At 63.9% G+C, this 54,932-nt stretch carries 56 protein-coding genes; 29 read left to right on the top strand and 27 right to left on the bottom strand.

The annotated features are described in order from the left end of the window. Positions 1 to 5 precede the first annotated feature (5 nt). On the bottom strand, positions 6 to 1,211 hold the full coding sequence (locus AB6804_RS25695; protein WP_370888826.1) for a class I SAM-dependent methyltransferase: 1,206 nt from the start codon (positions 1,209 to 1,211) through the stop codon (positions 6 to 8). Between the two features lie 13 nt (positions 1,212 to 1,224). Here AB6804_RS25695 and AB6804_RS25690 point away from each other — a divergent pair, with 13 nt between their 5' ends. From AB6804_RS25690 to glmS, 5 genes are all read left to right on the top strand, one after another. Continuing rightward, a complete protein-coding gene (locus AB6804_RS25690) occupies positions 1,225 to 2,070 on the top strand; it encodes an SDR family oxidoreductase (RefSeq protein WP_370888825.1) in 846 nt (281 codons plus the stop codon). A 16-nt stretch (positions 2,071 to 2,086) separates the two neighbouring features. Then, a complete protein-coding gene (locus tag AB6804_RS25685) occupies positions 2,087 to 2,488 on the top strand; it encodes a dihydroneopterin aldolase (RefSeq protein ID WP_370888824.1) in 402 nt (133 codons plus the stop codon). After that, on the top strand, positions 2,485 to 3,444 hold the full coding sequence (ttcA, locus tag AB6804_RS25680) for a tRNA 2-thiocytidine(32) synthetase TtcA (RefSeq protein WP_370888823.1): 960 nt from the start codon (positions 2,485 to 2,487) through the stop codon (positions 3,442 to 3,444). Before AB6804_RS25685 ends, ttcA begins: the two co-directional genes overlap by 4 nt. Positions 3,445 to 3,551: 107 nt before the next feature. Continuing rightward, positions 3,552 to 4,913 carry a bifunctional UDP-N-acetylglucosamine diphosphorylase/glucosamine-1-phosphate N-acetyltransferase GlmU gene (gene glmU, locus AB6804_RS25675; RefSeq protein ID WP_370888822.1) on the top strand — a complete coding sequence of 454 codons (1,362 nt, stop codon included), beginning with the start codon at positions 3,552 to 3,554 and terminating at the stop codon, positions 4,911 to 4,913. 73 nt (positions 4,914 to 4,986) lie between these two features. Next, on the top strand, positions 4,987 to 6,804 hold the full coding sequence (glmS, locus tag AB6804_RS25670) for a glutamine--fructose-6-phosphate transaminase (isomerizing) (RefSeq protein WP_244793848.1): 1,818 nt from the start codon (positions 4,987 to 4,989) through the stop codon (positions 6,802 to 6,804). Positions 6,805 to 7,168: 364 nt separating this feature from the next. On the opposite strand, the gene AB6804_RS25665 is transcribed toward glmS, so the two are convergent. Next, complete coding sequence (locus AB6804_RS25665; protein ID WP_370888821.1) at positions 7,169 to 7,873, bottom strand: FadR/GntR family transcriptional regulator; 705 nt, start codon at positions 7,871 to 7,873, stop codon at positions 7,169 to 7,171. A gap of 303 nt (positions 7,874 to 8,176) precedes the next feature. Here AB6804_RS25665 and garL point away from each other — a divergent pair, with 303 nt between their 5' ends. The 4 genes from garL to gudD all read left to right on the top strand — a co-directional run bounded on the left by garL (position 8,177) and on the right by gudD (position 12,850). Beyond that, a complete protein-coding gene (gene garL, locus AB6804_RS25660) occupies positions 8,177 to 8,962 on the top strand; it encodes a 2-dehydro-3-deoxyglucarate aldolase (RefSeq protein WP_370888820.1) in 786 nt (261 codons plus the stop codon). 65 nt (positions 8,963 to 9,027) lie between these two features. Next, entirely contained in the window at positions 9,028 to 9,924 is an 897-nt protein-coding gene (locus AB6804_RS25655) for a 2-hydroxy-3-oxopropionate reductase (protein WP_370888819.1), read from the top strand. 207 nt (positions 9,925 to 10,131) lie between these two features. Continuing rightward, entirely contained in the window at positions 10,132 to 11,466 is a 1,335-nt protein-coding gene (locus tag AB6804_RS25650) for an MFS transporter (RefSeq protein ID WP_370888818.1), read from the top strand. A gap of 34 nt (positions 11,467 to 11,500) precedes the next feature. After that, complete coding sequence (gudD, locus tag AB6804_RS25645; protein WP_370888817.1) at positions 11,501 to 12,850, top strand: glucarate dehydratase; 1,350 nt, start codon at positions 11,501 to 11,503, stop codon at positions 12,848 to 12,850. 13 nt (positions 12,851 to 12,863) lie between these two features. On the opposite strand, the gene AB6804_RS25640 is transcribed toward gudD, so the two are convergent. The 3 genes from AB6804_RS25640 to AB6804_RS25630 form a co-directional block, all read right to left on the bottom strand. Continuing rightward, entirely contained in the window at positions 12,864 to 13,700 is an 837-nt protein-coding gene (locus AB6804_RS25640) for a DUF72 domain-containing protein (protein ID WP_370888816.1), read from the bottom strand. A 63-nt stretch (positions 13,701 to 13,763) separates the two neighbouring features. Continuing rightward, positions 13,764 to 14,030, bottom strand: coding sequence for a cupin domain-containing protein (locus AB6804_RS25635; RefSeq protein ID WP_370888815.1), 267 nt, complete (start codon positions 14,028 to 14,030; stop codon positions 13,764 to 13,766). A gap of 60 nt (positions 14,031 to 14,090) precedes the next feature. Further along, positions 14,091 to 14,387, bottom strand: a complete 297-nt coding sequence (locus tag AB6804_RS25630) for a hypothetical protein (protein WP_370888814.1) — start codon at positions 14,385 to 14,387, stop codon at positions 14,091 to 14,093. 300 nt (positions 14,388 to 14,687) lie between these two features. Between AB6804_RS25630 and arsC the strand changes: the two genes are divergently transcribed. The 3 genes from arsC (at position 14,688) to AB6804_RS25615 (ending at position 16,842) form a co-directional block, all read left to right on the top strand. Continuing rightward, positions 14,688 to 15,110: an arsenate reductase (glutaredoxin) gene (gene arsC / locus AB6804_RS25625; protein WP_370888813.1), complete on the top strand. Its 423-nt coding sequence runs from the start codon at positions 14,688 to 14,690 to the stop codon at positions 15,108 to 15,110. A 115-nt stretch (positions 15,111 to 15,225) separates the two neighbouring features. Next, positions 15,226 to 15,525 (top strand): hypothetical protein, encoded by a 300-nt coding sequence (locus tag AB6804_RS25620; RefSeq protein ID WP_370888812.1) that lies wholly within the window; start codon positions 15,226 to 15,228, stop codon positions 15,523 to 15,525. A 144-nt stretch (positions 15,526 to 15,669) separates the two neighbouring features. Then, entirely contained in the window at positions 15,670 to 16,842 is a 1,173-nt protein-coding gene (locus tag AB6804_RS25615; RefSeq protein WP_370888811.1) for a GGDEF domain-containing protein, read from the top strand. Positions 16,843 to 16,854: 12 nt separating this feature from the next. On the opposite strand, the gene AB6804_RS25610 is transcribed toward AB6804_RS25615, so the two are convergent. Continuing rightward, positions 16,855 to 17,352, bottom strand: coding sequence for an MgtC/SapB family protein (locus AB6804_RS25610; protein ID WP_035962441.1), 498 nt, complete (start codon positions 17,350 to 17,352; stop codon positions 16,855 to 16,857). A gap of 178 nt (positions 17,353 to 17,530) precedes the next feature. On the opposite strand from AB6804_RS25610, the gene AB6804_RS25605 reads away from it, so the two are divergent. Next, entirely contained in the window at positions 17,531 to 17,929 is a 399-nt protein-coding gene (locus tag AB6804_RS25605; RefSeq protein WP_370888810.1) for a RidA family protein, read from the top strand. 1 nt (position 17,930) lies between these two features. On the opposite strand, the gene AB6804_RS25600 is transcribed toward AB6804_RS25605, so the two are convergent. Beyond that, the gene (locus tag AB6804_RS25600; RefSeq protein WP_370888842.1) at positions 17,931 to 18,530 is read right to left on the bottom strand and encodes an alpha-ketoglutarate-dependent dioxygenase AlkB; all 600 of its coding nucleotides are present in this window, start codon (positions 18,528 to 18,530) and stop codon (positions 17,931 to 17,933) included. Between the two features lie 148 nt (positions 18,531 to 18,678). On the opposite strand from AB6804_RS25600, the gene AB6804_RS25595 reads away from it, so the two are divergent. Next, the gene (locus tag AB6804_RS25595) at positions 18,679 to 19,071 is read left to right on the top strand and encodes a response regulator (RefSeq protein ID WP_244793857.1); all 393 of its coding nucleotides are present in this window, start codon (positions 18,679 to 18,681) and stop codon (positions 19,069 to 19,071) included. A gap of 13 nt (positions 19,072 to 19,084) precedes the next feature. Here AB6804_RS25595 and AB6804_RS25590 read toward each other — a convergent pair whose 3' ends face one another. Both AB6804_RS25590 and AB6804_RS25585 read right to left on the bottom strand, forming a co-directional pair. Continuing rightward, complete coding sequence (locus AB6804_RS25590) at positions 19,085 to 19,891, bottom strand: endonuclease/exonuclease/phosphatase family protein (protein ID WP_370888809.1); 807 nt, start codon at positions 19,889 to 19,891, stop codon at positions 19,085 to 19,087. A gap of 33 nt (positions 19,892 to 19,924) precedes the next feature. Beyond that, positions 19,925 to 20,452, bottom strand: a complete 528-nt coding sequence (locus AB6804_RS25585) for a hypothetical protein (protein WP_370888808.1) — start codon at positions 20,450 to 20,452, stop codon at positions 19,925 to 19,927. A 270-nt stretch (positions 20,453 to 20,722) separates the two neighbouring features. Between AB6804_RS25585 and AB6804_RS25580 the strand changes: the two genes are divergently transcribed. The 5 genes from AB6804_RS25580 to AB6804_RS25560 all read left to right on the top strand — a co-directional run bounded on the left by AB6804_RS25580 (position 20,723) and on the right by AB6804_RS25560 (position 25,290). After that, positions 20,723 to 21,700, top strand: a complete 978-nt coding sequence (locus AB6804_RS25580; protein WP_370888807.1) for an AAA family ATPase — start codon at positions 20,723 to 20,725, stop codon at positions 21,698 to 21,700. 183 nt (positions 21,701 to 21,883) lie between these two features. Continuing rightward, on the top strand, positions 21,884 to 22,984 hold the full coding sequence (locus tag AB6804_RS25575; RefSeq protein ID WP_370888806.1) for an NAD(P)/FAD-dependent oxidoreductase: 1,101 nt from the start codon (positions 21,884 to 21,886) through the stop codon (positions 22,982 to 22,984). 142 nt (positions 22,985 to 23,126) lie between these two features. Beyond that, positions 23,127 to 23,441, top strand: coding sequence for a high-potential iron-sulfur protein (locus AB6804_RS25570; RefSeq protein WP_035962344.1), 315 nt, complete (start codon positions 23,127 to 23,129; stop codon positions 23,439 to 23,441). Positions 23,442 to 23,677: 236 nt separating this feature from the next. Further along, positions 23,678 to 24,967, top strand: coding sequence for an MFS transporter (locus AB6804_RS25565; RefSeq protein ID WP_370888805.1), 1,290 nt, complete (start codon positions 23,678 to 23,680; stop codon positions 24,965 to 24,967). Between the two features lie 11 nt (positions 24,968 to 24,978). Continuing rightward, positions 24,979 to 25,290: a cupin domain-containing protein gene (locus AB6804_RS25560; protein ID WP_370888804.1), complete on the top strand. Its 312-nt coding sequence runs from the start codon at positions 24,979 to 24,981 to the stop codon at positions 25,288 to 25,290. Positions 25,291 to 25,294: 4 nt separating this feature from the next. Here the strand turns inward: AB6804_RS25560 and AB6804_RS25555 are convergent, their stop codons facing one another. Together AB6804_RS25555 and AB6804_RS25550 are read right to left on the bottom strand one after the other, a co-directional pair. Beyond that, entirely contained in the window at positions 25,295 to 25,564 is a 270-nt protein-coding gene (locus tag AB6804_RS25555; protein ID WP_370888803.1) for a hypothetical protein, read from the bottom strand. A 54-nt stretch (positions 25,565 to 25,618) separates the two neighbouring features. After that, positions 25,619 to 26,377, bottom strand: a complete 759-nt coding sequence (locus AB6804_RS25550; RefSeq protein ID WP_370888802.1) for a Mut7-C RNAse domain-containing protein — start codon at positions 26,375 to 26,377, stop codon at positions 25,619 to 25,621. A gap of 100 nt (positions 26,378 to 26,477) precedes the next feature. On the opposite strand from AB6804_RS25550, the gene AB6804_RS25545 reads away from it, so the two are divergent. The 4 genes from AB6804_RS25545 (at position 26,478) to AB6804_RS25530 (ending at position 29,097) form a co-directional block, all read left to right on the top strand. After that, positions 26,478 to 27,350: an NAD(P)-dependent oxidoreductase gene (locus AB6804_RS25545; RefSeq protein ID WP_370888801.1), complete on the top strand. Its 873-nt coding sequence runs from the start codon at positions 26,478 to 26,480 to the stop codon at positions 27,348 to 27,350. A gap of 69 nt (positions 27,351 to 27,419) precedes the next feature. Then, positions 27,420 to 28,055: a LysE family translocator gene (locus AB6804_RS25540; RefSeq protein WP_370888800.1), complete on the top strand. Its 636-nt coding sequence runs from the start codon at positions 27,420 to 27,422 to the stop codon at positions 28,053 to 28,055. A gap of 225 nt (positions 28,056 to 28,280) precedes the next feature. Next, positions 28,281 to 28,724 (top strand): hypothetical protein, encoded by a 444-nt coding sequence (locus AB6804_RS25535; protein WP_370888799.1) that lies wholly within the window; start codon positions 28,281 to 28,283, stop codon positions 28,722 to 28,724. 7 nt (positions 28,725 to 28,731) lie between these two features. Beyond that, positions 28,732 to 29,097, top strand: coding sequence for a response regulator (locus tag AB6804_RS25530; protein WP_035962361.1), 366 nt, complete (start codon positions 28,732 to 28,734; stop codon positions 29,095 to 29,097). Between the two features lie 185 nt (positions 29,098 to 29,282). Here the strand turns inward: AB6804_RS25530 and argC are convergent, their stop codons facing one another. The 3 genes from argC to AB6804_RS25515 form a co-directional block, all read right to left on the bottom strand. After that, positions 29,283 to 30,236 (bottom strand): N-acetyl-gamma-glutamyl-phosphate reductase, encoded by a 954-nt coding sequence (argC, locus tag AB6804_RS25525; protein ID WP_370888798.1) that lies wholly within the window; start codon positions 30,234 to 30,236, stop codon positions 29,283 to 29,285. Positions 30,237 to 30,365: 129 nt separating this feature from the next. After that, entirely contained in the window at positions 30,366 to 30,932 is a 567-nt protein-coding gene (locus AB6804_RS25520) for a flavodoxin family protein (RefSeq protein ID WP_244793866.1), read from the bottom strand. 142 nt (positions 30,933 to 31,074) lie between these two features. After that, complete coding sequence (locus tag AB6804_RS25515; RefSeq protein WP_370888797.1) at positions 31,075 to 31,665, bottom strand: YbhB/YbcL family Raf kinase inhibitor-like protein; 591 nt, start codon at positions 31,663 to 31,665, stop codon at positions 31,075 to 31,077. A 279-nt stretch (positions 31,666 to 31,944) separates the two neighbouring features. On the opposite strand from AB6804_RS25515, the gene AB6804_RS25510 reads away from it, so the two are divergent. Further along, positions 31,945 to 32,658 carry a response regulator gene (locus AB6804_RS25510; protein ID WP_370888796.1) on the top strand — a complete coding sequence of 238 codons (714 nt, stop codon included), beginning with the start codon at positions 31,945 to 31,947 and terminating at the stop codon, positions 32,656 to 32,658. 84 nt (positions 32,659 to 32,742) lie between these two features. On the opposite strand, the gene AB6804_RS25505 is transcribed toward AB6804_RS25510, so the two are convergent. Then, positions 32,743 to 33,429 carry an orotate phosphoribosyltransferase gene (locus AB6804_RS25505; protein ID WP_309763861.1) on the bottom strand — a complete coding sequence of 229 codons (687 nt, stop codon included), beginning with the start codon at positions 33,427 to 33,429 and terminating at the stop codon, positions 32,743 to 32,745. Positions 33,430 to 33,988: 559 nt separating this feature from the next. On the opposite strand from AB6804_RS25505, the gene AB6804_RS25500 reads away from it, so the two are divergent. Then, positions 33,989 to 36,262, top strand: a complete 2,274-nt coding sequence (locus AB6804_RS25500) for an NADP-dependent malic enzyme (RefSeq protein ID WP_370888795.1) — start codon at positions 33,989 to 33,991, stop codon at positions 36,260 to 36,262. A gap of 410 nt (positions 36,263 to 36,672) precedes the next feature. Here AB6804_RS25500 and AB6804_RS25495 read toward each other — a convergent pair whose 3' ends face one another. Continuing rightward, entirely contained in the window at positions 36,673 to 40,254 is a 3,582-nt protein-coding gene (locus AB6804_RS25495) for an indolepyruvate ferredoxin oxidoreductase family protein (RefSeq protein WP_370888794.1), read from the bottom strand. Between the two features lie 288 nt (positions 40,255 to 40,542). Between AB6804_RS25495 and AB6804_RS25490 the strand changes: the two genes are divergently transcribed. Next, positions 40,543 to 40,746, top strand: coding sequence for a hypothetical protein (locus AB6804_RS25490; protein WP_370888793.1), 204 nt, complete (start codon positions 40,543 to 40,545; stop codon positions 40,744 to 40,746). 93 nt (positions 40,747 to 40,839) lie between these two features. Here AB6804_RS25490 and hppD read toward each other — a convergent pair whose 3' ends face one another. Next, positions 40,840 to 41,943 (bottom strand): 4-hydroxyphenylpyruvate dioxygenase, encoded by a 1,104-nt coding sequence (gene hppD, locus AB6804_RS25485; protein WP_370888792.1) that lies wholly within the window; start codon positions 41,941 to 41,943, stop codon positions 40,840 to 40,842. A gap of 143 nt (positions 41,944 to 42,086) precedes the next feature. On the opposite strand from hppD, the gene AB6804_RS25480 reads away from it, so the two are divergent. Further along, complete coding sequence (locus tag AB6804_RS25480) at positions 42,087 to 42,590, top strand: Lrp/AsnC family transcriptional regulator (protein WP_035962374.1); 504 nt, start codon at positions 42,087 to 42,089, stop codon at positions 42,588 to 42,590. 80 nt (positions 42,591 to 42,670) lie between these two features. Here AB6804_RS25480 and AB6804_RS25475 read toward each other — a convergent pair whose 3' ends face one another. The 9 genes from AB6804_RS25475 to AB6804_RS25435 form a co-directional block, all read right to left on the bottom strand. After that, positions 42,671 to 43,339: a GNAT family N-acetyltransferase gene (locus AB6804_RS25475; RefSeq protein WP_370888791.1), complete on the bottom strand. Its 669-nt coding sequence runs from the start codon at positions 43,337 to 43,339 to the stop codon at positions 42,671 to 42,673. A 201-nt stretch (positions 43,340 to 43,540) separates the two neighbouring features. After that, entirely contained in the window at positions 43,541 to 44,149 is a 609-nt protein-coding gene (locus tag AB6804_RS25470) for a TetR/AcrR family transcriptional regulator (protein WP_035962375.1), read from the bottom strand. 37 nt (positions 44,150 to 44,186) lie between these two features. Then, positions 44,187 to 44,963 (bottom strand): DUF1835 domain-containing protein, encoded by a 777-nt coding sequence (locus AB6804_RS25465; protein WP_370888790.1) that lies wholly within the window; start codon positions 44,961 to 44,963, stop codon positions 44,187 to 44,189. A gap of 96 nt (positions 44,964 to 45,059) precedes the next feature. Beyond that, positions 45,060 to 46,148 (bottom strand): 1,2-phenylacetyl-CoA epoxidase subunit PaaE, encoded by a 1,089-nt coding sequence (paaE, locus tag AB6804_RS25460; protein ID WP_370888789.1) that lies wholly within the window; start codon positions 46,146 to 46,148, stop codon positions 45,060 to 45,062. Positions 46,149 to 46,169: 21 nt separating this feature from the next. After that, the gene (gene paaD, locus AB6804_RS25455; protein WP_370888788.1) at positions 46,170 to 46,694 is read right to left on the bottom strand and encodes a 1,2-phenylacetyl-CoA epoxidase subunit PaaD; all 525 of its coding nucleotides are present in this window, start codon (positions 46,692 to 46,694) and stop codon (positions 46,170 to 46,172) included. Then, positions 46,694 to 47,491 carry a 1,2-phenylacetyl-CoA epoxidase subunit PaaC gene (gene paaC / locus AB6804_RS25450; protein ID WP_370888787.1) on the bottom strand — a complete coding sequence of 266 codons (798 nt, stop codon included), beginning with the start codon at positions 47,489 to 47,491 and terminating at the stop codon, positions 46,694 to 46,696. The genes paaD and paaC overlap by 1 nt, the downstream gene beginning before the upstream one ends. A gap of 9 nt (positions 47,492 to 47,500) precedes the next feature. After that, entirely contained in the window at positions 47,501 to 47,785 is a 285-nt protein-coding gene (gene paaB, locus AB6804_RS25445) for a 1,2-phenylacetyl-CoA epoxidase subunit PaaB (RefSeq protein ID WP_035962383.1), read from the bottom strand. 24 nt (positions 47,786 to 47,809) lie between these two features. Further along, positions 47,810 to 48,811 (bottom strand): 1,2-phenylacetyl-CoA epoxidase subunit PaaA, encoded by a 1,002-nt coding sequence (paaA, locus tag AB6804_RS25440; protein WP_035962384.1) that lies wholly within the window; start codon positions 48,809 to 48,811, stop codon positions 47,810 to 47,812. A 169-nt stretch (positions 48,812 to 48,980) separates the two neighbouring features. Next, positions 48,981 to 50,459: an MFS transporter gene (locus AB6804_RS25435; protein ID WP_370888786.1), complete on the bottom strand. Its 1,479-nt coding sequence runs from the start codon at positions 50,457 to 50,459 to the stop codon at positions 48,981 to 48,983. 181 nt (positions 50,460 to 50,640) lie between these two features. Here AB6804_RS25435 and AB6804_RS25430 point away from each other — a divergent pair, with 181 nt between their 5' ends. Continuing rightward, positions 50,641 to 51,933: a TIGR03862 family flavoprotein gene (locus tag AB6804_RS25430; RefSeq protein WP_370888785.1), complete on the top strand. Its 1,293-nt coding sequence runs from the start codon at positions 50,641 to 50,643 to the stop codon at positions 51,931 to 51,933. A 163-nt stretch (positions 51,934 to 52,096) separates the two neighbouring features. Here AB6804_RS25430 and AB6804_RS25425 read toward each other — a convergent pair whose 3' ends face one another. Further along, the gene (locus tag AB6804_RS25425) at positions 52,097 to 53,260 is read right to left on the bottom strand and encodes a methyltransferase (protein ID WP_370888784.1); all 1,164 of its coding nucleotides are present in this window, start codon (positions 53,258 to 53,260) and stop codon (positions 52,097 to 52,099) included. Between the two features lie 131 nt (positions 53,261 to 53,391). Here AB6804_RS25425 and AB6804_RS25420 point away from each other — a divergent pair, with 131 nt between their 5' ends. Next, complete coding sequence (locus AB6804_RS25420) at positions 53,392 to 54,702, top strand: SGNH/GDSL hydrolase family protein (protein ID WP_370888783.1); 1,311 nt, start codon at positions 53,392 to 53,394, stop codon at positions 54,700 to 54,702. The last annotated feature ends 230 nt before the right edge of the window (positions 54,703 to 54,932 follow it).

The following is a 54,932-nucleotide window of genomic DNA, read 5'->3' as shown; positions in this document are numbered from 1 at the left end:
CGTGCTCAGAGTGTATGAGACCGGTCGCCGGAAGAAAACGCATCCAGTCCGGAAGAAATCCCGCGTGAAAACGCAATTACCTTGAACAACTCGCCCATCTCAGCCTCCGACAACAGCTTCTGCACAGCATTAGCCGCAGGCAAAAACCGCTTCACATCCGAGGGATCGAGATCGCCGAGCACATCCGTAATGCCCGCGTTCATCAAAAACCGCGCTTGCGATGTAAAACCGAGCAAATCCGCCCCCGTCTCGACACCCGCCTCCGCGATACCCGTAAACTCGACGTGCGCCGTCAAATCCTGCAGCCCCGGATACAAAAACGGATCGGTATGCGCGCGATGCCGGTAATGACACATCAACGTGCCGCCCGCGCGCTGCGCATGATAAAACTCGCGGCGCGGGAAACCATAGTCGATGAAAAACGCCGCGCCACGCACGAGCATCGTGCAAACCGTCTTCGTGAACGCGAGCGCCGCTTCATGCGTCTCCGTCAGATATTCAGCGAAAGGCTCGTCATTCGTTTCGTCGATGGCGTCATCGATCAGTGAAATCTGCGGGTCCACAGACAGCGAACGATCCTCGAAGGCAAAGCCATCGCCCTGCACGACGACGCCGCGCTCGTGCCACGCGCCCAGCTTGCGCACCACCAGACGCACCGGCATCGCGTCGAGCACTTCGTTGCCGATCACCACGCCTTCGAACGCATCGGGCAACGCATCGAGCCACTCGACCTTCGCGGCAAGCGCAGGCGCTTGCGCCATCAACGTCGCGCGCTGCCGGTCGCGCAGTTCGCCCGACAAATCCACGATCGCGTAATGCTCGATATCCACGTCGAGTTCCGCGAGCGCCGTCAGCAACCCCGCCGCCAGCTTGCCCGTGCCGGCGCCGAACTCCATCAGCCGCCGCGTGCCGCTCGCCCGCAACGCCTGCGCAACCGGCCGCGCCAGCGTCTTCGCAAATAACGGCGACAGTTCCGGCGCCGTCACGAAATCGCTGCCGTCTTCCGCACGGCGGCCGAATTTCATTGCCCCGCCGCTGTAATAGCCAAGGCCCGGCGCGTAGAGCGCGAGGTCCATGTAGCGGTCGAACGGCAGCCAGCCGCCCGCCGCCGCGATGCGCTCGCGAATCAGTCGGGTCAGCGCTTCGGACTGCGCGAGCGCGTCGGCGCCCGGAGCAGGTAAACTATCGGATCGTTGAGCATTCGGATTCATCCCAGCATTGTAAATGAGCGCTTCCTCGCCGTTTTCCCCCGCAAATTCACCCGATTCCCCCTCCGGGGAACCGCGGACCCGCGCCGTGCTCGTCACGGGCGCGGGCAAACGCATCGGACGGGGCATCGCGCTGGAATTCGCCCGCCAGGGATGGAACGTCGCCGTGCATTACGGAACGTCCGAACGCGAAGCGCGGGAAACCGTCGCGCAGATCGAGGCGCTGGGCCGCCGCGCGGTCGCGCTCCAAGCCGATCTCGCCGATGAAACCGCCGTCGCGCAGCTCGTGCCCGCGTGCGTCGAGTCGTTCGGCTCGCTGCAATGCGTGGTGAACTGCGCATCGCGCTTCGACGAAGACACGGCTACGAACTTCGGCTACGCGAAGCTGATGCAGATGACCGCGGTGAATCTCGCCGCGCCGCTCACGCTCGCGCGCACGCTGCACGAAGCGACGCCCGACGACGCCGCAAACGACGAGGCGCGGCGCGCCGTCGTCATCAACGTGCTCGATCAGAAGCTGTACAACATGAACCCGGATTACCTCTCGTACACGCTGACGAAGGCCGCGCTCGACAACGCCACCGTCGCGCTGGCGCAGGCGCTCGCGCCGAAGCTGCGTGTCGTCGGGCTCGCGCCGGGGCTCACGCTCGTGTCGGCGTGGCAGACGCCCGCGTCGTTCGAGGCGGCGCATCGCGTGACGCCGCTCGGACGCGCATCGACGGTAGACGATCTCGCGCAGGCCGCGTGCTATCTGGCGAACGCGCATGGCGTGACCGGCACGACGCTCGTCGTCGATGGCGGTCAGCATCTCGTACCGAGCCCGCGCGACGTGATGTACATGATCGACGCGCCAAAGCCTTAACCTTGGAACCTCACCCATGCTTGCCGCTCTTTCGCATCCCCGGCTGACCGATTGCCGGCGGCTTTTTCTGCGCAACTACGAAGTGCGCATCAACATCGGCGTGCATGACTTCGAGAAGCGCGGCGAGCAACGCGTCGTGATCAACGTCGAATTGTTCGTGCCGCTCGCGCTGTCGACGCCCGTCGCCGACAAGCTCGCCGAAGTGGTCGATTACGACTTCATGCGATCGACCATCGCCGAGCGCGTGAAGCGCGGCCACATCCACTTGCAGGAAACGCTCTGCGACGACGTCGCCGCCGCGCTTCTCGCGCATCCGAACGTTCGGGCCGTCGCCGTATCGACGGAAAAGCCCGATGTCTATCCGGACTGCGACGCTGTCGGCGTCGAAGTCTTTCGCATCAAAGAGAAACGAGCATGAACGCGCGTGAAGCCATCGACCAAGCAGAAGAAGCGAAGCCGGCGCGCGAAGCCATTACGAAGCGCCAGCAGAAGGAAGCCTACGAGAACAACAAGCTGTTCAAGCGCCTCGCGCGGCAGGTCGGCCAGGCGATCGGCGACTTCAACATGATCGAGCAGGGCGACAAGGTCATGGTCTGCCTGTCCGGCGGAAAAGACAGCTACGCGATGCTCGACGTGCTCTTGCGCCTGCGCGAGCGCGCGCCGATCGACTTCGATATCGTCGCCGTCAATCTCGACCAGAAGCAGCCGGGCTTTCCGGAGCACGTGCTGCCGGAATACCTGTCGAAGCTCGACATTCCGTTCCATATCGAGAATCAGGACACGTACAGCATCGTCAAGCGGCTCGTGCCGGAAGGCAAGACGACGTGCTCGCTGTGCTCGCGCCTGCGGCGCGGCATTCTCTATCGCGTGGCGGGCGAGCTCGGCGCGACGAAAATCGCGCTGGGGCATCATCGTGACGACATCCTTCAGACGCTCTTGCTCAACATGTTCTACGGCGGCAAGCTGAAGGGCATGCCGCCCAAGCTGCAATCCGACGACGGCAAGAACGTCGTCATTCGTCCGCTCGCCTACGTAAAGGAAACGGACCTCGAGAAGTACGCCGAACTGCGCGAATTTCCGATCATCCCGTGCAATCTCTGCGGCAGCCAGCCGAACCTGAAGCGCGCGGAGATGAAGGCGCTGATTCGCGAATGGGACAAGCGTTTCCCCGGGCGCGTCGAGAACATGTTCAACGCGCTGTCGAACGTGGTGCCGTCGCATCTGATGGATAGCGCGCTGTTTCCGTTCGCCAGCCTGCGCGCGACCGGCGAGGCCGATCCGCAAGGCGATATCGCGTTCGACGAAGAACCGTGCGCGAGCGAACCGTCAGGATCGTCGAAGGCTATTTCAATTGTCCAGTTCGACGACCTGTGAACGCCTGTCCATCAAGGCCCGGCGTGCTCTCGCGCGCCTTTTCAGACAAGTTCGCGTGCTATATTGGCCCGACCTCAAACCCGGCTTGAACCCGCAATAAATTCGCGATGAATATCGTCATTCTGGCTGCCGGCATGGGCAAGCGCATGCGCTCCGCCTTGCCAAAAGTCCTTCATCCCCTGGCGGGCCGGCCGCTGCTGGCACATGTCATCGAAACGGCGCGCGCGCTGTCGCCCGTGCGGCTTGTCGTCGTCGTCGGACACGGCGCGGACAAGGTGCGCGAAGCGGTCGGCGCGCCCGACGTTCAGTTCGCCATTCAGGACAAGCAGCTCGGCACCGGACACGCCGTGCAGCAGGCGCTGCCGCTGCTCGATCCTTCCGTGCCGACCCTCGTGCTCTACGGCGACGTGCCGCTCACGCGCGCAAGCACACTGGAGCGTTTGCTCGATGCCGCCGGAACCGAACGCTACGGCGTGCTCACGGTGACGGTCGACGACCCGACCGGCTACGGCCGCATCGTGCGTGACGCGAGCGGCGCGGTGCGCAAGATCGTCGAACAGAAAGATGCGAGCGACGAAGAACGGCGCATCGCGGAAATCAACACGGGCATCGTCGTATCGCCGACGCGCACGCTGGAAGCGTGGCTCGCGTCGCTGAAGAACGACAACGCGCAGGGCGAGTTCTATCTGACCGACGTCGTCGAGCGCGCGATCGAAGCGGGCGTCGAAGTCGTGACGGCGCAACCCGACGCCGAATGGGAAACGCTCGGCGTGAACAGCAAGGTGCAACTCGCCGAACTGGAGCGCATCCATCAGCGCAACGTCGCCCATGCGCTGCTCGAAGCCGGCGTGACGCTCGCCGATCCCGCGCGCATCGACGTGCGCGGCACGCTGGAATGCGGCGCGGATGTGTCCATCGACGTGAACTGTGTGTTCGAAGGCCGCGTGACGCTCGCGGACAACGTGAGCATCGGGCCGAACTGCGTCATTCGCGATGCATCGATCGGCGCGGGAACGCGCGTCGACGCGTACACGCATGTCGAAGGCGGCACGACGGGCGCGAAGGTCGTGCTCGGGCCGTATGCACGCTTGCGTCCGGGCGCGGTGCTCGGCGACGAGGCGCACGTCGGCAATTTCGTGGAAGTGAAGAACGCGGTGATGGGCCACGGCGCGAAAGCGAACCACCTGAGCTATATCGGCGATTCCGATATCGGCGCGCGCGTGAATGTGGGCGCGGGCACCATCACCTGTAATTACGACGGCGCGAACAAGCATCGCACGATCGTCGAAGATGACGTGTTCATCGGCTCGGATACGCAACTGGTCGCGCCGGTGCGCGTCGGGCGCGGCGTGACGATCGCGGCGGGCACGACGGTCTGGAAGGACGTGGGCGAAGGCGAGCTGGTGCTGAACGAAAAGCGCCAGGTCAGCAGAACGGGCTACGTCCGCCCGGCCAAAAAGAAGGTTTGAAGCGCGCCAGGCCGTGCCGGAAGGCGCGGCCTTGTCATTGGTGCGTTCGGTTCAGATTTCAAAGGATATCGCCATGTGCGGAATTGTCGGCGCGGTTGCGCAACGTAACATCGTCCCGGTGCTCGTCGAAGGCTTGCGTCGGCTGGAATATCGCGGCTACGACTCGTGCGGCGTCGCCGTGCTGAGTCATGGCGAGCCGCGCCGCGCTCGCAGCGTCGCGCGCGTGTCGGATCTCGATGCCCAAGTGAAGGAAACGAACCTTGCCGGCATGACGGGCATCGCGCATACCCGCTGGGCGACGCACGGCGCGCCCGTCACCGACAACGCGCACCCTATCTTTTCGCGCGATACCGTGGCGCTCGTGCATAACGGCATCATCGAAAACTACGAGTCGCTGCGCACGATGCTGCGCGACAAAGGTTACGAGTTCGTCTCGCAGACGGATACCGAAGTCATCGCGCATCTGATTCACAGCATGTATCGCGGCGATTTGTTCCAGACCGTGCGCGAGGCCGTCAAGCAACTGCACGGCGCGTATGCAATCGCGGTGATTCACAAGGATCAGCCGCATACGGTGGTGGGCGCGCGCCAGGGTTCGCCGCTCGTCGTCGGCGTGGGCGAGGGCGAGAACTTCCTCGCCTCCGATGCCCTTGCGCTGGCCGGCAGCACGGATCGCTTCGCGTTCCTCGAAGAGGGCGATGTCGTCGAGATCGCGCTCGATGGCGTGAAGATCGTCGATCGCCAGGGCATGCCCGCCGAGCGCGAAGTGCGCGTGGTGGCTGCGTATGGCGGCGCGGTGGAGCTGGGGCCGTATCGTCATTTCATGCAGAAGGAAATCTTCGAGCAGCCGCGCGCGATCACCGACACGATTCCGCAAGGCGATGAATTCACCGCCAGCCTCTTCGGCGAGAACGCGAAGGATGTGTTCGCGGGCATCGACAGCCTGCTGATTCTCGCGTGCGGCACGAGCTATTACTCGGGGCTGACGGCGAAGTATTGGCTCGAATCGATCGCGAAGATTCCGACGCAGGTGGAGATTGCGAGCGAGTACCGGTATCGGGAGTCGGTGCCTAATCCGAAGGCGCTGGTCGTCGTGATCTCGCAGTCGGGCGAAACCGCCGATACGCTCGCCGCGCTCAAGCACGCGCAATCGCTCGGACATGCGCACACGCTCGCCGTGTGCAACGTGAGCACGAGCGCGATGGTGCGCCAGACGGAACTCGCGTTCCTGACGCATGCGGGAACGGAGATCGGCGTGGCGTCGACGAAGGCGTTCACGACGCAGCTCGTCGGCCTTTTCGTGCTGGCGGTGACGCTGGCGAAGCTGCGCGGCCGCGTCGATGCGAAGCAGGAAGCGGCGTATCTCGGTCAGTTGCGTCACTTGCCGGCCGCGCTGAATAGCGTGCTGGCGCTGGAGCCGCAGATCATCGCGTGGTCGGAGGAGTTCGCGCGCAAGGAGAATGCGCTGTTCCTCGGGCGCGGGCTGCATTACCCGATCGCGCTGGAAGGCGCGCTCAAGCTCAAGGAAATTTCGTATATCCACGCCGAGGCGTATCCGGCGGGCGAACTGAAGCACGGGCCGCTCGCGCTCGTGACCGAAGCGATGCCGGTCGTGACCGTCGCGCCGAACGACACGCTGCTCGAGAAGCTGAAGTCGAACATGCAGGAAGTGCGGGCGCGCGGCGGAGAGCTGTATGTGTTCGCTGATGCCGATACGCGCATCGTCAGCGAGGACGGCATCCATGTCATTCGCATGCCGGAGCACTACGGTGCGTTGTCGCCGATTCTGCATGTGGTGCCGCTTCAGTTGCTGGCGTATCACACGGCGTGTGCGCGTGGGACGGATGTCGACAAGCCCCGGAATCTGGCCAAGTCGGTGACGGTGGAGTGATGTTGGTAGGGATGTAGCGGGATGCTCGAAGCGCCTCTTCCGAGGCGCTTTTTTTTCGTCCTGCACGCGACCCGCTTCCGCGTTTACCTGTGGACAAACCTGTCGACACTGCGCCGGTTAACCGTTGACGCTTTCTGCATAACCCGCCGTCCCGCGAGAATCACCGAAAGTTGTCCCGGCTTCCGCCCGCAATCCGCCAAACCATACCGAAGTTGTTTACTCGGCAAGTCATTGACGCAAAACGCTCGAAGCGGGTTATCCACTGAAACGGCGCAGGCTTGTTAACTACTACCACGTATACATACGAATCCTTTTGTTTACTTAGAGGCGCGTGCAGTGCTGCCCAAAACCAAAGCAGGGCAGTTCACTCAACAGCCGTCTCATGAACCTGCCGCAGACGCTCACGGCTGTTGCTCAAGTGCATGCGCATCGCGGCGCGGGCATCGTCGGCATCCTGACGAACGATCGCCCGATAAATCGCCTTGTGTTCGTTCAGCACGTTGCGCAGCCGTTCAATCTGATCCAGCTCCGCAATCTCCGCTTTGCCAAGCCGCGTGCGAGGACTCACCGCGCGTCCCATCTGACTGAGCACATCGTAGAAATAGCGATTGCCGCTCGCCCGCGCGATTTGCAAGTGGAACTCGACGTCATGCTCCAGCACATCCGTGCTGCCATTGGCGATCTGTTCTTCGTAACGCTCCACCGCACCGGCAATCTGCTTGAGATGCTGCTCCGTCCGGCGTCCCGCTGCCAGCGCGGCGGCGGCGCCTTCAAGATCGATTCGAAATTCGATGATCGCCATGATGTCGAGCAGGTTCGACAAATCGGCATCGTGCAGCCGCACCGCCTCCCGATCCGCCATCGCCCGAATGAACGTGCCGACGCCGTGCCGCGTCTCGACCACGTTGGCCGCCTGTAGCCGCGAGACCGCCTCGCGCACCACCGAGCGACTCACGGCCATCTGTTTCATCAGCGCGGCTTCGGTCGGGATCTTGTCGCCGGGGCGAAGCACGCCTCGTTCGATCTCTTCCACGAGGGCGGCGACGACTTTATCGGTGAGGCTGGGCATTTTCGATTTGGTTCTGATATTGATTGAAGTCGGATGACGCCAATGACGCGCCGGCGCGGGTTTCGCCGGGACGTCCGATGAACCATCATGGAGTGCGGCTAAGGCTCCGTCAATTCAGTGGAAAGTCAATTGATAAGACATCGTATCTCTATAGAAGATCAGCGACACGAAGCTGCGCGGCATGCGATCACGAAAATTAAGGGTTAACGCCTCGTTCCACGCTCATGAAAACCCGGTATCTTCTGTTAAGACATCCTATGACATAACCGCATCTAAACGACCCAGCCGCCACAGGGAGGCATCATGCCGTCTTCGACACCGTATCGACCGTTGCCCAATGCGTTCCGCACATCGCTGCTGGCGAGAGAGAAGCTGATCGGCTGCTGGTCGTCGCTGGCGAGTCACATCGTCACCGAGTTGCTGGGCGTCGTCGGTTTCGACTGGATCCTGCTCGACGCCGAGCATGCGCCCAACGATGCGCTCACCCTGATTCCGCAACTCATGGCGCTCAAAGACAGCGTCAGCGCGCCCGTGGTGCGTCCGCCGGCGAATGAGCCGGTCGCGATCAAGCGGCTGCTCGATGCCGGTTTCGTCAATTTCCTCATTCCGTTCGTCGACAGCGCCGCCGACGCCCGCCGCGCCGTCGCCGCGACGCGGTATCCGCCGCACGGCATCCGGGGCGTGTCCGTTGGACATCGCGGGAACCGTTACGGGACTGTCGCGGACTACTTCAAGGTGGCGAACGACAACATCAGCGTCGCGGTGCAGATCGAAAGCCGCGCGGCCGTCGATGCGATCGACGAAATCGCCGCCGTCGATGGCGTCGATGCGCTCTTCGTCGGACCATCCGATCTCGCCGCCGCGTATGGCCAGCTCGGCAACGCGAATCATCCGGACGTGCAGGCGGCCATCGCTCACGTATTCGAACGCGCGCACGCGGCGGGCAAGCCGAGCGGCATCCTCGCGCCCGTGCAGCAGGACGCGGAACGCTATCTGTCGATGGGCTGCACGCTCGTCGCCGTCGGCGCGGATCTCGGCATGCTTCGCAACACGGCGCAGGCCGTGAAGAAACACTTCATCGAAGAGTAAGCTGCGACAGGTTCGCGCTTCTCTCGCAGCACCCGGACATCGACACCTGAACAAAGGAGCAATACATGGCGACAAAAGCAGGCTTCATCGGTCTCGGCATCATGGGCCTTCCCATGGCGGCGAATCTCGTCAAGAACGGCGTCGAGCTGGCGGCGTTCACGCGCAGCGGCGTGCCTGCCGAACTGACGCAGGCGGGCGCCACGGCAAGCGACAGCCCCGCAGCCGTCGCGGAAAAAGCCGACGTCATCTTCCTGATGGTGCCGGATACGCCCGACGTCGAGCGCGTGCTGTTCGGCGAGAACGGCGTCGCGAATTCGCTGCGCGCGGGGCAGATCGTCGTCGACATGAGCTCGATTTCGCCGATCGCGACGCGCGAGTTCGCCGCGAAAGTGCGCGAGCGCGGCGCCGATTATCTCGATGCGCCCGTTTCCGGCGGCGAAGTCGGGGCGAAGGCGGCATCGCTCACGATCATGGTCGGCGGCGCGCAAGCCACCTTCGACAAGGTGAAGCCGCTCTTCGAGATGATGGGCAAGAACATCTCGCTAATCGGCGAGGTCGGCGCGGGGCAGGTGTGCAAGGTCGCGAACCAGGTGATCGTCGCGGCGACGATCGAAGCGGTCGGCGAGGCGCTGCTGCTCGCGTCCAAAGCCGGCGTCGATGCCGAAAAGGTCCGCACCGCGCTGATGGGCGGCTTCGCGTCGTCGCGGATTCTGGAAGTCCACGGCGAGCGGATGACGAAGCGCACGTTCAATCCGGGCTTCCGCATCGAACTGCATCAAAAGGATCTGAACCTGGCGCTCGCGACCGCGCAATCGCTCGGCGTATCGCTGCCGAACACGGCGACGTGTCAGGCGCTGTTCAACGCGTGTACCGCGCACGGCGGCAAGGCGTGGGACCACTCGGGCATGGTCAGGGCGCTGGAGATTCTGGCGAACCACGAGATCGGGCAGGACGCGAAGTAACCTTCGTTTGGAAGAAGGGCACACGGGAGCCGGCGCAAGCCGGCTTTTTCATTCGCATCGCGGCGAGTTGTCAGACGTCTAGTGACTGTACTGCGAAGGCGGGGCGAAAAGCCGCTAATTCCCGCGCTAAAGGGTAAACACGCGATGCCATAGTCGTCCGATGACCATAGAATGTCATCAGACAACCTACCACGTCAGGAGACAAGCTTGCGATCCGCTCCCGCCACGCGCGCCGACGACTTGCTCGAATCGGCCAGTTCCAAGGTCAAGCGCCACGTCCTGCCCTTGTTCCTCATCATGTTCATCGCTAATTACATCGATCGGGTGAACGTCGGTTTCGTCAACTCGCACATGCAGACGGACCTCGGCATTGGCGCGGCGGCTTACGGGCTCGGCAGCGGGCTGTTTTTCATCGGCTATGCGCTGTTCGAGGTGCCGTCCAACGTGCTGATGCAGAAGTACGGCGCCCGCGCGTGGCTCACGCGGATCATGGGGACGTGGGGCATCGTCGCCGCGGCGATGGCCTTCGTCTGGAACGACACGTCGTTCTACGTGCTGCGCTTCCTGCTCGGCGTGGCCGAAGCGGGCTTCTTCCCGGGCGTCGTGTTCTATTTCACGCAATGGCTGCCGCAGAAGGAGCGCGGCAAGGCTGTCGCCGTATTCCTGGGCGGGTCCGCCATCGCGTCTGTGCTGTCGGGGCCGATCACGGGTGGCCTTCTGTCGATTCGCGGCCTCGGGCTGCACGGCTGGCAGTGGATGTTCCTGATCGAAGGCGGCTTCTCGGTGCTGCTGTGCGGCCTGAGCTGGATGCTGCTGAAGTCGCGCATCGCCGACGCGCACTGGCTCACCGCCGACGAACGTCACGCGCTGCAAAGGACGATCGCGAACGAGCAGGCCGAGCGCGAAGCCACGGGCGGCCGTCACGTGTCCGCGCTCCAGCTGCTCAAAGACCCGCAGATCGTGCTGTTCTGCTTCCTGTATTTCGCGATCCAGCTCACCATTTACGCGGCGACGTTCTGGCTGCCGACGATCATCCGCAAGATGGGCGGCCTCACCGATTTCCAGGTCGGCCTCTTCAACGCGGTGCCGTGGCTGATCGCGATGGTCGCGATGTACTGCTTCGCGCTGCTCTCCGCGCGCTGGCGTTTCCAGCAGGCGTGGCTCGCGACGGCGCTCGTCATCGCGGCGTGCGGGCTGTTCGCATCGACGACGGGCAATGCGGTGCTGTCGTTCGTCGCCATCTGCTTTTCGGCAATCGGCTTCAAGGCGGCGGCGTCGCTGTTCTGGCCGATTCCGCAAGGCTATCTCGATGCGCGCGTCGCGGCCGGCGTGATCGCGCTGATCAACTCGGTCGGCAATCTCGGCGGTTTCTTCGCCCCCGCGACCTTCGGCTATCTTCAACAACATACCGGCTCGGTATCGGGCGGGCTGTATGCGCTCGGCGTCGCGTCGCTGATCGCGGCTGCGGCGGCCTTCCTCACGCGCAACCGGCGCTCGAACGGGACGCCCGTCGGCCACGCGTCGCCCCGCAATGCACATTGAACGCGGCTTGACCATCCACTTCGGGACCACTCACATGTCGACCAACGCAATCCAACCGAACGCCACTCCGAAAGTCACCGAACTGCGCGTCGTGCCCGTCGCGGGCCGCGACAGCATGCTGATGAACCTCTCCGGCGCGCATGCGCCGTTCTTCACGCGCAATATCGTCATCCTCAAGGACAGCGCGGGGAACACCGGCGTCGGCGAAGTGCCGGGCGGCGAGAACATCCGCCGGACCATCGACGATGCCCGCGCGTTCGTCGTCGGGCAATCCATCGGCAACATGCAGGCGGTGCTGAACCGCGTGCGCACGCAATTCGCCGATCGCGATGCGGGCGGTCGCGGCCTGCAGACCTTCGACCTGCGCACGACGATCCACGCCGTGACCGCGCTCGAAGCCGCGCTGCTCGATCTGCTCGGCCAGCATCTCGGCGTGCCGGTTGCCGCGCTGCTCGGCGAAGGCCAGCAGCGCGACGAAGTGGAGATGCTCGGCTATCTGTTCTATATCGGCGATCGCAACAAGACCGATCTGCCCTATGCGTCCGGCGAAAACGGCAAGGATGACTGGGAGCGCCTGCGCACGGAAGTTGCGCTGACGCCGGAAGCGGTCGTGCGCCTCGCGGAAGCCGCACAGGCGCGCTACGGCTTCAACGACTTCAAGCTGAAAGGCGGCGTGCTCGCGGGCGATGCCGAAATCGAAGCGGTGACGGCGCTCGCCGAGCGTTTCCCGGACGCACGCGTGACGCTCGATCCGAACGGCGCGTGGTCGCTCGCGGAAGCGGTCCGCCTGTGCCGCGACCAGCACGACGTCCTCGCCTACGCAGAAGATCCGTGCGGCGCGGAGAACGGCTATTCGGGCCGCGAAGTGATGGCCGAGTTTCGCCGCGCGACCGGCCTGCCGACCGCGACGAACATGATTGCAACCGACTGGCGTCAGATGGGCCACGCCATCCAGTTGCAGTCGGTCGATATCCCGCTCGCCGACCCGCATTTCTGGACCATGCAAGGCTCGGTGCGCGTCGCGCAGATGTGCAACGACTGGGGCCTCACGTGGGGATCGCATTCGAACAATCACTTCGATGTGTCGCTCGCGATGTTCACGCACGTTGCCGCGGCCGCGCCGGGCAAGATCACGGCGATCGATACGCACTGGATCTGGCAGGACGGCCAGCGTCTGACGCGCGATCCGCTGCAGATCGTCGGCGGCAAGGTGAAGGTGCCGGCGACGCCGGGGCTCGGCGTCGAACTCGATCTGGACGAAATCGAGAAGGCGCACGCGCTTTACCTCGAGCACGGCCTCGGCGCGCGCGACGATGGCATCGCGATGCAATATCTGATTCCGAACTGGAAGTTCGACAACAAGCGCCCGTGTCTGGTGCGCTGAAGCTGAACGCTCGTCAGGAGTCGCGCTTCAAACGCTCGATGAGCGCCATCGCGGCGGCGGGATTGGCGGGCTTGTTCCCGCTGATGACGTACAGATAAACGTCACGCGCCGATGCCTTCGCAGCCGGTTTCTTAGTCTCTCCGACCGTCTGCAAGTCGTCGGGCGCACCGCCTGCCGCCCACTCTTGCGCGCGCTTCGCCCAGCGGTCGAGCGCTGCCTTCGTATAGCCGTTGGCCGGCTTTTCGGTCGTGCCCATGATGCGCGCGTAGACGAAAGGCGCGGTCACATCCGCGATTTGCGGATACTTCGAATCGCCCGCGACGACGGCCGCCACACCGTATTGCCGAAGCAGCGCGACGAACGCCGGATCGACGAAACTCGCGTGCCGCACTTCGACGGCGTGACGAATCGCGCGCCCTTCCACCTCTTGTGGCAGCAGCTTCAGGAAGTTTTCGAAGTCTTCGGCATCGAATTGCTTGGTCGGCGCGAATTGCCAGTTGATCGGGCCGAGCTTGTCCTTCAGTTCGAGCACGCCGCTCGCGAAAAAGCGTTCGATGGATTCGCCCGCTTCCGCCAGCACCCGCCGATGCGTCGAATACCGCGACGCCTTCAGCGAGAACACGAAGTCGTCGGGCGTTTCGTCGTGCCACTTGGCGAACGTCGCGGGCTTCTGCGAGCCGTAGAACGTGCCGTTCACTTCGATGCTCGTCAGCGCGCGGCTCGCGAATTCGAGTTCGCGCTTTTGCGCGAGCCCTTCGGGATAAAAGGTGCCGCGCCACGGCTCGAAATTCCATCCGCCAACGCCGATACGAATGGTCGGCGTGCCGCTCGTTTTCTTTTTGGTCGCCATGGGGCGTCTCCTGTCCGAACCCGTCACGAGTGTAACGAACAAGGAGATCGCGCGTGCGCGGCGTCATTTCCTCCCGACGAGATAGCTCACGCCCTGCGGACCATACTGCTCAGAATGCGCGGCATTGGCCGGTAAATGAAAGATTTCGCCCACGCGATACAGCCGCGCGTCATCGCCGATGCGGATCGTCAGTTCGCCTTCGAGAATCAGCGCCTTCGCCTCGAACGGATGTGTGTGGATGTCGAGCGAGCCGTTCGGTTCGCGCGTGACGGTGACGACTTCATCGAAGCCCTCGGCGGAAAGAAGGGTGAGATAGGCGTCGCGTCGCATGAGGGAATCCGAACGGAAAGGAAAGGGCGCGTCGGACGCGCCCCGGGCGCCGATGCGAAATCAGTTGCCGAAGAAGATATCGCACTGCGGGCCGCGGACGCACGGCTTGGAGATCGGGCTGCCGCTCATGCTCATCGAGCCGGCGCCGCCGCGCGTCGATGGCACGCCGCCATACGATGTATCGCCGGTGCTATCCATGCTTGCGCCCTGCTGCATCGCGCCGGGCTGGGTCCATGTGTCCGGCGTGGCCTGCCCTGGCACTTGCGCGGTCCGATAATAAGTCTGCTGCGCCGATGCGATGCCCGCAACGGCGAATAACGAGACGGCAAGCGCCGTCTTGATGAGCTTCGATTTCATGTCTTCGACTCCTTGAGTGGAATGCGCGACGATTCATGCGATGCTGTCGCGCATCCGTTCGTATCCGGTGAGCCGCAGGAAGCGCGCAGTGCGGACGTTCGTGCATCGCTTCGCGGGCGTTGCGCGCGTTCGCGGCAATTCCGTTATAGGCGGCGGCCTTCGCAATGAACAGGAAATACGCTTATACGTCGGCGATCCGGTCGCGCGCATGACACGATGCGGTCGAGGACGACATGCTCTGCCAGCAATAGAATGCAAGTCATTCACGAACCCGGGAACCATCGAACCAAGGAGAGCGCGATGACCGTCACCATCTATCACAACCCCCAATGCGGCACTTCGCGCAACACGCTGGCGCTGATCCGCAATGCGGGCATCGAGCCGAACGTCGTCGAGTATCTGACGCATCCGCCGAGCCGCGAGACGCTCACCGCGCTGATCGCGCGTGCCGGTCTGACGGTGCGCGACGCCCTGCGCGAAAAGGGCACGCCCTACGCGGAACTCGGCCTCGGCGATCCCGCGCTCACCGACGATCAGCTCATCGACGCGATGCTCGCGCATCCCATTCTCATCAATCGCCCGTTCGTCGATACGCCGGTCGGCGCGCGGCTGTGCCGTCCATCGGAACTGGTGATCGACATCCTGCCGTCGCCGCAGAAAGGACCGTTCACGAAGGAAGACGGCGAGGTGGTCATCGACGAGCAAGGCAAGCGCGTGCGTTGACGCTGCAAGCCGTTACTCCGCGTTACCTTTCTGGCATTGCTGTTGCACCTGTGTCAGACATCGCCTTCTAGACTGCACTTGACTCACACGGCACTCGGTGCAGGAGATAAGCGAGATGAAGAACAAACTTCTTGGTACGGTCGTCGGGCTCGCGGGACTGGCGGCGCTTGCGGTATCGGCATCGGCGTCTGCGCATGTCGATGTGGCGGTCGGCGTCGGCGTGCCGGCTTATTACGGCCCCGCGCAACCGGTGTACGTCCAGCCCGCCCCGGTCGCTTACGGCTACGGCTACGGATACGACGACGGCTGGCGCGAGCAACGCTGGCGCGAACATGAATGGCGCGAGCGTCGTGAGCGTCACTGGCGGCACGAGATGCGCCGTGAAGATCGCTGGCACGACCGGCACGGCTGGTAACGCAATCGGCTTCTGAGACGCGGCGGGCTTCTTCGGCCCGCCGCGTTCTTGTTGGCGCTGCGTCATCGTGTCCCGGCCATACGCCTCAAGTCGCGTGCCTTCGCGCCGTTATTGCGTGGATAGCCGCATTCCAATTCCTTCGCGATGTTCAGTCCGGTCAGCATCCTCGTCGTCACCGCTTTGTCGAGCGTGCTCTCGATACTGGTGCTGATCTCGTTGTCATCCCACGCCATCGACGGCGTCTCGCGCTGGCTCTGGGCGAACGTGCTGGCGATCGCATCGCTCGCGCTGTTCGCGATGCAGAACGTCGTGCCCGCGTGGCTCGGCGTCGTCGTCGCGAATCAGCTCATCGCGGCAACGGCGCTTCTGATTTACGAAGGCTGCAACGACTTCTTCGGCGTGCGGCTCGACACTCAGGCGCGCGCCGTCGGCTGGATGATGTGGCTCGGCGTGATGGCCGGCATCACGTACTACACGTATGTCGCGCCGGACGTGCATGTGCGCGTGGTGATCGTGTCGGCGTTCCATGCGGCGTGCGATCTCGCGATTGCGGGCCGCGTGCTGCTGTCGCGCCCGCCCGACCGGCCGCACTACAACTATCTGTTCGTCGCCGGCGCCGCCTTGCTCGGGACGTTCGGCCACACCGCGCGCGGCGCGATCTACACGGTCGCGCCACCGCCGCAGACGGCGCTGCTGCAACCCGGCCCGATGCAGATCACGTTTCTCGCGCTCGGCATTCTCGTGTTGCCGTCCCTGTGCATCGGGCTCGTCATCATGGCGCATGACCGCCTCGCGATGCGCCTCGAAAGGCTCGCCCGTTTCGACGATCTCACCGGCGCGCTGTCACGCAAGGCGCTGCTCGAAGCCGCCGCGTCGCGGCTTGCCCGGTCTTCGCAGGACGGCCGGCGCGAGTATGTCGCGGTCATCGATCTGGATCACTTCAAGAGCGTGAACGACCGATACGGCCACGCGGGCGGCGACGAAGTGCTGCGCCATTTCGCAGCGATCGTGAACGCGCGCATTCGTGACGGCGATGCGTTCGGGCGCATCGGCGGCGAAGAGTTTTGCCTGCTCTGCACGGCGGCGCGCATCGGCGATGTGACCGCGCTGGTCGAGCGCCTGCGCGCGACGGTCGCGTCGACGCCTTGCGGCGTGTCCGGCGGCGTGGTGCGTTACATGTTCAGCGCGGGCATCGCGGCGTGGGATGGACGCGAATCGCTGGCCTCGCTGATGGCGCGCGCCGATGCGCGGCTCTACGCGGCCAAGCTCGCGGGACGGGATCGCGTGAACGGGCCGGTGGAGAACGCGGCCACGTAAGCCGTGCGGCAATCAGTCATCGTCGACGCCGCCGCGCGCTGCGCGCTCGCCGGGCGGCTTGCGCATCCATCGCCTAAGCAGGCTTTTCTCGACGACGCGGCCCACAATCAGCAGCACGATCAGCATGACCGTCGCGATGATCGCCAGGCTCCAGATGCCGAGCCCGCACAGGATGCCGACCGCCGCCGTGACCCAGATCGAAGCGGCCGTCGTCAGCCCGCGAATGCGATTCTCCGCCTGGTTCTGGATGATGACGCCCGCGCCCAGAAATCCGATTCCCGTCACGATGCCCTGCACGACGCGCGATACATCGGCGTCGTCGTAAAGCGTGCGGGTGGAGAAGCCCATTGCGCACATCGTCGCGATGCACGCCCCGAGCGACACCAGCCCGAGCGTTTTCATGCCGGTGGGTTTGCCATGCAAATCACGATCGATGCCGATGATGCAGCCCACGAGCACCGCGCAGAGCATGCGCAGGACGGCATCGGCGAGAATCGGGTAGGGCAGCATCGCGGGCTCCGTTGTCGGTTTTCTTGTCGCGCGGAGAAGGCGCGGATCGGCGTAGTACAACTGTAAGTCCGTCGATCTTCGCATTGAAGCGGGGCAAACGACAGTGGCGCGCACCGCGCGATTTTTTGTCGCGATAACGTGCTGTGCTCTGCATCAGCCTAGAGGCGACTGAAACGACATGACCCACCAGACCCGATTCTCGATGATCGACGCGGCCCCGACGCCGGTCGGCCCGTTCTCGCACGCGGCGGAAGCCGATGGCTGGGTCTTCCTGACCGGCCAGATGCCCACGCATCCTGACGACGACACCGCGCCGCTGCCCGAGGGCATCGCGGCGCAGACGCGGCGCGTGATGGACAACCTCATCATCGTGCTGACGGGGCTGGGCCTCACGCTCGACCACGTCGTGAGCGTGCGTATCTTCCTGACCGAGTTCAAGCGCGATTACGACGCGATGAACGCCGTCTATCGCTCGTACTTCGCGCCGAAGCCGCTGCCGGCGCGCACGTGTATCGGCGTGACGGCCCTCGCCCGCGATGCGCTCGTGGAAATCGACTTCGTCGCGAGGCGGCCGTAGATCACCGGCGCGCCTTCGACGCATCCACCCACCGGAACGTCAGGTTGATGCGCTCGCCGCGCGCGCCCGGTTCCTTCGGCACGCGATGCACCCATTCGAGCTGCGTGCGTCCGCGCATCACCAGGAGGCTGCCGTGCGTAAGCGAGAGCGTGTGCGTCGTGTGCGTGCGGACATGGCGGAACTCGAAGGTGCGCGCCGTGCCGAGGCTCACCGATGCGATCACTGGCTCCGGTCCAAGCTCCCGCTCCTTGTCGGCGTGCCAGCCCATGCTGTCCTGCCCGCCGCGATAGCGATTGATCAGCACACTGTTGAAGCGCGCGCCGGCCGTCTCTTGCGCGGCATCGCGAAGTTGCGCGACGGCGGGCGTCCACGGCTGCGGCAGGTTGCGGATGCCCGAATAGACATAGACCGCATCCGGCTCGCCCTGCCACGCGGTCAGGCGAGGCAGCGGCACGCGGCCGCCCGGCGTGTTCATGTGATCCTGTTGCCAGCGCACTTCATCGATCAGCGCGCCCATCAGGTCGCAGCCGGCGTCCGCGCCGATCCAGTCGGGATGCCACGCGATATCGGGCTTGGGAATGTCGTCGAAGAGATCGAACATGGCGATGCACGCCGATGCGGCCAAAAGATTCACGATAGCAGAGCCATCGCGCGCCGGCGTTGCGCTTTTATCGCTTGGCCGCGCGTTTGGGCGCGAGCGGAGCGTGTGCTACAGTCGGCGCGATCATCTCGAAAATAATGGAAATCGCATGACGACCACCGCCGAAGCACACGGCGGCGCGGAGAGCCGCCGCATTCTGCTTGTCGACGATAGCGCCGACGCCGCGTTCGCGATGTCGATGCTGCTCGAAGCCATGGGTCACGAAGTGCGGACGGCGCACGACGGCGCGTGCGCGCTGAACTCCGTCGACGATTTCCGGCCCGACGTGGTGTTGCTCGATATCGGCCTGCCGGGAATGAGCGGTTTCGACGTTGCCCGCGAGATGCGCAAACGCGATGCGACACGCGGCGCGCTGCTGCTCGCGCTCACCGGCTACGGCAGCGCCGCCGACCGTCAGACCGCGCTCGACGCCGGCTTCGATCATCACCTCACGAAGCCGGTCTCCATCGGCGATCTTCAGGCGTTGCTCTCGCGCGCCTGAGCGCGAGCACGCCTTATTCGATCCGCAGTCTCGCCATATACGGCAGGTGATCGGAAAGCCACGCGGTATCCTGCGTCGGCACGATCCACTCGAGCGGCTTCAGTCCGCGCACGAACATCTTGTCGAGCGCGAGCGCCGGGGAGAACGCCGGAAACGTGCGGCCGGATTCGCCGAGCATCGTCGCCACTTCGTTCATGCCGAGTTCCCCGAAAAGCGCCACGGAGTCATTGCGCCAGTCGTTGAAATCGCCCGCCAGCACGAGCGGGCCGTCCGGCGCTTCCTTCGCGATCCAGTGCGCGATCCAGTTCATCTGACGCAGCCGCGCCGCACGCGTCAGCGCGAGATGCGCGCAAAGCAGCGTAATCGCGTGACCTGCAAAGGTCGCACGCGCGACGAGCAGCCCGCGCTTTTCGAAGCGATGCGCGGAGATATCCCATCGTCCCGAAAGATCGAGCGGATGCGGCGAGAGGATCGCGTTGCCGTGCCGCCATGACGGCTTGAAGACGTTCGGCCCGAGCGCGATCTGCAATTCGAGCGCGGTGGCGATTTCGGTGGCCTGGCAATGCCAGACATCGTCGAGCGGAGCGGAGAGCGGCTTGCCGAAGCCGCTTGCGAGCGTCGGCTGCGGCATGCGCCGCGCCATGGCTTCCTGAAGGAAATAGACGTCCGCGTTGGTGGTCTGAACCCACCGCTGCATCGCGCTCCACGCGCGCAGGCCGAGCGGCGAGCGGCCCTTGTGCAGATTCCAGCTCACCGCCGTGAAATCCGGCGTGACCGCGTTCGCGGACGGTGCTGGCGGAAGATGTTCTGGGTTTCGCATACGTTCGTTGTCTTTGTACGCGCCGGCAGCCGGTCACTCGGCCGGCGCGGATGGAGCGAGGCTGGCGCGCACCCGGTACGCCAGCGATGGATTGCTGTCGATGATCTGCCATTGCGCCCATTCTCCCGGCTTCACCACGAGGCCGGGATGCGAGCCGCTCACCTGACGCGGCGTCGGGGGCACCTTGCAGCCGGAAGCCGATGTGCGCGATCCATCGTCTTCAATCATCTCCTGCGCATCGATGGCGAGCGTGATGTCGTCGGCGCTCGCGTGCGTCGGGGACACGGTGACGGTGCGTTGCAAATCGATATCGCCCGCCGGCTTGTCGGCGCAACCGACACGATTCTGCACGACATTGTGATGCGTGTCGGTGCGCGCCTGACCGACATTCGTCGTCGCGGTGAACGAGTCGATCTGCTGACCGTCGCGCACGACTTGCAGTTCCCAGTCGACCGGCTGTGGCGTGGTCTGCGCGAAGCCGTGACTCGCGGCGAGGCAGGCGCTCAGGATGAGAGCGGATTGGACCCGATGCAAAAGTGCGGTGCGGTTTCTTTTCGTCATTGAAAGCTTCTCCGGCGCGCGGGCATGATCGGATGGCGGCCCGGCCGCGCCTGTGCTGGCGTGCGGCGGCCGCCGAATCGGCGTTGCTCGGCCAGTTGGGGAGCACGTTCCGAACCCGCCCGCCGCATCGATCCCGACGATGATACTAGCGCGCGGCATCATCGGCAGAAGCGGCCGCGATTGGCAGCAGACGCGGCGGACTGCTCGCTTGCGCGTCGTTTTGTCATCGATACACTGAAACCGTCGATCAATCAAAAGACGGGGTGTGACATGACGACGGCCGTGGTCAAACAAGAACTGGCGGTGGCATCTTTCAGCAAGGTCTACAGTCTCGACGACGTGGAGACCGCGCTCAACGAACTGCCCGACGGCGCAAGCGACGCGCTGCGCGCCACCTACGAAAAGATGCTCAAGGTCGGCAATCTGCGCTTCTGCGTGAAGCCGAACCGCATGCCGTCCATCGACGATCTCGCGGCTTCGCTGCCGAATTTCGACGAACCGCTCGACGACATCCGCAAGCAGATTGCGCTATGCCTCGAAACCGATGACCGCCTCGAACTCATGCCGATGCTGCTGCTCGGCGAGCCGGGCATCGGCAAGACGCATTTCGCGAAACAGCTTGCGCGGCTGCTCGGCACGTCGAGTCATTATGTTGCGATGAGTTCGCTCACGGCCGGATGGATTCTGTCGGGCGCGTCGTCGCAATGGCGCAATGCGAAGCCCGGCAAGGTATTCGATGCGCTCGTGAACGGCAGCTACGCGAACCCCGTCATCACTGTCGATGAAATCGACAAGGCCACCGGCGACGCGCAATACGATCCACTCGGTGCGCTTTACGCGCTGCTCGAACACGACACGGCGCAGGCGTTCATCGACGAATTCGCGGAAGTGCCGATCAACGCGGGCAACGTCGTGTGGATCGCGACGGCCAACGACGCCCGCGCGATCCCCGAGCCGCTTTTGAACCGCATGAACGTCTACGAGATTCCCGCGCCGGACCGCGACGGCGCGCGGCGTATCGGGCAGGCGATTTACGCGGAGATTCGCGAAGCGCACGCGTGGGGCGCGCGCTTCCCCGAAACGCTCGGCGACGCCCCGCTCGACGCGCTCACGCAAGCGTCGCCGCGCGGCATGCGTCGCGCGATGCTCAACGCATTCGGCAACGCGCGCATTGACGGAAGGCATCACGTCGAGGCTCGCGATATCCAGCTCGATCGGCAGTCGCGCCGAAAATCGATCGGTTTCTGACGAGGCGAAACTGCCGAAATTGACGAAAACCGCCCGATAACCTGTCTTTTTGGTCATCTGGCGGCCAGATCCTTGCCTTTTTCCGAATTGCACCGGAAAACAACGCTAACTGCGTGGCTTTGTTGTGCGACGCGCAATAGTCGCGCACGTAGAATAGTTAGATTGGGTTGCGCGGAAAGGGACATGGATCGGATCGAATGCGTGGTCATCGGGGCGGGCGTCGTCGGGCTCGCCATTGCGCGTGCGCTGGCGCTGCGCGGGCGCGAAGTCATGGTGCTGGAGGCGGGCGAAGCCATCGGCGTCGGCACGAGTTCGCGCAACAGCGAAGTGATTCACGCGGGCATCTACTATCCGCGCGGCTCGCTGAAAGCCGAACTGTGCGTGCGCGGACGCGAGATGCTCTACGAATTCTGCGCCGCGCATGGCGTGCCGCATCGGCAATGCGGGAAGCTGCTCGTCGCGACCGCGCGCAACCAGATTCCGCAACTGGCGGCCATCGAACAGAAGGGCATCGAGAATCGCGTCGAAGGGCTCGCACGCATCAGCGGCGCGCAGGCGATGGAAATGGAGCCGCAGTTGCGATGCGTCGAAGCGGTGTATTCGCCGCGCACGGGCATCGTCGATAGCCATCAGTTCATGCTCGCGCTTCAGGGCGACGCCGAGAACCACGGCGCGGGCGTCGTGTTCCATACGCCGGTCGTCGGCATTGATGCGCGCGAAGGCTGTTTTATCGTCGAGACGGGCGGGGATGCGCCTGCGCGCTTCAGGGCGTCGTATCTGATCAACAGCGCCGGGCTGCACGCGAACGACATCGCGCGCCGCATTCGCGGCCTCGACGACCGTCACGTGCCGCCGCTGTACTTTGCGAAGGGCAATTACTTCAGCGTGAGCGGGCGCACGCCGTTCGACCGTCTCATCTATCCGATGCCGAACGAAGCGGGTCTCGGCGTCCATCTGACGATCGATATGGGCGGACAGGCGAAGTTCGGCCCGGACGTGCAATGGGTGACGTCGCTAAATTACGACGTCGATCCGCGCCGCGCCGATTCCTTCTACGCGGCGATCCGCGCCTACTGGCCCGGCCTGCCCGACGACGCGTTGCAGCCCGCCTACGCGGGCATCCGGCCGAAGCTCTCCGGCCCCGGCCAGGCCGCCGCCGATTTCATGATCCAGGGGAAATCGGCGCATGGCGTGCCGGGACTCGTGAACCTCTTCGGCATCGAGTCGCCGGGGCTGACGGCATCGCTTGCAATTGGCGAGCGCGTGGCCGACATTGCGCGCTAAGGGCTGCTGCCGCGCTGCCAAGGGGCCGTCCGCGCTTATTCCTGGCATTCGTGGTCAACCAATCGCTCGCGTGTTGATATGCTCGGGAAGTCGCCGTCGTCAGAACGGCGCTTTCCCCTAATACAACATGGAGCGAGTCACCATGAAGACATCCCGTCGCACGTTTCTGATCACCAGCGTGGGCGTTGCATCGACGTTCGCGCTCGGCTCACGCGCCGCTTTCGCCGAAGCGCCGAAGGTCGAAGAAAGCGATCCCACCGCTCAGGCGCTCGGCTACAAGCTCGACGCAAGCAAGGTCGACAAGGCCAAATTCCCGAAATACGCGGCTGGCCAGGACTGCGGCAACTGCCAGTTCTATCAGGGCAAGGCCGAAGATCCGTTCGCGCCGTGCCCGATGTTCGCGAACAAGCTCGTCGCATCGAAGGGATGGTGCAGCGCATACGCGAAGAAGGCGTAACGCGGTAAAAGCCGTATCCATCGAAGCGCGCCCGGCTGCGAAGCCCGGCGCGTTTTTTCTTGCGCGGCTTCCTTCGCTTTTGTTCATTGCTTGATAACCCAACGCGCGGTCTTTACACTCGCCTAGGCTAAAAAAGCCTCCCGCTTCGGCTTCTCTCGCTTCGAGGGCGGCGGCGCGGCACACCGGATCATCGGACGCGCGAGTCCGGCGGCACATCCAACGACAAAGGGGTACGCATGGCAGGCAGACCATTGAACGCGCGCGCTGTAGTGGCCGCCGTGATCGGCAACGCGCTGGAGTGGTACGACTTCACCGTTTTCGGCTTCATGACCGTCGTGATCGCGCGGCTGTTTTTCCCCAGCGAAAGCGATTACTCGTCGATTCTCCTGACCACCGCGACCTTCGGCGTCGCGTTCGTGATGCGGCCGGTCGGCGGCATCGTGCTCGGGCTGTATGCCGACCGCGCCGGGCGCAAGGCCGCGCTGATGCTCGTCATCGCGATGATGACGCTCGGCATCCTGCTGCTCGCGATTGCGCCGCCGTACTCCGCGATCGGCATCGGCGCGCCGCTCATCATCGTGGCCGCGCGGCTCATCCAGGGTTTCTCGGCGGGCGGCGAGTTCGGCAGTTCGACGGCGCTTCTGATCGAAGCCGCGCCGTTCTCCAAGCGCGGCTTCTACGGCAGCTTCCAGATGGCGAGCCAGGCTGCGGCGCTGCTGCTCGGCGCCGTCGTCGGCGCGGCGATTTCGCGCGGAATGTCGCCGCAGGCGCTCGAGTCGTGGGGCTGGCGCGTGCCGTTCATTCTCGGGCTCGTGATCGGGCCGGTCGGCCTCTACATCCGTCGCAACATGTCGGACACGGAAGCCTTCCTGCACGCGCGAAAGACGGCGCAACCCGCGACGCTCGGCGAAGTGTTCCGCGGGCATAGCCGCGAGATTTTGTGCGGGCTCGGCTCGGTCGTTGCGTTGACGGTCACGGTCTACGTGCTGATCGCCTATTTGCCGACGTTCGCCGTGAAGCAACTGAAGCTGCCGTTCGGGCAGTCTTTCACGGCGTTGATCGTCGGGAATCTACTGCTGACCGTGCTGTGCCCGGTGGCGGGCGCGTGGTCCGATCGCATCGGCCGCAAGGGGCTGACGCTGTGGTCGCTGCTGATTACGCTTGTTCTGATCTATCCGCTCTTCGCGTGGCTCGCGGCGGAGCCGAGCGTGATGCGGCTCGTCATCGTGCAGAGCGTGTTGTCGATCACGCTCTCCGGCTACTACGGCCCGTTCGGCGCGCTGCTCGCGGAGCTGTTCCCGGCGCACGTGCGATCGACCGGCTTGTCGCTCGCGTATAACATCGCGGTGATGATCTTCGGCGGCTTCGGGCAGTTCATCGTGACGTGGCTGATCCGCGTCACCGAATCGCAGCTCGCGCCGACCTTCTATGTGATGGGCGGACTGGTGATTTCGCTGGTCTCGGTCGCATGCATTCCCGCCGCGCGTCACGCCGACGTCGACGAATCGCGCAGCGTTACTCGCTAGGCAGCATCGAAATGAAAGTGATCGAGAGCGGCAAGTTCACTGCGGAGCGCGCGTGGGGCGCGCTCGATATCTGCGTGATGAACGGCACGTCGTGCCGTCTGCACTGGACCGATGCGCCGTACAAATGGCACGTCAACGACGGCGAGGAAGTCTTTGCCGTGATGGACGGCGTGGTCCGGATGCACGTACGCGATGCGGACGGCGAGCGCACCGTCACGCTCCATGCCGGCGATATCCTGCACGCCCAGGCCGGCGACGAGCACTACGCCGAGCCCGTCGGCGCGGCGCGCATTCTGGTGATCGAGAAAGAAGGAAGCGTTTAGGCGTTCAGCGTTGCAGGCCGGCTGCCACGAGCAGTTCGGCCAGCGCTTCGGTCATGCCGCCTTCGTTTGCTTCGGCGCGTTCCTTCAGTTGCTTGACGAGCTTTTCGTCGAGCTTGCATGCGAAGGGCACGAGGCCCTTTGCCTGATCGAGCTTGCGCTGCTCGCGCCGATCCATCTTCGGCGCGTTCGCGTCGCCGATGGCCGCCCGGCCGCCTTGCTTCAGGTCGTTGGCGAGCTTGAATGCCTTGGTCTGTTCCAGTTGAAATTTGTTCACGCGATGCTCCGATGCGGCAGTTTTGAATGTGCCGTATTGTACGTGGCCGCGCGCTCACGCCTGGGCGGCTTCGGCCAGCGCGTCGATGCGCGCGCGCATCCGCTTCCAGTGCGAGCCTTCCCAGAACACGCGATGACACACATCGCACGTGACAAAGCGTGTATGGCGCTGGCGCACGCCGTCGGGCACGCGACGGTCGATTTCGTCGGCAGCGGCGGGGCGCAGCGGCGCGTTGCACATCAGGCATAAGCGAAACGCGCGCAGGTGCGGCGCCAGGTCGAGCCGTTCCGCGACTTCGCGCCATTGCTCGTCCGGTTGCAGCGCGCGCACATAGCAGCCGCGCAGCACGGCGCGACGCTTCAGCAACTCGCGATCGCGTGTCAGCACGATGCGCGATTCTTCCTGCGCGAGGCGCTCGATTGCGTCGTCGGCGAAGTTGTTGTCGAAACGCGTATCGAAGCCGCCGAGCCGCAGCAGTTGCGCGAGGCCGCCGAGATGGGCATCCGCGATGAAGCGAAGATCCGCTGCCTTCATCGGCGCGCGCAAGAGCAGAGAGCCATCGGCCATGCCGGGCGGCGCACGATGCGGCGGATAAACCTCGATGAGATCGCCGGGCTGAATCTGCGCGTCGAAGCCGGTGGGATGACCGTTGCGCAAAATCAGATCGACTTCCGTGTGCGGCACGCCGAGCGCTTCGATCATGTGTTTGGTCGACGATGTCGGCGGACAGGCGCATTCGAACGTGCGCCCCCTCTGCGACCGGGCGACGAACTCGTTCAATTCGTGATGGAAATGAAAGCGCGCCGTGACCATGCAGCAGTATCGCATTGGCCGCCGCTGCGTGCTTCGGGGCGATGTGCTCTACTGGCGTGCGACGTTGCACGGATTATTGAACTCATAGCGGAGCACAGGCATGGATATCGGTTTTATCGGATTGGGAGAAATGGGCGGCGCGATGGCGAGCAACGCGCTGAAAGCGGGACATTCGGTGCGCGTGTGGAACCGCTCGCGCGACAAGACGCGGTCGCTGGCGGATCAGGGCGCGTCCGTGGTCGATACGCCCGAGCAAGCCTTCGCCGGCGACGCCGCGTTCTCGATGCTCGCCGACGACCACGCGCTGCGCTCGGTGCTCATCGACGGCGGCTTGCTCAAGCACGCGCCGAAGGGGCTCGTGCACGTCAACATGGCGACGATCTCGGCGGCGCTAGCAGTCGAACTGACGGAACTGCACGCGCAGCATGGTGTCGCGTATGTCGCCGCGCCGGTGCTCGGCCGGCCGGATGTCGCCGCGGCGGGCAAGCTCAACATTCTCGCGGCGGGCGCGGATGCGGACATCGACCGCGTGCAGCCCGTGTTCGATGCGCTCGGGCAGAAGACGTGGCGCGTCGGTCAGCAGCCGCAGCACGCGAACGTGCTCAAGCTCGCGGCGAATTTCATGCTGGCCTCGGCGATCGAGACGGTCGGCGAAGCGGCGGCGCTCGTGACCGGACACGGCATCGAGGCGCAGGCGTTTCTCGACGTCATCACCAATTCCTTGTTTCCGGGGCCGGTCTATGCGGGCTACGGCAAGATGATCGCGGAGCGCCGCTATGAACCCGCGTTGTTCAAGGCTCGGCTCGGGCTGAAGGACGTGCGCCTCGCGATCGCCGCCGGCGATGCGGTCAACGTGCCGCTGCCGGTCGCGAGCGTGGTGCGCGACAACCTCGTCGATGCCCTCGCACACGGCGACGGAGAGAAGGACTTCGCGGTGCTCGGACAGGTCGCGGCGCGGCGCGCGGGCCGATAAACAACACTCACGCTGGCCGGGGAGGGGCACACGGCATAATCCCTCCCTTTCTTTTCTTTCCCTGCCGCGATGAAGTTGCAAGTCTGGTGGCCGTTCGTCGCCTCCGCATTCGTCATATTCGCCATTCCCGGTCCCAGCCTGCTGCTCATGATGACGCACGCCGCGCGCTACGGCATGCGCCGCTGCGTCGCGACGATGGCCGGATCGCTCTGCGCGCTCGTCATCATGCTGTCCGGATCGGCGGCGGGGCTGCACGTCCTGCTCGATGCATGGCCGCGCGTCTTCGATGCGTTGCGCATCGCCGGCGGCGCCTATCTCGTCTGGCTGGGCGTCAGAAGCTGGCGCGCGAAGGCCGGCCCCGTCGAGGCGCGCGATCAGCGCGGCGTTGCCCGGGCGGCAGTGGTCAAGTCCGCGACGCTCTTTCGCAATGGCTTTTTCGTCGCCAGCAGCAATCCGAAAGCGATCGTCTTCGCCGCCGCGATACTGCCGCAATTCATCGACGCCAGTCAGCCGATACTCCCGCAGTTCGCCGTAATGTTGCCGACGTTCGCGGTCATCGTGGTCGGCTGGTACGCGGTGTATGCGGGCCTCGGCGCGCGCATCGGCGAGAAGCTGAGAAGCGAGGGCGTCGCGCGGGCGTTCAACCGGCTGACCGGCGGCGTGTTCGTCGGCTTCGGCGCAATGATGGCGTTGCTGCGGCACTGATATTCCGGACCGCTAAGGTCTGCACAAACGGGAGCACAGTTTGCTTTAATTGCCACGCTTCATTCGCTGGCGAACAAACAGGCTGGGCTGCCCGGGCGATAGTAGCGGTCGAGGAGACAGCGAGATAGCAACTGTCGCGCGGTAGAACGCAGCGGCACGTTGCATGGGATGAAGCCCGGCGCGAGAGTCGACACGCGAGCCGGCTGCAATCGACAGGAGACGCCCATGCATCCAGACAGACGAAGCGTCGTGCTTGCCGCGCTTCGTTGCGGCGTGCTGATCACGTTGTCATGCGCGATCGCCGCGCGCGCCGACGATACCCCGACTCCGTGCGATGCCCTGAAGCGCATCGTGGCCGCATCGCCGAAATTTTCGTCGCTGACGGCGCTCGACGGCCGTCCGATCGCGCTGTCCTACGGCGACGACGCGCAGTGCGCGGCATCGCAGACGAATTACCGATGCACGTGGACGCCGCACGGCGGCTCCGGTGCCGACGCGCTGCAAAGCGTGGCCGCCGACGTCGCCGCGTGCCTGCCCGACGCCACCCACGACGAGAATTCGCACGCGCGGCAGCACTTTACGATCGGGCCGCGCGGATCGCGCACCGAAATCGCGGCGTCGCAGGCCGGCGCGAACACACTCAAGCTGGAAATCTACGCAACCCGGTGAGGCGGTCATGACGAAGCGCATCCTGATAGCCGATGACGACGACGACGCGTTGACCGGTCTCGCGCATCTGCTGAACGGCATGGGACACGAAGTCGCGCTGGCGGCCAACGGCGCGCAGGCGGTGAAAGTGGCGGCTCAGTTCGCGCCGGAAGTGGTGATTCTCGATCTGGGCATGCCGATCGTCGATGGCCTTGCCGCCGCGCGTGCGTTGCGCGACACGCCAAACGGCGCGGCGATGCTGCTGGTCGCGCTAACGGGTTGGGGACAGCCGCAGCATCGCGAAATGACGCAGGAGGCGGGCTTCGACATCCACCTCGTCAAGCCCATTTCGGGCGATCAATTGCAGTTCATCCTGTCGATGACGCAGCCATGAAACTGGAAATGTTGCGACGCATCAAATTTTTTGGTACAGTCGTTCCTGTCTCCTCCATGTCTCCACTGATATGGATTCAGCCCGCCACCTTAGGCGGGCTTTTTTTTCGCCTATCGCACGAATGCTGCGGTGCACGAAAAAAGCCGACGCAGAGGTCGGCTTTCTGGTTCGGGACAGCTACGCGGTCAGCTTTGAAGGCCCGCGCCTTCGTCCGCGCCGATGGCCAGGTTCATACACTGAATGGCCGCGCCCGATGCGCCCTTGCCCAGATTGTCCAGCCGCGCGACGGTGACGAAACGCTCGTCGTTGCCGAACACGAAGATATCGACGCGATTCGTGTCGTTGCAGGCCTGAACGTCGAAGAAGCCGTTATCCAGATTGCTTTCCGCGTCGAACGGCATCACCCGGATGAACGGCTCGTTCGCGTAGTACTCGGCGAGCACGGCGCGCACGTCCTGCGGCTTGGCCGGGCGCGCGAGCTGGTCGGGCGAGAAATAGGTCGTGACGGCCAGACCCTTCAGGAACGGCCCGACGATGGGCGTGAAGATCGGCGCACGCGCGAGGCCGCTGCGCACCGACATCTCCGGCAGGTGCTTGTGCGTCAGGCCGAGCGCGTAGGGGCGTGGGCTCATCAGGCGCGCGTCGCCGCCCGCTTCGTACTCGGCGATCATCTTCTTGCCGCCGCCGCTGTAACCGGTGATCGAGTACGCGTGCGCGGCAAAGTCCGCCGGCACGAGCCCGCCCGCGACCAGCGGCTGCATCGACAACACGAACGCCGACGCGTGGCAGCCCGGCACCGCAATGCGCTTCGCCGTGCGCAGGCGCTCGCGCTGCGTGCGCGATAGTTCGGGCAGGCCGTAGGCCCAGTTGTCGTCGGTTCGGAAGGCGGTGCTCGCGTCGATCACGCAGGTTTTGTCGTTGCCCAGCTCGACGAGCGAAACCGATTCGCGCGACGCCACGTCAGGCAGGCACAGGAACGTCACGTCCGACGCGTTGATGAGCCGGCCCCGCTCGGCGACGTCCTTCCGCTTCGCCTCGTCGATGCGCAACACTTCGATGTCACGGCGCTGCGACAGATATTCGAAAATTTTCAGGCCGGTGGTGCCTTCCTGTCCGTCGACAAATACTTTCGTGGTCATCTCGATCTCGCTGGTTCGGGCGACGACGCACGCGCGCCTGCCGCAAAAGCGCCATTCTAAGTCGTTTCCGAGACTGGTTGATGTCGCGGCGCGCAGCAAACGCGATGCGCCCCCGTAATGCCGCCCGGCTTACCGGCCGGTCCAGCGCGCCGTGACGGCGGCGATGCGCGCGCCGAACGCTTTCGCCGTTTCCAGATCGCCAACAGGCGGCGCTTCTTCAGGCGATGCATCGGCGGGAGATTGCGCGAGCAGCCCGGTGAAGCCGCCGACGAAGTTCAGGTCGTTGCGCGTCGCGGCCTTGGTGTTCGACGGCATCATGCCGGTGCCCGCCCAGATCATTCCGTGCTGCATCGCGAGCGTGACGAGATAGGAGATCGTCGAGAACTTGTCGCCGTTCATGGTTGCGGAGTTGGTGAAGCCGGCCGCAATCTTGTCCTTCCATTTCTGCGCGAACCACGGTTTCGAACTCGCATCGGCAAACTTCTTGAAGTCGGCGGACGGCCCGCCCATGTAGGTCGGCGCGCCGAAGATGATGGCGTCGGCGGCGTCGAGTTCGGCCCAGGCTGCGTCGTCGATCTCGCCGACAGGTAGCAGTTTCGCGTTCGCGCCGGCGTCGTTTGCACCCGTGAGCACGGCTTCGGCGACTTTCTTCGTATGACCGTAGCCGCTGTGATAAACGATGATGATGTTCGACATGTTTCCCTCTTGCCTGCCGGTCCGCCGATAACGGCGCGGCGCGCCGGACGCGAATGGCCCGATGCCCGCGGCCAGTCTAGCAAGAAGAAATTCGCGGCTACTGGGGCGAACGCACGCAGGAAGCGAAATAATCGCGACGCGCCTATCGCTTGAGGGTGAAGGTGATTTGCGCGCTGGCGATGGCCATCGTGCGGATTTCGTGCTCGAACATGAGCGCGGGCGTGCCCTGACGCAGCCGCAGTTCGTTGCCATTGAGCGCATACACCGTCAAGACATAGCGATGCTCCTTGCCCGGCGGCGGACACGGGCCGCCATAGCCTTCGGTGTCCCAGTCGTTGCGCGCTTCGACCGCGCCGAGCTTGTGCAGCGCCCCGGACGCGCTCGCATTGGCCGGCAAGCGCGTGACGTTCGCCGGAATGCCGGCGACGGCCCAGTGCCACCAGCCGCGTCCGGGCGCATCGGGGTCGAAGATGGTTATCGCAAAACCACGGGTCTGCGCCGGCGCGCCGCGCCACGCAATCTGCGGGGAGCGATTGCCACCCTTACAGTCCGACTCGTTGAAAAGCAATTCCCGGCCGACGGGTTTGCCCGGCACGAGATCCGTGCTCGAAACGGCGAACGCCGGCTCTGCCGCCACGACGCGTGTAGAGGACAGAATCGCCAGCAAACTGATTGCACTCGAGGCAACTACGGCAGCATTTCTCCAACGCATGATCCGGCATGCGACGCGCATGGCTGACTCCAGGCAGGGGCTTTCGCGCGTATAGCAGCGTTTCGCCGACTGCAACGATGTTTTTTGTCTCAGTGATGCGCTTCATACGGAGATGCAGTTTAACATTGCAACAAAGCATTAAAAGGTTGATCCTTGGGACTCAACCTATAGCGCAAATTCAGTGGCGTTCTGTATTGCGCTTCTGAAGGCGGTCACCACACCAGACTCTGTTGGCCAAAATATGAGCTATTTGACATTGTTTCGCGTGGCAGTCAGTGAACCGAATTTGGGGAAGAATGAATGAGCCAGCGAATACAGGTCATCATCGCAGACGACCACCCGGTGATTTTGTTCGGCGCCACTCAGGCACTCAGCAAGTTTCCGGAAGTGGATGTAGTCGGACAGGCGCGCCAGTCGACCGAACTCGTCCAGCTGCTCCAGAAAACGCATTGCGACGTTCTGGTGACGGACCTCGCCATGCCCGGCGGGTCTTACGGCGACGGCATGCCGCTGCTCGGCTACATCGGCCGCCAGTTCCCGAAGGTGCGGCTCGTCGTGCTGACGATGCTCGAAAATCCGGCCTTGCTCAAACGTTTGCGCGAGGTCGGTGTCATGTCGATCATCAACAAGGCCGACGACATGAACCACATCGGCTGGGCCATCCAGCACGTCATGCGGGGGCAGGAGTATCTCGGGCCATCGGTGAAGGCGGCGCTTGACAGCATGGGTATCGGCGCGAGCGGGCAGCAGCGCGGCGTCATCCTGTCCAAGCGCGAACTGGAAGTGGTGCGCCTCTTTGTGTCCGGCATGACGATTACCGAAATTGCGGGCCAGTTGCGGCGCAGTATCAAGACCATTAGCACGCAAAAAAACACGGCGATGCGCAAACTCGGCATCGAGCGAGATTCCGAGTTGTTTCAGTATGCGCAAAGTAACGGGTTAATGAATCTCTCCGCGTATTCGGGCGACGGCTCGCTTGAAGATTCACCGTTGCCCAACCCCAACCCGCTATAGCAGTTAATTGGCGCGGGAATAAGAAAAGCCGCTGACTCGAATCAGCGGCTTTTTCTTTTTCATGCATTAAAAACAGCGAATGATTTATTGCGGCGCTGCGGTGGCGCCGCCGTGCGCGGCGGACCATTCTGCCGGCGCGTGCAGGAATTTCTCGACTTCATCGAGCGTCCGGGTCTCGAAGTAACCCTGCTCCTTCGCGACGCGCAGCACGTCCCACCAGGTCGCGAGCGCGTGCAGATCGACATCGATGTCTTTCAGCACCGACACGCTTTCCTTGAAGATGTTGTAGTGGAAAAGCACGAAGCAGTGATTCACCGTGGCGCCGGCCGTGCGAAGCGCGTTGATGAAGTTGATCTTGCTGCGGCTGTCGGTGGTCAGATCTTCGACGAGCAGCACGCGCTGGCCTTCGGTCAGCAGGCCTTCGATCTGCGCATTGCGGCCGAAGCCTTTCGGCTTTTTGCGCACGTATTGCATCGGCACCATCAGGCGATCGGCGATCCACGCGGCGAACGGAATGCCGGCAGTCTCGCCGCCCGCGACGGCATCGATCTGTTCGTAGCCGACATCGCGCAGGATCGTGGCTTCCGCCATTTCCATCAGGCCGCGGCGCACGCGCGGATACGAGATCAGCTTGCGGCAGTCGATATAAACCGGGCTCGCCCAGCCGGACGTGAAGATGAACGGTTTTTCCGCGTTGAAATGCACCGCCTGCACTTCGAGCAGCATCTTGGCGGTGGTGTCGGAGATCGTCTGGCGATCAAAGCCTGTCATGGGCGAATCCTTGGACTGATATGACGCTTCGAGAAGCGAGAAGGCGGCGCGAGGCCCGGGCGTATGGGCGGGACGCGAAACGAGCCGTCTTTCGAAGGACTGTTCCACTTGTCCCTGCGCGCGTGTCGACGGGACTTTCGACGCCCTGAAGCGCCGGTGTCCCATGCACGGCTAACCGGCGATTTTACCCGAGGCCGCGCGCCTCTTGTCACAGATGTTTACGGCTCGGCCAAACGCTGCGTTCATTCGTCACTCGCCTGCGGCTGCACGCGCGCTACACGCGGCGATTCGCGCGACGCTCCAACGCAGCCACGCCATGGATCGCAATGCTGCTTCGCGTCATTGCAAGGGCGCGGTGTACACTGAACGTCCAAAAAAAATCGAGCCTTCGTCCGCCCGCTTCACCCCCGCGGGACGCGACGCCGTGTCTATCCGACGCGCCGGCCGACTGAAAAACAAGGGTCCATTGATTCACACCCCCACTCATTGTTCGAGCGGTCGCAGGCTGTGATCCCTGTTCGAATAAATTTCCAAACGTCTCAGGATAATCAGGTCAATCATGGACGAACAACTGAAGCAAAGCGCTCTCGCGTATCACCAGAATCCCCGTCCCGGCAAGATTTCGGTCACGCCGACCAAACCGCTGTCGAATCAGCTCGACTTGTCGCTCGCGTACTCGCCGGGCGTCGCGGCCGCTTGCATGGCCATCTTCGATGAGCCGCTCGACGCGCAGAAGTACACGTCGCGTGCAAACCTCGTCGGCGTGGTGACGAATGGCACGGCCGTGCTGGGTCTCGGCAACATCGGCCCGCTCGCGGCCAAGCCGGTGATGGAAGGCAAGGGGTGTCTCTTCAAGAAGTTCGCGGGCATCGACGTGTTCGATATCGAACTGGACGAAACGGACCCGGACAAGCTCGTCGACGCGATCGCGATGCTTGAGCCGACGCTCGGCGGTATCAATCTGGAAGACATCAAGGCGCCCGAATGCTTCTACATCGAAAAGAAGCTGCGCGAGCGCATGAAGATTCCGGTCTTCCATGACGATCAGCACGGCACGGCGATCATCGCATCGGCGGCGATTCTCAACGGCCTGAAAGTGGTCGGCAAGAAGCTGGACGAAGTGAAGCTCGTGTGCTCGGGCGCGGGTGCGGCGGCGATCGCGTGTCTGGATTTGCTCGTGCATCTGGGCCTGAAGAAGTCGAATACGCTCGTCACCGATTCGAAGGGCGTGATCTACGAAGGCCGCGGCAATCTCGATGCTTCGAAGGAGCGCTATCAGGCAAGCACCGACGCGCGCACGCTCGGCGATGCGATGCACGGCTGCGACGTGTTCCTCGGTTGTTCGAGCGCCGGCGTGCTGAAGCCGGAGATGGTCGCGACGATGGCCGAAAAGCCGCTGATTCTCGCGCTGGCGAATCCGGAGCCCGAAATCCGTCCGGAGGAAGCGAAGAAGGTGCGGCCGGACTGCATCATCGCGACGGGCCGTTCGGACTATCCGAATCAGGTCAACAACGTGCTGTGCTTCCCGTTCATCTTCCGCGGCGCGCTGGATGTCGGCGCGACGACGATCACCGAAGAGATGAAGCTCGCGTGCGTGCGCGCGATCGCGGAACTGGCGGAAGAAACCGATCAGGGCGACGAAGTCGCGAAAGCCTACGAAGGCCATTCACTCGAATTCGGTCCCGAGTATCTGATTCCGAAGCCATTCGATCCGCGTCTCATCATCAAGATTGCGCCGGCTGTCGCACAGGCTGCGATGGATTCGGGCGTCGCGACGCGTCCGATTCAGGACATGGACGCGTATCGCGAGACGCTCGGGGCGACGGTGTATCGCACGGGCATGGTGATGCGCCCGGTGTTCGCGGCGGCGAAGGCGGCGCCTGCGCGCATCGCGTTTGCGGAAGGCGAGGACGAGCGCGTGCTGCGCGCCGCGCAATTCGTGCTGCTGGAGAAGATCGCGAAGCCGATCATCATCGGCCGTCCGGCGGTGGTCGAGATGCGTTTGCAGAAGATGGGCTCGAAGCTGAGGCCGGGCGTCGATTTCGAGGTCGTGAATCCGGAAGACGATCCGCGTTATCAGAAGAGCTGGCAGGCGTATCACGAGATCGCCGCGCGCGAGGGCGTGACGCCGGAAAGCGCGAAGGCCGCGCTGCGCAAGTTCAACACGCTGATCGGCGCGATCCTGATCCATACCGGCGATGCCGACGGCATGATCTGCGGGCTCATCGATACGTATCAGGATCACCTGAAGTTCGTCGAGCAGGTGCTGGGCAAGGCGGAAGGCGCGAACAACTTTGCGGCGATGAACCTGCTGATGCTGCAAGGCCGGAACCTCTTCATCAGCGATACCTACGTCAACGAGACGCCGACGCCCGAGCAACTGGCCGACATGACGATTCTCGCGGCGCGCGAGATCGAGCGATTCGGCATACAGCCGAAGGTGGCGCTGGTGTCGAACTCGAACTTCGGCAGCGTGCCGAGCGCGTCGAGCAAGCGCATGGCCGAAGCGCGCAAGCTGCTGGCGCAGCGTGCGCCGGATCTCGAGGTCGATGGCGAAATGCACGGCGATGCGGCGCTGTCGGAGAGCGTGCGCAAGGCGTCGTTCCCGGGGACGACGCTGCATGGCGAGGCGAATCTGCTGATCATGCCGAACGTCGAGGCGGCGAACATCACGTACAACCTGCTCAAGATGGTGAGCGGGGAAGGCGTGACGGTTGGGCCGTTCCTGTTGGGTGCTGCCAAGCCGGTGCATATTCTGACGCCTGCGGCGACGGTGCGGCGGATCATCAATATGACGGCGGTGGCGAGCGCCAATGCGAGCGTCGCGAAGTAAGCGTTAGCGAACTGCGTTAAAGACGGCGATCCGGGGAACCGGGTCGCCGTTTTTTTTTGGCCGAGTCGATACGCGGTTGTGGGACGGTCGGTGAAATTTTGCACCCGTCGCATGGAAATCATCGTTGAAACTTCCGCGCATTCGGCGAAGCCTCGGCAGCGGCAATCCGCGTGCGCCCGCTGGCGGGACAAGGCTTCAGCATCGCGTTGCGCGCCGAATGCAGTCGAAGCATGCGACAGCAATATGCATGTCGGCATGCACCACGCAGCGCCCTTCGAGCGAGTGACGCCCGACGAAGCGCAGCGCTTCATCGCTGAGAAATTTGGGAGGACCGGTGCGACGATGCCTTCACGCGAACACCAAAGAAAAAGGCGGTCCTTGCGGACCGCCTTCGTCATCGCAGACGCCACTCACGCCACCTGCCGCTTCTCCCCGCCTTCACGATCGCGCCACCGCGCCAGCAGCTTTTCCCACTTCACCTTCGCCGCCTTGACGTTGTTGTCCTTGATGTGGCCATACCCGCGCATCGAATCCGGCAGGCTCGCCAACTCGATGGCCAGCGGCAGCTTCGGCATCGTCAATTGGGCGATCAGTTCCCGGACGAGCGCCTCGTACTCGCCGATCAACGCCCGCTCCATCTTCCTTTCTTCCGTCCGCCCGAACGGATCCATCGCCGTGCCGCGCAGGAATTTGAGGCGAGCGAGAACGCGCATCGCCGGCATCATCCACGGGCCGTACTGCTTCTTGACGAGCCGTCCGTGTGCGTCCTTCTTCGAAAGCGCAGGCGGCGCGAGATGGAACTTGATCTTCCAGTCGCCTTCGAAGCTGCTCTTCACCTTCTCGAGGAAAGCCGGATCGGCATATAGACGCGCGACTTCGTATTCGTCCTTATAAGCCATCAGCTTGTGCAGGTTCCTGGCGACCGCTTCCGTCAACAGAAAATCGCTGGCTCCAAGCGCCGCTTCCGCCGCACGCACCTCCGCGACGAGCCGTCCGTAGCGCGCGGCATACGCGGTGTTCTGATACTTCGCCAGGTAGTCGAGCCGCTTGTCGATGAGCGTATCGAGCGCCTTCGGCGTGTGCAGCGTGATGATCTTGCCCGGCGCGGCGCCGTCCTGCGTCTGTGTCCCATGAGCAAGCCGCGTCACGGCTGCAAGATCATGCGCGGCGCGCCGTCCCCATTCGAACGCGGCAAGATTCTTTTCGACTTGCACCGCATTCAGCTCGATCGCCCGCACCAGCGATTCATGCAGCAGCGGCAGCCACCCCTTCTGCCACGCATATCCGAGAACGAACGGATTCGTGTAGATCGCATCGCCCATGAGCGCGACGGCGAAGCGGTTCGCATCGACGAGCGAGACATGCTCGCCCGCCGCCGCGCGGATATCGGCTTCCGCACTCGCGCCCGGAAAGCGCCAGTTCGGGTCCTTGATGAACGCGGCAGTCGGCGTCTCTGCACTGTTGACGACGACGCGCGTATGCCCCGACTGCATCCGCGATCCGCACTCGTCGCTCGCGGTCACGATCGCATCGCAGCCGATGACGAGATCCGCCTCGCCCATCGCGATGCGCGTCGCGTGGATATCGGCGGGGCGGTTCGCGATCTGCACGTGGCTCATCACGGCGCCGCCTTTTTGCGCGAGGCCGGTGACATCGAGCACGGTCACGCCCTTTTGCTCCAGGTGCGCCGCCATGCCGAGCAGCGCGCCGATCGTCACGACGCCCGTACCGCCCACGCCCGTCACGAGCACGCCATACGGCCGCCCGATCGGAGGCAGGTCAGGCGTGGGAACGGGCGGCATCGCATCGCCGGCGACGCTCGTCGCCTTCGGCTTCTTCAACTGGCCGCCTTCGACCGTCACGAAGCTCGGGCAAAAACCGTTGAGGCACGAATAGTCCTTGTTGCACGTCGACTGGTTGATCTGCCGCTTCGTGCCGTATTCGGTATCGAGCGGCTCGACGGACAGGCAATTCGACTTCACCGAGCAATCGCCGCAACCTTCGCACACGGCCTCGTTGATGACCACGCGCTTCGCCGGATCGGGAAACGCGCCACGCTTGCGACGGCGACGCTTCTCCGTGGCGCAGGTCTGGTCATAGATCAGAATCGACGTGCCGGCAATCTCGCGCAACTGGCGCTGAATGTCGTCGAGTTCGTCGCGATGATGCACCTCGATGCCCGGCGCAAGCCCGACGTCCGGCGTGTACTTCTCGGGCTGATCGGTCACGACGACGATCTTCGTTGCGCCTTCCGCCGCCAGTTGATGCGTGATCTGCGGCACGGTCAGCACGCCGTCGACGGGCTGGCCGCCCGTCATCGCGACCGCGTCGTTATAGAGAATCTTGTAGGTGATGTTCACCTTCGCCGCGATCGCCGCGCGGATCGCGAGCAGGCCCGAGTGGAAGTAGGTGCCGTCGCCGAGATTCGCGAACACGTGCTTGTCGCCGGAAAACGGCGCTTGTCCCACCCACGCGACGCCTTCGCCGCCCATCTGGCTAAACGTGCTCGTGTTGCGGTCCATCCAGACCGTCATGTAATGACAGCCGATGCCGGCCATCGCGCGCGATCCCTCCGGCACGTTCGTCGACGTGTTGTGCGGGCAGCCCGAGCAGAACCACGGTTTGCGCTCCGCTTCGACGCGCGGCCGCGCGAGGGCTTTTTCCTTCGCTTCGATCACCGCGATGCGCGCCGCGATACGCGCGCGGACATCGGCGGGGAGATCGAACTTGTCGAGCCGCGTGGCGATCGCCTTCGCGATGATCGCCGGCGATAGCTCGTAATGCGCTGGCAGCAGCCAGTTGCCCATCGGCACCGACCATTCGCCGCCCGCGCCGTCTTTTTCGTCGAACTTGCCGAAGACGCGCGGACGCTGCGCATCCGGCCAGTTGTACAGTTCTTCCTTGATCGCGTATTCGAGAATCTGGCGCTTCTCCTCGACCACGAGGATTTCGTCGAGACCGCGGGCGAATTCATGCGCGCCCTGTGCTTCGAGCGGCCATACGCAGCCGACCTTGTACAGCCGGATGCCGATTTGAGCGCAGGTCTGGTCGTCGAGGCCGAGGTCGGTCAACGCCTGACGCACGTCGAGATACGCCTTGCCAGCCGTCATGATGCCGAAGCGCGCACGCGGCGAATCGATCTCGATGCGGTCAAGCTTGTTCGCGCGCACATAGGCGAGCGCGGCGTACCACTTGTAGTCGAGCAGACGCGCTTCCTGCACGAGCGGCGGATCGGGCCAGCGGATATTCAGCCCGCCTTCGGGCATCGCGAAATCGGTCGGAATCACGATTTCCGTGCGATGCGGGTCGATATCCACCGACGCCGACGATTCCACCACGTCGGTCACGCACTTCATCGCGACCCAAAGGCCCGAGTAGCGGCTCATCGCCCAGCCGTGCAGGCCGAAGTCGAGATATTCCTGCACGTTGGACGGAAACAGCACCGGCAACCCGCACGCCTTGAAGAGATGCTCGGACTGATGCGCGAGCGTCGATGACTTGGCGGCGTGATCATCGCCGGCGAGCACGAGCACGCCGCCGTGCTTCGACGATCCGGCCGAATTGCCGTGCTTGAAGACATCGCCGGAGCGATCGACGCCGGGGCCTTTGCCGTACCACATCGAGAAGACGCCGTCGTATTGCGCGCTCGGATAGAGGTTGACCTGCTGCGAGCCCCAGACGGCCGTCGCCGCGAGATCTTCGTTGACGCCGGGCTGAAACACGACCTGATGCGCGGCGAGATGCTTCTTCGCCTTCCAGAGCGACTGGTCCAGACCACCGAGAGGAGAACCGCGATAGCCGGAAATGAAACCGGCGGTGTTGATGCCAGCGGCTTTGTCGCGTTCTTGCTGAAGCATCGGCAGGCGCACCAGGGCCTGGATGCCGCTCATATAGGCGCGGCCGCGTTCGAGCGTGTATTTGTCGTCGAGTGTGACGGATTTCAGCGCGGCTTCTAGCGAAGCTCTTTGTTCTGCGTCTAGCGGGGCGTTCATTATGTGTCTTCCTCCACCCGAGTTTGGGATCACCAAAGCATATTTCGGGCCGTCGCGCCTTGTGGACGCGTTGGCCGGGACTTCAAGTGTGCCGACGCGGTCGTTTCTAAGACAGTGGGACAAACCCGTTTTCGAGCTGGGACAGGCTGCGCGGGCCTGAACGGCGCGACGAGTTTTGTTACAGGTGTAAAAGTGACCGAACTGCGGAACCCTCGTTCAGGGCTGTGTCTAAACGGGCGCCTGGCGCGGTTTCCAGGTGTCGCACACGCAGTCATAAGGAGAAATTAAATGAAGCAACGCCACATCCAGAGTTTCCTGATGGTCTCGGCGGCCTTTTTCGCGATCAGCGCGCCGATGAGCGGCGCACGCGCGAACTCGCCGTTAGGGGCAACGTCCGCTCCGCAAGTCGTGCAGGCGCGCGCGCAAGTTGCGCAGACGCGCACCAGCGAGCGCCGCGATTCGGAACGCAGCAACGACGATACGGCGAACTGACGCGCATCGTAGCGGCCGGTTTTTTCAAGAATCCGCCGCCCAAAGCAAAAGGGACATGAATGAAGCATGTCCCTTTTTGCATCTACTGCGCTTTTAACGGGCGCTGGTGTCCTTCAGCACGCCGCGCCGCATCTGATCCAGTTCGATCGATTCGAACAGCGCCTTAAAGTTGCCCTCGCCGAAGCCTTGATTGCCCTTGCGCTGAATGATTTCGAAGAAGATCGGCCCGATGTGGTTCTCGGTGAAAATCTGCAGCAGGATTTCGTCGCGCACGCCGTCGATCAGAATCTTGCGCTTGCGAAGCTCGGCGACAGTTTCGCCGTGGTTCGGCACGCGGCGGTCGACGAGCTCGTAATACGTGTCGATGGTATCCAGCAGCGCAATTTTCGCGGTGCGCAGGCCGTCGACGGTTTCGTAGATATTGTTCGTCCCGAGCGCAATGTGCTGAATGCCTTCGCCGTGATAAGCGTCGAGATATTCCTGGATCTGACCGGCGTTCTCAGAGCCTTCCTCGTTGATCGGAATGCGGATTTTGCCGCACGGTGAGGACATCGCCTTCGACTTGACGGCTGTCACTTTGCCTTCGATGTCGAAATAACGCGCTTCGCGGAAGTTGAACAGGCGCTCGTAGAACTCGGCCCATTCGATCATCCGCCCGCGATGCACGTTATGCGTCAGATGGTCGATATACGTCAGCCCGTGGCCAACCGGATTCGGGTCCGCGCCCGGAATCGGTTCAAAGTCGACGTCGTAAATGCTGATATCGCCGATGCTGCCCGGCTGCGCGCCGTTCTTGCCGCGCCAGCGGTCGACGAAGTAAATCAGCGAATCGCCGATGCCCTTGATCGCCGGAACGTTCAGTTCCATCGGGCCGGTCTTGTTGTCGAAGCCCCACGCGCCGAGGTCGAGCGCACGCTGATAAGCCTTGCCGGCATCCGCGACGCGAAAGGCGATTGCGCAGATCGACGGCCCGTGCAGGCGCGCGAACCGCTGTGCGAAGGAATCGGCTTCCGCGTTGATGATGAAGTTGATCTCGCCTTGCCGATACAGCGTCACGTTCTTGTGCCGATGCTTCGCAATGGCGGTGAAGCCCATTTGCTCGAACAGCCGTCCGAGCGCGACGGGATCGGGCGCGGTGTATTCGATGAATTCGAAACCGTCGGTGCCGACGGGATTTTCCCAGTTCGATGCGGTCATTGCGTGTCTCCTGATCTGTGCGGCGCTTGAGCGACGTGAAGACAAGTTTAGCGAGGAGGGCGCGCCAAAAACTTGCGAAACAAATCGCCGCTTTCTAAGATTGCGCACGAAGCTGCCAAGACAGGCCTAATTGGAGACAGAACATGGCTGAACCCGAAATCGACGCCATAGACCGCAAAATCCTGGCGATCTTGCAGGAGAACGGCCGGTTGTCGAATCAGGAAATCGCGGATCGCGTGAGCTTGTCGCCTAGTCCGTGCTTGCGGCGCATCCGGCGGCTGGAGGAGACGGGCGTGATTCGCGGATACGTCGCACTGCTCGACGCCAAAAAGCTCGGGCTCGGGTTGCTTGCCTACGTCAACGTGCGGCTGGAAAAGCGCGGTGGCATGCCGGTCGCCGCCGGGACGCCGAAACCGCCGACACACGGCGATCTGTTTCGTGAAGCCGTGCGATCGTGGCCCGAAGTCGTCGCCTGCGATGCGATGACTGGAGAGATGGATTTTTTGTTGCGTGTGCAGGTACGCGACATGGAGCACTTTTCGCGCTTCGTGGACGGTCAACTGCTGCACCATCCATCGGTGATCGACGTCCGCTCGAGTTTTTCGCTGGAGCGCATCAAGGAAACGACGGTGCTGCCGCTTCGTTAGCCGCGCAAAAAGAGAAAGGGCGGTCTCGGCCGCCCTGTCGTGGTCCCGCTCGCAGCGCGAACCCCGCGCTGTTCGAAGCGTCAGGCCGCGTCGGCCGTCGGCATGAATGCCTTGAACATTTGCGATGCGCGATGCGCCTGGCGCTTGATCGCGTAATCGAACACGGCGGCTTGCTCCTGGAGCATTTCGGCCACGATGCTCGTCTGGTCAGCCGGCTGGAGCGACAGATACGCGTCTGCTTCGCCGTAGGCGTACTCGATCTTCATGCCGGACTTGCGCGCGATGTGCATCATCGTCTTGTTGCGGGACAGACAGTGCACGTACAGCTCGGAAACGTGAGTGTTGCGGCTGCGCATGGCGGCGCGCTCGAAGAGCTTGGTGCCAATGCCGCGTCCGCGCGCACTTTCCAGCACGGACACGCCAAACTCGGCGGTGCGCTTGTCGCCTTGTGCGGGCAGATAGGCCAGATGGCCGACGCCGACCAGTTCCAGCGACGCGCTGAACACGCCGAAGACCGTGTCGTTCGTGAAGTTCAGGTTGCGGACATAGTTCTCGATGACGTGATCCGGCACGATTTGCCCAAAGCGCAGCAAACGGTCGTCTTCGTCGAGCGAGAGGAAGTGGGCGAGCAGGCGCTCGCGATCAGCAGAAGACAGTTCGCGGACGAGAACTGGCTTACGCGCGGCGTCCGACAGCGGACGGTCGCTCGCGACGATCTGCTCGGCGGTGCGGTTGAAGGTCAGTTCCACGGTGTTCTCCTGTCGTGATGCGAATGCTGCAAAGCAAAACGCATTTTAGCCGGTTCGAGAGAATCGGATACGGGAAAACCCTTAAAAACCGTGGAGGGGCTGTTCTAAACGTTTGCTAAGTTGCAATAAAACTTAGCGAAAACAAAGAGTTAGAAAATATGGCGCGGAACAACACGTCATTCTGTCGCATCGCAACAAAAATCAGGCATTCGCGTCAGCCAGGCCGTGCTCGATCATCCCGACGACCTGCTCCGCAAATTCGCCGTAGCCCAGCTTGCCGCCCGGTTTGAGCCAGGTGAACGTCCAGTTGATCATGCCGAAGACCATCATCGTGAGGGCGGTCTGATTGTCCTTCGACACGCGCTGCGGATAGGCGCGGGCGAGTTGACGGGCGAACGCCGCGACGATGTCCCGCTGACGCCCGAGGACGATCTCGCGCTGCACCTCTTCGAGATATTTCACGTCGTTCAGCAGCGCAACGTGCCGGCTATGCGATGTCTCGTACTCCGCGAGAAACGCGCGCACCAGTTCCGCGAACGCCTCCCGTTCGTCGAGGCCGCGCCGTTCGCTCGCGGCTTCCACCTCGGCGATGATCAGCATCAGCCGCTTCGTGTAGCGGTCGAGCAAATCGAAGAGAATCGCTTCCTTGCTCGCGTAATAGTGATAAAGCCGAGCTTTCGACGTCCCGCTTGCTGCGGCGAGGTCCGCCATCGACGTGCTGGGGTAGCTCGTCTGCGCGAATTTGGCGGCGGCCAGTTCAAGAATCTGTTCGCGTTGTGTTTCGTGGTCAGGCGCTTTCGTACGGGCCATTGATGGACGTTCTTTTCGGCTTAGTGGCTGGTCGAGACTACCGGCGCAGTTCGGCGTCGGCGATCTCCGACGGCGTGCCGCGTATTTTAAGCCGCCCTGCCGCGACGAGTTCGCGGCATCGCCAGAAGGCGACCGAGTCGCTCAGCAGGAAGTCGAAGCGCTGCGCCATCGCCTCGCCGCAGATGCGCCTTGCCGGACGCCATTCGGAAGTCGCAATGTCGAGCATTGCTTCATCGACATCGGTCCACGTGCCGGAGACGAGCATGTTGTCGCGCAGGCGGCGGTTTTCGGCGTTGGAGTGCTTTGCTTCCTGCCATTCGAGCGCGAGCCGGCTGATGCGCAGCACCGAAATAGGCGCGGCGCTCGGCAGTTTCGCAAGTAATTGCTGCGGCGAGAACATGCCGACGGCGTTCGCCTGATGCACGTCGCCGGCGGCGTCGCCCAGATCGGCGAGGTTCAGCTTCGCTTCGTTCAGACGCTGCGGCACATTGCGCAGGTGATAAGCGACGCGGCGCAGCGTGAGTTGGTCAGCCGCGCTCTGGCCGTGCCACACGACGACCTGCGCGTCGCCGCGTGCGAGACGGCCGAACAGTGTCTGTTGCGTTTTGAGCTCGGCTTCGAAATCGACCGCACTGTTCCACACCTGACGCCAGAACGTCGCACGCGCGTCCGGCGATTCATCGACATCGCGGATGGGACCGACGGCGAGATCGTCGCGCAGGGCGATCACCTGATCGTTGCGCCCGGCGAGCCGAAGCGCTTCGGTCAGCGACTGGGCGGCGTTGTCGCCATTCGTGACGTGAATCATGTTCATGGTGTCGGCATGCCGGAAGACGATGGGACCGCTCGAAGTGCGATCCCCAGTTTAAGCCAATCGTCGCGCGTGCCGGTGTGGGCTTTCGCGCTCAGATCAACGCTCGTCGAAGCTCACGACGACGCGCTCGCTCACCGGATGACACTGGCAAGTCAGCACGAATCCGTCGTCGATTTCGTGTTGCTCCAGCGTGTAATTCTTGTCCATCTTCACCGTTCCCTCGACGACCTTCGCGCGACACGTGCAGCAAACGCCGCCCTTGCACGCATACGGCAGCGCGAGTCCCGCCTTGAGGCCGACATCCAGCACGCTCACGCCTTCGTACGGCAGGCGCAGCTTGCGCTTTTTCCCGTCGATGATCAGTTCCAGATCCGCCGCCGGCGTGCTTTCCGTAATTTCGATCTGCGGTACGCCCGCTTGCGGCAGCGGCGAGCCGAATCGCTCGACGTGGATGCGCTCCGGCGCCACGCCCGACTCCTTCAGCGCCGCCTCGGCGGCGTCCATCATCGGCGCGGGACCGCAGATGAACGCTTCGTCGATTTCATCCGGCGGCAGCAGCGTTTCGAGGAACGCCTTGCACTTCGCTTGGTCGAGCACGCCGTTGAACAGTTCGACGTCCTGCAGGTCGTCCGAGAGCACGTGGTACAGCGCGAGCCGGCTCATGTAGCGGTTCTTCAGGTCTTCCAGTTCTTCCGCGAACATGATCGCGTCGACGCTGCGGTTGCCGTACACGAGCGTAAAGCGGCTGGTCGGCTCCATATCCAGCGTCGTCTTGATGATCGCGAGCACCGGCGTGATGCCCGAGCCGCCCGAGAACGCGACGTAATGCTTCGCGTGATCGGCGTTCAGGTGCGTGAAGAAGCGCCCGTCGGGCGTCATGACCTCGATCTCATGGCCGGGCTTCAGTGTGTCGAACGCGAAGTTGGAGAAACGCCCTCCGCGCACGCGCTTTATGCCGATGCGCAATTCGCCGTCGCGATCGTAATCGGTCACGCCGACGCAGATCGAGTACGAACGCCGCGTCTCTTCGCCGTCGATATGCGTCTTCAGCGTCACGAACTGGCCTTGCGTGAAGCGAAAGGCGTCGCGCAGTTCGGGCGGCACGTCGAACGAAACGGTGACGGCATCGGTGGTTTCGGGACGCACGTCGCGGATGCGCAGCGGATGGAATTGCGGAGTCGCCATGATGATCGTGTCTCGGAGCAGTCAATACGGCTTGAAGTAATCGAACGGCTCGCGGCAGTCCAGGCAGCGATACAGCGCCTTGCACGCCGTCGAGCCGAATTGCGCAAGCCTTTCCGTGTGCGCGGAGCCGCAGCGCGGACAGGCGATGACTTCCTTCTTGTACGGCACGAAGCGCAGCGGTTGCTCGGTGCTGCTGCAAGCGCCCGTCGGCGGCGCGATGCCGTAGCGGCGCAGCTTTTCGCGAGCGTCGTCGGTGATCCAGTCGGTCGTCCAGGCTGGCGCGAGCACCGTCTTCACGCGATGCGCGCCGAGTGCCGCGTTGTCGATCGCGTGCGCGATGTCTTCCGCAATCTGCGACATCGCGGGGCATCCCGAGTACGTCGGCGTGATGACGACTTCGAGCACGCCGTCGTCGCCGTGGCGGACGTCGCGCAAAATGCCGAGTTCGCGGATCGACACGACCGGGATTTCCGGATCGGGCACCGATTCGAGGACGGACCACGCGCGTTGCAGCGTGGCGTCGGTGTGGGCGTCGGCGGTCGTCATCACCAGGTCGCGCCCGGATGTTGCCGCGCGATGCTCTGCATTTCGGCGAGCAGATAGCCCATGTGCTCGGAGTGTTCGCCGAGCTTGCCCGTGCTGACGTGCTTCGCTTCGGCGGGCGCGCGCAGCGTGGCTTCGTCGATCGCCGATGAAACCGCTTCGCGCCACGCAGCCTCGAAATCGCTCGCGAGCGGCGCGATGCCCGCTTCGGCCACCGCGCGTTCGATGGCGTCGGGATGGAAGAACTCGCGCGTGTACGGCATCAGATAATCGAGCGCCGCCTGCGCCCGCCGATGCGATTCGTCCGTGCCATCGCCCAGGCGCACGAACCAGTCGCGTGCGTGGTGCAGGTGGTATCGCGTTTCCTTGATCGACTTCGCCGCGATCGCCGCAAGCTGCGTGTCCGACGATGCCTGCAACGCCGTCCACAACTCGGCCATCAGCGACGAATACAGGAAGTTGCGCACGATGGTGACCGCATAGTCGCGTTCGGTGCGCGCCGTCCCCGCGAGCGGGCCGAAGTGCGGCAACTCGACGAGCGTGTAATTCGCGAATTCGCGCTCGGCGCGGAAATACGCGTAATCGTCTTCGGTCTTCTTCTGACCGGTGAGGTCGGCTTCGAGCGTTGCCGCATGCGAGTACAGCAGCCGCGCCTGGCCGATCAGATCGAGACTCATGTTCGCCAGCGCGATGTCCTCTTCCAGCGCCGGGCCGTGGCTGCACCATTCCGCGTTGCGCTGACCGAGGATCAGCGCGTTATCGGCGAGACGCAGCACATAGGCGAGATGTTCGGTGCTCATGTCGCGCCCTTACATGTGGTTGATTTCGTCGGGCAGCACGAAGAACGTCGGATGCCGATAGATCTTGTCGCCGGCGGGCTCGAACAGCTCGCCCTTGTCGGCCGGATCGGACGCCGTGATCGCCGCGGACGGCACCACCCAGATGCTCACGCCTTCCTGGCGCCGCGTGTAGACGTCGCGCGCCATGCGCAGCGCGGCGCTTGCGTCGGCAGCGTGGAGGCTGCCGCAGTGTTTGTGATCGAGTCCCTGCTTGCTGCGCACAAAGACTTCCCAGATCGGCCATTCCTTGCTCATGTCGATATCTCCTCGATGCTCGCTTCAGGCCGCAAGCTTCTGCGCGCGCGCCTTCTGTTTCTCCGCGTAGGCGATCGCGGCCTCGCGCACCCATGCGCCGTCGTCGTGCGCCTTGACGCGGGTGGCGAGGCGCTCCTTGTTGCAGGGGCCGTCGCCGTTGACGACGCGCCAGAATTCCTCCCAGTCGATCTCGCCGTAATCGTGCGCGCCGCGCACCGCGTTCCACTTCAAGTCCGGATCGGGGAGCGTCACGCCGAGAATCTTTGCCTGCTCGACGGTCGCGTCGACGAACTTCTGGCGCAGGTCATCGTTCGAAATGCGCTTGATGCCCCACGCGAAAGACTGGCCGCTGTGGATCGAATCCTTGTCGCTCGGGCCGAACATCATCAGCACCGGCCACCACCAGCGGTTCACGGCCTGCTGCACGAGATCCTTTTGCGCCTGCGTGCCTTTCATCATCGCGAGGAGGGCGTCGAAACCCTGCCGCTGATGGAACGACTCTTCCTTGCAGATACGGATCATCGCGCGCGCATACGGACCGTAGGTGCAGCGGCACAGCGGAATCTGGTTCATGATGGCCGCGCCATCGACGAGCCAGCCGATCACGCCGACGTCGGCCCACGTGGGCGTCGGATAATTGAAGATGCTCGAATATTTCGCCTTGCCGGCGTGGAGCGCATCGACCAGTTGATCGCGCGAGACGCCGAGCGTTTCCGCCGCGCTATATAAATAGAGGCCGTGGCCGCCTTCGTCCTGGACCTTGGCGAGCAGGATCGCCTTGCGCTTGAGGCTCGGCGCGCGGCTGATCCAGTTGCCCTCCGGCTGCATGCCGATGATTTCCGAATGCGCGTGCTGCGAAATCTGCCGAACCAGCGTCTTGCGATACGCCTCCGGCATCCAGTCTTGCGGCTCAATTTTGCCGTCGGCCTGCATCACGGCGTCGAAGCGTTGCTGCTCCGAAGAGGCGTCGGCGGGGGCGTCTGATGCGGGTTGCTGACCGGGAAGGTCGAGAGATTGGGTGTACATGGCGGACTCTCGCTCATAGGAAGTCGCTGTCGGCCGATTATAAACCGACCGGACGGTCGGGTAATCGGTTTTTTCGAGATGACCGGGAATTCCCCTAGGCGATCCGGCAATGAAAAAACGGCGCCGCTCCTTACGGAGGCGGCGCCGCTTCTCGATGTAAGCGTGCGGATTAGCGCGCGGTCTGTTCGGCGAAGTCCTCTGCGTCGACGTCATAGCCCGACGGCTCCCAGCGCACCGCGAACAGCGCGACGAGCCCGGCGAGCGGCGCCACCGCGATGATCCAGAAGACCTTCGTCCCGAGCGCCGCCGCCAACACCGGGAACAGGAACAGCGAAACGGTGGAACTGGCGCGCATCAGCGTCTGATTGAAGCCGACGCCCACGCCGCGCAGCGATGTCGGATAGCTCAGCGACGCGAACGTCATGCTATGCGAGCCCGGCCCGATGCCTTGCCCCAGCAGGAACGCGGCAAGCAGCGCAATCGCGATGACGACCTGCGCGCCCGTCGCTGGCTTGCCGACCAGCGCGAGGCCGACGAGCGCGACCAGCTGAAACGCGTAACCGACGACCGTCAGGTTCCACGCGCCGAACTTCGGCACGGTCCGCACGGCGAACAGCCCGCCTGCGAACGCGAAGCACAGGTTCAGCGCGAGCGACGCGAGAATCGTGGTGAGCATCGACTGCGCGAGAAAGCTGGAGATGATGACCGGCAGCCCGAACGCGACGGCGTTATACGCAAAGGACGACGCAATCGCGATGACGGTCGCCAGCACCGTCCGGCGCAGGTACACGCCGCGCAACAGCGCGCCATAGTTGGCGAACGACGCGCGGCGCGCTTTCGGCGCTTTCGACGCGGCGGGCGCGCTGTCATCGACGCGCGCGTCGATGCCGTAGGAACGCTTGAGGATCGCGGCGGCGCCGGCCAGATCGCCCTGATTGGCTGCCCACACGGGCGATTCGCTCATGTAGCGGCTGCGGATCGCGATGATCGCAATCGCGGGCACCGCGCCGAAGCCGAGAATCAGCCGCCACAGCCAGCCCGCGTTGTGCTCGGGCAGCACGGCATACAGGCCGAGCACGAGCAGATAGGAAACGCTGATCGCGGCGTACCACGTCGGGCACCACATCGCGACGCGGGCGGCCTTGTTGCCACGGCCTTGCAGCCGCGAGAATTCCGCGAGAAACGCCATCGCCACCGGCAAGTCGATACCGACGCCCAGTCCCATCACGAAGCGCGCTCCGCCGAGCACCCACGCGTTCGGTGCGAGCGCGCAGGCAATCGCCGCGACGACGAAGAAGAACATGTCGGCCATGAACACGCGATAGCGGCCGATCTTGTCGGTCAGATAGCCGCCGAGAAATGCGCCGATGATCGCGCCGAACGTGATTGCGGACGCGACAAAACCGGTTCCGGTCGGCGTCAGCGAAAACTCGCGTGCGATGTCCTTCACGCCGAACGCGAGCGCGCCGAGGTCATAGGCATCCAGAAAGATCCCGCCGAGCGCGATCGCGACGACGATGCGCGCGTCGCTGCCGACCGCCGCGCCACGATTGACGAGGTTGGACACATCCGCGGCGCTGCGGATGACGGGGCGCGCATCGGCGGCGGCCCGGGTGGAAGCGCGATCGGGCGCGGTGGAAACTGACATGAACTGAACCGGAAAAGTGAAAAGTTGTCGATGCAACGAATTGCGCGATCGTACTGGCCCGACTCCGCGCAACCAAATTCTTTTTCGTTATTTGATGACTTACGACGACCGGCGGCCTGCGCCGCGTCGCGCCGACCGTGCGATGCGACAATGACGCTCTCGATTTTTAGCGGCTCTCAGCATGGCGTCTGTCAACAACAAGGAATCGGCCGATGAGGTGGTCGAGGTCGAGGTCGCGATCGTCGGCGGCGGACCGGCGGGCCTGATGGCCGCGGAAGCGCTTGCGGCAGGCGGCGCGCGTGTCGACGTGTTCGACGCGATGCCGTCCGTCGGTCGGAAGTTTTTGATGGCGGGCAAGGGCGGCATGAATCTCACCCACTCCGAACCGTCCGATGCGTTTCTCGCCCGCTACGGCACGCGTCGCGCGAACATCGCGCCGCTGCTCGCGCGTTTCGATGCCGCCGCGTTGCGCGAGTGGGTCCACGGCCTGGGCGTAGAGACGTTCGTCGGCAGTTCGGGGCGCGTCTTTCCGAGCGACATGAAGGCCGCGCCGATGTTGCGCGCGTGGCTGCATCGGCTGCGCGCGTCGGGGGTGACGCTGCACATGCGGCATCGATGGCTCGGCTGGGCCGGCGATGGCGTCTCGGTCTCGCGTTTCGCCACGCCGGAGGGCGAAAAACGCGTCCGTCACGATGCGCTCGTGCTTGCGCTGGGCGGGGCGAGCTGGCCGCAACTGGGCTCGGACGGCAGCGCGGTGGCGCATCTGGCGGCGCGCGGCGTGGATGTGCGGCCGTTTCTGCCGTCGAACTGCGGCTTCGATGTGGGATGGACGCCGCACTTCAGCAGCCGCTTCGCGGGCGAGCCGCTCAAGTCGGTCGCGATCGGCGTGCCGCGTGCGGATGGCGCGGTGGACTGGCGCATCGGCGAGTGCCTGATTACGGAGCAGGGCATCGAAGGAAGCCTGATTTACGCGCTTTCCGCACCGATTCGCGATCGTTTGATGGCAAGCGGCGATGCCGGGACGACGCTTCTGCTCGATCTGACGCCGCAGCTTTCCGCCGAGCGTGTGCGGGATGAGGTGCTGCATCCACGCGGGGCACGTTCGCTGTCGAGTCATCTCCAGAGCCGGCTGCATCTGGCGGGCGTCAAGGCGGGACTGCTGCGCGAATGCCTCAGCAAGGATGAATACGCCGACCCGGAGACGCTCGCTGCGCGCATCAAGGCGCTGCCGCTGCGCGTGCTGCGTCCCCGGCCGATCGCGGAAGTGATCAGTAGCGCGGGCGGCGTCGCGTTCGAATCGCTCGATCAGCGTTCGATGCTCACCGCGCTGCCCGGCGTGTTCTGCGCGGGCGAGATGCTCGACTGGGAAGCGCCGACTGGCGGTTATTTGCTGACGGCGTGTTTTGCGAGTGGACTTGTCGCGGGGGAAGGGGCGCTTGCCTGGCTCAGGGAGCGGGCTCGCGAGCTGGATTGAAGGCGATCGGGTGCGTGAGGAGGTACCGCTGAGCGAGCGGACGGAGCAGGAAGTGCCGCGAGAGCACTAGCGCACGGACGGTTCGACAGCCGGACCAGGCGCGCAGCGCGGAACTTCGACTTCCGACGACCGCGCTTGCGATCGCCGGACATCGCGCTCCGAGTTACCGTGCAACCAGCCGCCAAAGCGACGTCACTTCCGCCGATCGCGCCGCGTAGAGCGGATCAGCCTTATCGGCTGCGCGCGGATGATGCGGCTTGACGTCGATGCGGCCGTCGACCTTGAGACCCGCCGCGTCGATCCATTCCTGCAACTGCGCACGCGTCCGCAGCCCGAGATGCTCGGCAAAGTCGGACAGAATGAGCCAGCCTTCGCCGCCGGGCGTCAGATGCGCGGCGAGGCCGTCGAGGAAACCGCGCAGCATGCGGCTGTCGGGATCGTAGATCGCGTGCTCGATCGCCGCGCTCGGCCGCGCCGGCAGCCACGGCGGATTGCACACGATCAGCGGAGCGCGTCCTTCGGGGAAAAGATTCGCCTCGACGATTTCGACCTGCTTGCCGAGGCCCAACTGCCCGATGTTCTCGCGCGCACACGCAAGCGCGCGGGGATCGAGGTCGGTGGCAACGATCCGCTCGACGCCACGCCGCGCGAGCACCGCCGCAAGCACGCCGGTGCCGGTGCCAACGTCGAAAGCAAGCGAACGGGACGGCAGCGGCTGATTCGCGACGAGTTCGACATACTCGCCGCGCACAGGCGAGAACACACCGTAATAGGGATGAATCCGGCCGCCCGTCGCCTTGATCTCGACGCCTTTCTTGCGCCACTCATGTGCGCCGACCAGACCGAGCACCTCGCGCAACGACACCACCGAGGCTTCGTCGGCCGGTCCGTACGCCTCTTCGCAAGCCTGACGGACGTCCGGCGCGCGGCGCAGCGGAATCGCGTATTGGTCGTCGAGGGGAAGGACCAGCATCGCCAGCGTCCGCGCCCGTTGCGATTGCGCGAGACGGTGCAGATTGAAGGCGTCGACGGGCGAGGCGGGCTTATCGGCCGGCGCCTTTTTCGATTTGCGCGGCTTGTTGTCGATACGGCGGGCCATCGCCTGCAACAACTGGCGCGCGTTCTGAAAGTCGCCGCGCCAGAGAATCGCGGTGCCTTCGCAGGCAAGGCGATACGCGTGATCGGCGGTCATTTGATCGTGACCGATCACGACACGCTTCGGCGGCTGGTTGCCGCTTTCCGAGCGCCAGCGGGCGGAGCGGGCTTCGCCATCCTCTTCCCAGTGAAGTTGCGGCGGAACGTCTGATGTGGTGCTTTTCAATTGCATGGCGTGATCGCGAGAAAGGATTTGGCTGCATTGTGAGGCCATTTGGCGCGCGCGGGCCGACGGACCGTTGAATCGATGCCATACGTGTGACGATCAGGCACAATTCTGCCTTTCTCCGAACGCACCGCCGAATGAAACTCCGAGTTCTCGCCGCGACTTGCGCGGCCGCGCTTGTGCTCCCGTTCGCTTGCGCATCGACCGCGATCGCCGCCGATCCGCCCGAGGCGCCCGTCAACGACCATTGGGTGAGCGCGTGGGCGACGGCCCTGCAGGCAATTCCGCAACTGGCAAAGACGCCGCCGCTTTATCGCGCCCCGGAAGTCGGCGGGCGGACCGTGCGTCAGGTGATTTATCCGCAGCTTGCCGGCAAGGAAATGCGGCTGCGAATCAGCAATGTGTATGGGACGGAGCCGCTCGTCGTCGAATCGATGAGCGCGGCGCGCGCCGTCAGCGGCAACGGCGCGGCGGTGCAGGCAGGAAGCGGCCGGCCCGTGCTTTTCGCCGGCCGCAAGAGCGTGACCGTTCCGCCGGGCGGGCAGATCACGAGCGATCCCGTGGCGTTCGATGTCGTCGCGAATCAGCCGCTCGCGATCAGCATGTTCATGGGCAAGGATCAAAAACTCGTGGCGTGGCACCGGATCGCCAGTCAGGTCAATTATGTGTCGACGCCGGGCGACCGGACGGAGGACGCCTCCGCTACTTCGTTCCGCACGCGATTCACTCAATATGCGTGGCTGACGAACGTGTCGGTGCAGGATCCGTCGGCGCGTGCAGTGGTGGCGATCGGCGATTCGATCACCGACGGCATGCGCTCGACGCTCAACGCGAATCGCCGTTGGCCCGACGCGCTCACGCGGCAGATAGCGCAGAAGGGAAACGGGCAAGTGGCGGTCGTCAACGCGGGAATCAGCGGCAACCGGCTGCTGAGCAATTCACCGTGCTACGGCGAGGCGGTGGTCAGCCGCTTCGATCGCGACGCGCTGCGCCAGCCGGGTACGCGGGCGATCATCGTGCTCATCGGCATCAACGACATCAATTTCGCCGCGATGCCGGCGCGCGACGGCCTCGACTGCGACGCCCCTCACACCCAGGTGAACGCGGACGCGCTTTTGCGCGGGTACCAACGGTTGATCGCGCAGGCGCATCAGCGCGGCATCAAGATATATGGCGCGACGCTGACGCCGGCTTCGCTGCCGCCCGAGCGCGAAGCGATTCGCACGGCGGTGAACGCGTCGCTTCGCTCGAGCCGGGCGTTCGAGGGCGTCATCGATTTCGACGAGGCGTTGCGCGACCCCTTGCGCCCGAGCGTGCTCCAGCGTCAATACGATAGCGGCGATCACATCCATCCGAGCGACGCGGGGTATGCGGCGATGGCGGCTGCGGTGCCCGTCGAACTAGTCGCGGGCGCGGGTAAGGCGGTGTCGGCGGGCGTCGGAAAATAAATCTGCGTCATCCCCTTGTAATCGACGTCTGCTTGACCTAATATTCCGCTCCTCGTCGCAAGACGGGGAGACGCCAAAGAAACAGGCGTCCTCGAAGTCGGCAGATTTTGGAAGCGAAAGCGAAAAAAGCTGTTGACAAGGAGAAAAAGATTCTTCATAATCTCGTTTCTCTGCTGCTGATGCAGCGACGCAAGACGAAGCAAGACGGTCTTAGCGGAAATGTTCTTTAA

The sequence above is a fragment of the Caballeronia sp. RCC_10 genome (genome assembly GCF_041360715.1).
Classification (GTDB): Bacteria; Pseudomonadota; Gammaproteobacteria; order Burkholderiales; family Burkholderiaceae; genus Caballeronia; species Caballeronia grimmiae.
This window is presented reverse-complemented; position numbering and strand designations above follow the sequence as displayed.

Excerpts from the sequence above, each read along its gene's own strand:
- AB6804_RS25500 (WP_370888795.1), top strand. The coding sequence starts at position 33,989 with ATGGACGAACAACTGAAGCAAAGCGCTCTCGCGTATCACCAGAATCCC.
- AB6804_RS25695 (WP_370888826.1), bottom strand. The coding sequence starts at position 1,211 with ATGAATCCGAATGCTCAACGATCCGATAGTTTACCTGCTCCGGGCGCC.
- AB6804_RS25655 (WP_370888819.1), top strand. The coding sequence starts at position 9,028 with ATGGCGACAAAAGCAGGCTTCATCGGTCTCGGCATCATGGGCCTTCCC.
- arsC (WP_370888813.1), top strand. The coding sequence starts at position 14,688 with ATGACCGTCACCATCTATCACAACCCCCAATGCGGCACTTCGCGCAAC.
- ttcA (WP_370888823.1), top strand. The coding sequence starts at position 2,485 with ATGAACGCGCGTGAAGCCATCGACCAAGCAGAAGAAGCGAAGCCGGCG.
- AB6804_RS25510 (WP_370888796.1), top strand. The coding sequence starts at position 31,945 with ATGAGCCAGCGAATACAGGTCATCATCGCAGACGACCACCCGGTGATT.
- AB6804_RS25665 (WP_370888821.1), bottom strand. The coding sequence starts at position 7,873 with ATGCCCAGCCTCACCGATAAAGTCGTCGCCGCCCTCGTGGAAGAGATC.
- AB6804_RS25480 (WP_035962374.1), top strand. The coding sequence starts at position 42,087 with ATGGCTGAACCCGAAATCGACGCCATAGACCGCAAAATCCTGGCGATC.
- AB6804_RS25575 (WP_370888806.1), top strand. The coding sequence starts at position 21,884 with ATGGATCGGATCGAATGCGTGGTCATCGGGGCGGGCGTCGTCGGGCTC.
- AB6804_RS25580 (WP_370888807.1), top strand. The coding sequence starts at position 20,723 with ATGACGACGGCCGTGGTCAAACAAGAACTGGCGGTGGCATCTTTCAGC.
- AB6804_RS25640 (WP_370888816.1), bottom strand. The coding sequence starts at position 13,700 with ATGGCGACCAAAAAGAAAACGAGCGGCACGCCGACCATTCGTATCGGC.
- AB6804_RS25595 (WP_244793857.1), top strand. The coding sequence starts at position 18,679 with ATGACGACCACCGCCGAAGCACACGGCGGCGCGGAGAGCCGCCGCATT.
- garL (WP_370888820.1), top strand. The coding sequence starts at position 8,177 with ATGCCGTCTTCGACACCGTATCGACCGTTGCCCAATGCGTTCCGCACA.
- AB6804_RS25565 (WP_370888805.1), top strand. The coding sequence starts at position 23,678 with ATGGCAGGCAGACCATTGAACGCGCGCGCTGTAGTGGCCGCCGTGATC.
- AB6804_RS25540 (WP_370888800.1), top strand. The coding sequence starts at position 27,420 with ATGAAGTTGCAAGTCTGGTGGCCGTTCGTCGCCTCCGCATTCGTCATA.
- AB6804_RS25505 (WP_309763861.1), bottom strand. The coding sequence starts at position 33,429 with ATGACAGGCTTTGATCGCCAGACGATCTCCGACACCACCGCCAAGATG.
- AB6804_RS25600 (WP_370888842.1), bottom strand. The coding sequence starts at position 18,530 with ATGTTCGATCTCTTCGACGACATTCCCAAGCCCGATATCGCGTGGCAT.
- AB6804_RS25545 (WP_370888801.1), top strand. The coding sequence starts at position 26,478 with ATGGATATCGGTTTTATCGGATTGGGAGAAATGGGCGGCGCGATGGCG.
- paaB (WP_035962383.1), bottom strand. The coding sequence starts at position 47,785 with ATGAGCAAGGAATGGCCGATCTGGGAAGTCTTTGTGCGCAGCAAGCAG.
- paaC (WP_370888787.1), bottom strand. The coding sequence starts at position 47,491 with ATGAGCACCGAACATCTCGCCTATGTGCTGCGTCTCGCCGATAACGCG.
- AB6804_RS25435 (WP_370888786.1), bottom strand. The coding sequence starts at position 50,459 with ATGTCAGTTTCCACCGCGCCCGATCGCGCTTCCACCCGGGCCGCCGCC.
- paaE (WP_370888789.1), bottom strand. The coding sequence starts at position 46,148 with ATGGCGACTCCGCAATTCCATCCGCTGCGCATCCGCGACGTGCGTCCC.
- AB6804_RS25610 (WP_035962441.1), bottom strand. The coding sequence starts at position 17,352 with ATGCTGCCCTACCCGATTCTCGCCGATGCCGTCCTGCGCATGCTCTGC.
- glmU (WP_370888822.1), top strand. The coding sequence starts at position 3,552 with ATGAATATCGTCATTCTGGCTGCCGGCATGGGCAAGCGCATGCGCTCC.
- AB6804_RS25490 (WP_370888793.1), top strand. The coding sequence starts at position 40,543 with ATGAAGCAACGCCACATCCAGAGTTTCCTGATGGTCTCGGCGGCCTTT.
- AB6804_RS25470 (WP_035962375.1), bottom strand. The coding sequence starts at position 44,149 with ATGGCCCGTACGAAAGCGCCTGACCACGAAACACAACGCGAACAGATT.
- glmS (WP_244793848.1), top strand. The coding sequence starts at position 4,987 with ATGTGCGGAATTGTCGGCGCGGTTGCGCAACGTAACATCGTCCCGGTG.
- paaA (WP_035962384.1), bottom strand. The coding sequence starts at position 48,811 with ATGTACACCCAATCTCTCGACCTTCCCGGTCAGCAACCCGCATCAGAC.
- AB6804_RS25690 (WP_370888825.1), top strand. The coding sequence starts at position 1,225 with ATGAGCGCTTCCTCGCCGTTTTCCCCCGCAAATTCACCCGATTCCCCC.
- AB6804_RS25585 (WP_370888808.1), bottom strand. The coding sequence starts at position 20,452 with ATGACGAAAAGAAACCGCACCGCACTTTTGCATCGGGTCCAATCCGCT.
- AB6804_RS25495 (WP_370888794.1), bottom strand. The coding sequence starts at position 40,254 with ATGAACGCCCCGCTAGACGCAGAACAAAGAGCTTCGCTAGAAGCCGCG.
- AB6804_RS25620 (WP_370888812.1), top strand. The coding sequence starts at position 15,226 with ATGAAGAACAAACTTCTTGGTACGGTCGTCGGGCTCGCGGGACTGGCG.
- AB6804_RS25535 (WP_370888799.1), top strand. The coding sequence starts at position 28,281 with ATGCATCCAGACAGACGAAGCGTCGTGCTTGCCGCGCTTCGTTGCGGC.
- AB6804_RS25515 (WP_370888797.1), bottom strand. The coding sequence starts at position 31,665 with ATGCGCGTCGCATGCCGGATCATGCGTTGGAGAAATGCTGCCGTAGTT.
- AB6804_RS25530 (WP_035962361.1), top strand. The coding sequence starts at position 28,732 with ATGACGAAGCGCATCCTGATAGCCGATGACGACGACGACGCGTTGACC.
- AB6804_RS25605 (WP_370888810.1), top strand. The coding sequence starts at position 17,531 with ATGACCCACCAGACCCGATTCTCGATGATCGACGCGGCCCCGACGCCG.
- AB6804_RS25420 (WP_370888783.1), top strand. The coding sequence starts at position 53,392 with ATGAAACTCCGAGTTCTCGCCGCGACTTGCGCGGCCGCGCTTGTGCTC.
- AB6804_RS25550 (WP_370888802.1), bottom strand. The coding sequence starts at position 26,377 with ATGGTCACGGCGCGCTTTCATTTCCATCACGAATTGAACGAGTTCGTC.
- AB6804_RS25465 (WP_370888790.1), bottom strand. The coding sequence starts at position 44,963 with ATGAACATGATTCACGTCACGAATGGCGACAACGCCGCCCAGTCGCTG.
- gudD (WP_370888817.1), top strand. The coding sequence starts at position 11,501 with ATGTCGACCAACGCAATCCAACCGAACGCCACTCCGAAAGTCACCGAA.
- AB6804_RS25590 (WP_370888809.1), bottom strand. The coding sequence starts at position 19,891 with ATGCGAAACCCAGAACATCTTCCGCCAGCACCGTCCGCGAACGCGGTC.
- AB6804_RS25425 (WP_370888784.1), bottom strand. The coding sequence starts at position 53,260 with ATGCAATTGAAAAGCACCACATCAGACGTTCCGCCGCAACTTCACTGG.
- AB6804_RS25630 (WP_370888814.1), bottom strand. The coding sequence starts at position 14,387 with ATGAAATCGAAGCTCATCAAGACGGCGCTTGCCGTCTCGTTATTCGCC.
- hppD (WP_370888792.1), bottom strand. The coding sequence starts at position 41,943 with ATGACCGCATCGAACTGGGAAAATCCCGTCGGCACCGACGGTTTCGAA.
- AB6804_RS25430 (WP_370888785.1), top strand. The coding sequence starts at position 50,641 with ATGGCGTCTGTCAACAACAAGGAATCGGCCGATGAGGTGGTCGAGGTC.
- AB6804_RS25685 (WP_370888824.1), top strand. The coding sequence starts at position 2,087 with ATGCTTGCCGCTCTTTCGCATCCCCGGCTGACCGATTGCCGGCGGCTT.
- AB6804_RS25615 (WP_370888811.1), top strand. The coding sequence starts at position 15,670 with ATGTTCAGTCCGGTCAGCATCCTCGTCGTCACCGCTTTGTCGAGCGTG.
- AB6804_RS25520 (WP_244793866.1), bottom strand. The coding sequence starts at position 30,932 with ATGTCGAACATCATCATCGTTTATCACAGCGGCTACGGTCATACGAAG.
- AB6804_RS25635 (WP_370888815.1), bottom strand. The coding sequence starts at position 14,030 with ATGCGACGCGACGCCTATCTCACCCTTCTTTCCGCCGAGGGCTTCGAT.
- AB6804_RS25560 (WP_370888804.1), top strand. The coding sequence starts at position 24,979 with ATGAAAGTGATCGAGAGCGGCAAGTTCACTGCGGAGCGCGCGTGGGGC.
- argC (WP_370888798.1), bottom strand. The coding sequence starts at position 30,236 with ATGACCACGAAAGTATTTGTCGACGGACAGGAAGGCACCACCGGCCTG.
- AB6804_RS25570 (WP_035962344.1), top strand. The coding sequence starts at position 23,127 with ATGAAGACATCCCGTCGCACGTTTCTGATCACCAGCGTGGGCGTTGCA.
- paaD (WP_370888788.1), bottom strand. The coding sequence starts at position 46,694 with ATGACGACCGCCGACGCCCACACCGACGCCACGCTGCAACGCGCGTGG.